This is a genomic window from Exiguobacterium sp. E4787, from assembly GCF_018618375.1.
GTDB lineage: Bacteria > Bacillota > Bacilli > Exiguobacteriales > Exiguobacteriaceae > Exiguobacterium > Exiguobacterium chiriqhucha.
The window spans coordinates 345,507-401,824 of record NZ_JACSLY010000002.1; the positions used below are offsets into that span (position 1 = coordinate 345,507).

Below are 56,318 nucleotides of genomic sequence, written 5' to 3' on the forward strand. Positions count from 1 at the left end.
CCGTTGATGTCGATGTACGGATAAAGAATGTACGGCAAGTGCGTATATCCGTATCCGAACCAGGCCATAAAGAACTGACCCATGACCATCAAGAACGCGAGGCCGTAGTTTCGCTTCATGTAGACGAGTGCAACGGCTACAGCGAAGAAAATGAAACTTGCAGCGAACCACCACCAGTTGCCCGCTAAGATGCTCTCATAATGCCAAGCTGCCTGCGACTTCAACCCGAAGAAGACGAGGCCCGACGCGACAATCGTCGGAACGCTCCAGAACAAGGCCCATTTTCGAACGAGTGGGACCGCCTGAGCGTCACGCGCCTTATCGGCATAGAATAAGAGGAACATGGCACTGATATAGAGCACCGACACGATTGCCAAGGTGACGACGGTCCAAGAATAGAAGTTGGTGAACAACTTCATGCCGTCAAAGACGACGCCCGACTCGGTCTCATTGATGAACCCGCCTTGGCTGACCGTAAGAACGGTAGACATCGAGGCCGGGATTAACAGCCCAGTCGCCCCATATAAGAACATATAGAACGTGCTCTCTTTTGAGCCGTAGTTGGCAAACGCGTAGAAACTACCGCGAATCGCCAACAGAATCAACACGACCGAGGCCGGTACGAGAAGCGCCGTCCCGTAATAGTAAGCCGTGTCTGGGAAAAACCCGACGATCCCGACGAAGAAGAAGACGAAGAACACGTTCGTCACTTCCCACGTCGGCGATAAATACCGTGCAATCAGACGGTTGATCTTTTGGTCCCGCTTCGTGTACTTACTATAGAAAGCGAAGAAGCCGGCACCGAAATCAATCGATGCGACGATGAGGTAGCCGTACAAAAACGTCCATAGTACGGCAATCCCTAATTCTTGAATCTGCATGTCATACCCTCCGATCACACTTCATCCGCGAACATCGCTTCACCGCGATGCTCCGATTGTTTTAGTTCTTTCCCTACTGGGTTGTCCTTGAACAGACGAGTCAAGACGAGTACCGTGACCACGCCAAGAACTGCATACAGGATCGCAAAGGCGATAAGCATCCATCCTACGTTTGCCGATGTCGTCGCCGCCTCACTCGTGCGCATCAAATCGTAAAGCGCCCACGGCTGACGACCGAACTCTGCGAAGAACCAACCAAACTCGATGGCCATCATCGCGAGCGGACCGCCTGCGGCGATGGCGATGAGCATCGGTTTACTGAATTGAGGCAGTCGCTTGATATACCGTCCGAGCACGAACAAGAACGAAATCAATGCCAGCAACATCCCGATCCCGACCATCGCATCAAACAGGTAGTGGATGAATAGTGGAGGTTGATCTTCTTTCGCAAATTCATCAAGACCGGTCACCTCATAGTTCGGCACACCGCCCGCTAAAATTGACAAGGCGTACGGAATCTTCAAGGCGCCACGTACTTCGTAACCGCCCTGTCCGTCTTCCTCGAGCCATCCGCCTAGAATCAGCTCGGCTTCCGAGGAGGTTTCAAAATGCCACTCCGCAGCCGCCAATTTGTCTGGCTGATACTTCGCCAAGTATTTACCTGAGAAGTCGCCGACGAGAGCAGTCGCAATCGCAAAGATGAGCGCGACGGTCATCGTCAAACGAAGACCTTTTTTATGATACTCGATTGACAACTTGTCGAGCTGGTTCCGTCGTTGACGGAGCAACTGGACAGCGGCGATGGCGGCTAAAATGAACGCCGATGTCAGAATGGCCGACGTCAAGACGTGCGCCATTTTGGTCGGCATCGCTGGGCTGAACATCGCCTCGATTGGACTCACGTTGGCGAGTCGACCGTCGACAATATCAAATCCGACCGGCTGGTTCATGAAGCTATTGACGGTCGTAATGAAGAACCCTGAGAACAAGGCACCTACCGCGACTGGAATCCCGACGAGCATATGGTGCCACGGGTTTTTAAATCGATCCCACGTGTACAAATAAATCCCGAGGAAGATTGCTTCAAAGAAGAAGGCGAACGTTTCCATGAACAGTGGAAGTGCGATCGTTTGACCGGCGACCCGCATAAGGTTCGGCCAAAGTAAAGACAGCTGGAGCCCGATTGCCGTACCTGTCACGACACCGACCGCTACTGTGACGACGTAGCCCCGTGACCAACGACGGGCCATCAAGGTGTATTTCGGATCTTTCTTTTTAATACCTAGAAACTCTGCCAATAAAATGAGTAATGGAACCCCAACGCCGATTGTGGCAAATATCACGTGGAAACCCAACGTGAGTGCCGTTAACGCCCGGCTCATCAGGACAGGATCTTGAAACATCTATTGATTACCTCCTATCTCTCTCTAGCGCGTAAAACCAATGTCTATCGCGCAACATCACAGATGATTTCCCTTGGATACCCTTATCATAATGATTTTATATAGCGCTGTAATGTCTCAATGCTTGAGTTCGCAAAATGTTCACATTTGAGCAAGCTTAACAATATAGACGCTTTACAACTCTTACTTTTTTCCCAAAATTTTAACGGTTCACGCACAATTCTACACATTTCATACAAAAAAGCGGACACCATCGTGTCCGCTCGCTTCATTTAATGATGGCCGTTCTAAAGAAATGATCGAACAGCTCGATGGCGACATCAATGGCCCGCTCATCCGGATTGAGCGTCGATTGGTGTAGTCCAGACCCCATATCGTTCACGCCGAGCCAGACCATAAAGCCTGGTACTTGTTTCAGCATGTATCCGAAATCTTCACCGGTCATGGCCGGTACGCACGTCTTGTATGAGTATCCGACTTCCTCGACCGCTTCTTCGAATTGGAACAAATAACGCTCGTCGTTGACGACCTCATGATAACGATTGCCGAACTCGAGGTCGATGTGGACGTTATACGTCATCTCCACCCCGGCGATGATTTGACGGATGCGTCGTTCGAGCACAACCATCTCCTTGTCCGACAAGGCCCGAATCGTACCGTCGAGCTTCGCCGTGTCCGCGATGATGTTCTCTTTCGTCCCAGCCATCACTTTCCCGATCGAGATGACCGCGCTGCCCATCGGGTCGATGTTCCGTGAGACGATTGTTTGCAGCTGCATAATCAATGCGGCCTGGACGATGACGGCATCAATTCCTGCGTGTGGGAAGGCACCATGCCCGCCTTTCCCATGAATCGTCAGATGCAACTCGCGCGCACTCGCGAACAATACACCTGGACGCGACGCGATCGTGCCGACAGGATATTCTGGTGCGACGTGAAGTCCGAACATCGCATCGGGACGGAAATGATAGAACAGTTCCGACATGGCCATCGGCTCAGCTCCGCCCGGACCTTCTTCGGCTGGTTGGAAGAAGATGACGAGGTGATGGTCGAGCGGCTCTTCGACAGCTCGCTTAATCAACCCGAGAGCGATTGCCATATGAACGTCATGGCCACAGGCGTGCATCATCCCTTCATGAACCGAGGCAAACTCGAGGCCGGTCTCTTCGGTGATTGGTAAGCCGTCCATGTCGGCCCGGTAACCAATCGTCTTTTCGCCGACAAGCCCGTCGATGCGGACAAACAAACCGGTACGCCAATGCGAGATGTGCACCCGCGGCGAGTTTAAGGATCGAATCAGTTCTTCAAGCGTCGCCTGTGTCTTGAACTCTTCATAGCCTCGTTCTGGAATCAAATGTAATTGCCGTCTTGCCTCAATTGCCCAACTCATTCCACACTCTCCTTCGTCACTTCATCAACAATCTCCCAAAACGCCTTCACTTGCGCCAACTCGAGCATCGACTCGGTCGATAACATCCACGTATCCCGGACAAGCGGAATCCCGTCCGACGACGTGAGCGGAATCTTATTGATCGCCTCGACATCACGAATCGTCGACTCAGGTAAAATCGCAAATCCGATTCCGTGTAACGCCATCTGTTTGCACGTCTCGATTTGGTCGACGACGAGCGTCGTGAGCGGCGGACTCGAGAAGCGCTCTTGCCACCACTCCAAAATTTCCTGATAATACGTCGAGTCGCTCTTGAATTGAATGAACGAACGCTCGTTATTTTTTAATTGTTTCAAATCGGTCATCCGCAAGTCGACCAGGTGAAGCGAATCTGAGAACAATTTCATCTTCTCGCCGCGCCAATCCGGATTCCCGCGAATGATGCCGATATGGAAATTTTCCTCTAGCATATAGCGCATCATCTCGCTTGACCAGCCCGTGACGAGTTTGACTCGAACCGATGGATACCGCTCGACGAATCGCTTCAAAACGCGCGGTAGCCAATACTGACCCATGATGGATGCGACGGCGATTTTTAATGTACCGTACACCTCACCTTGTTGCGCTGTCAACTCCCCACGCAGCTCCTGCTCCTCGCTATACATCTTCTTCGCGAAGTCGATGATTTTTTCACCGTCCGGCGTGAGCGCGAGGCCCCGTGTCGAACGGACAAAAATTTTCTTGCCCCACTGATGCTCGATTGTGACGAGGCGCTGACTGAGTGCGGGCTGGGAGACGAACAAGCGCTCCGCCGCTTTCCGCATATTCAACTCTTCGGCGAGGACGATTAACACTTCCACTTCTGATACTTGCATGACGTCACCTATTTCTCTATCGTTTCAAAGATTGTATACTGGATACGTTATTGCTTCACTGTATCATATCATGTTTGTCGATTAGTTTTGAATCGTCAGGAGGAAATCAGATGCAACGTCATCATTTTGCCTTTATTGTCGCCACCATCGCGACGCTCGGCAGTCTCTATTTCTCGGAAATCATGCTGTACGTGCCATGCAAGTTATGCTGGTTCCAACGCATATTTATGTATCCGCTCGCCATCTATTACTTGACGGTACTGCTCTCTAACCGTGCTGTGAACAAATTGTTCGTCGGTCTCATGGCCGGGGCGGGTTGGGCAATCGCCCTCTATCACGTCATTCTCGAACGCATCCCGAACGGCGACGCGTTCTGCAGTAACGACTGTTTGATTCGTTGGGTGAACTACTTCGGATTCCTCACGATCCCGCTGCTCAGCTTGATCGCGTTCACGCTCATCTTGCTCATCCAATTCGTGCCGACACGCTCGAAGCGCTAATCTGTGATACACAAAGGAACCGGTCCAAGGATCGGTTCTTTTGTGTGATTTACGATCGCTTTGGCCGGCACCCTCCGTTCCTGGGGCGATGCGGATGCCTCCGCAGCGCGAATCGCGCTTTACGGGGTTATCCTTGCATCGCTCTCCCCTAGGAGTTCGATTGCAGGCTTTTGCATCGATTGATCTGTAGCATAGGGAAGTCCCTTCGATCCGGCCCGTGGCGCCCTGACTCATGCAGGAAAGCAATCCGACGAAGACCCCGCAGTGCCGGATTCGGCGCGAGGAGGCTTCGGGATTGCCTGCTGAAAGCATGGGCGCCTAACGGGACGGTTCGAAAGTTACCACATAAAAAAGAACCAGCCGGGGGCTGGTTCTTAAGATCACTGCCACCACTCGTCATAGAGCGAGGCCGGCATATGGTGTTTATGGCGCGACCGTTTGAAGATTGTCTCAATCCGTTCGGCGATGGCTGGATCGACTGATTTCCCTTCGAGATAATCATCGAGTTGATCATACGTCATCCCGAGAGCGACCTCGTCCGGGAGTCCCGGTTTGTCATCTTCCAAATCAGCCGTCGGCACTTTATAAATCAAGCTCTCATGCGCTTCAAGTTCATGGAGCAACGCTTTCCCTTGGCGCTTGTTCAATCCTGTGAGCGGCGTCAAGTCGGCCGCCCCGTCCCCATGCTTCGTGTAAAAACCAGTGACGTATTCGGCCGCATGGTCCGTGCCGACGACGAGGGCACCGTACGTGGCTGCGATGTCGTATTGCACTTTCATCCGCTCGCGCGCTTTCGTGTTCCCTTTATGGAAGTCGCCAAGTTCGAGTCCCGTCGCTTCATGGAACGAGTTGGCTGAGGCATCGACGGCCGGTTTCACGTTGACCGTGAACGTTTTGTCCGGTCGAATGAAGTCGAGGGCACGTTTGGCGTCGGCCTCGTCATGTTGCTCGCCATATGGCAGACGGACGGCGTAGAATGTAAAGTCCGCACTTGTTTCCTCACGCAATTCTTCCATCGCCAGCTGGCAGAGCTTGCCGGCGAGCGTTGAGTCCTGTCCTCCCGAGATGCCGAGGACGAGCCCTTTCGCGCCTGCTCGTTTGACATAAGCCTTTAAAAAATCGATTCGGCGACGAATCTCTTCGGCTGGGTTGATGGATGGTTTGACGTGTGTCGTCTCAATAATATGTTGCTGCATTCTCAACTTCCTCCCTATCTGATATCGGTTTGCCTAATTGTCTGACAATCTATGAATGCCGTCAACTTGTTTCATTCCCGAAACAAAACGACGGAAACCTAAGTTTCCGTCGTCCGGTTATTGAATGCGGAACGATGCGACGTCGCCGCCGATCGGTGTCATCTCCAAGAATAATGCTTTTCCTGCCGGTGGTTCTTCATCCATTAAGACACCAAATGTGAAGCTGCCACTTGTCACTTCGGCCGCACCTTGGGCATATAGATTATGACCGTCCGACACGCTCCATTCGAACTCTTCGACGTCCGTGTATCCAGAAACATCGATCGCGTTACCGTTCAATTTGATGGCCACATCGCGGAACGAACCGTCCGTTTGCGCGGGTTGATCGCTCGGCTCTTCAACGGGTTTTTCTGTCGTTTCTTCCGTCGTTTCTTCGGCCGGCTCTTCCGGTGTTTCTTCAGTCGGCACCTCGGAAGCTTCAACGGTCAGCGACTGTTGATCGGTGACCGCCATCTCAGGTGCACCTTCGACTTGGGCCAGACCGACGAAGTCCACCGTGTACTCACCCGCTTCGAGCGTGAGTGGGAATACTTCATCGAACACTTTCTTCTCATCTGGTGCCCACGTCTCTTCGATAATCGATTCTGTGAACATATATTCACTGCCATAGTCGAAGATGGTCGTATCCCCGTTCATTACCGTCATCTGAAAGCGTTGCGACGAATTGAACGTCACGTTGACGGGCTCCTCGTTCGGATTCGTCATCGATACCGTCGCCGACAACTGTTTGGACTCGGCATCGTAGCTCACGTCCGTCTCGAGTGTCAATAAGGCAGGCGGTGTCGACGCGTTACCGTCCACATCGCTCGGGTTCGCTTCTTCTTTGCTGCAAGCCGCGACGACCAACATCATCGCCGTAACGATTGCCAATAACCAAGTTTTCTTCACGTATCCCACTCTCCTCCGAAAAATAAAAAAACGTCTATAGCACTAGTGTAAACGTTCGTGCAGACGTTTGTAATGGGTTTACGGATATTATTCACCTTTATTATGAAACTTGGACGTTTTCCACGTATTGCTGCCATCCTGTCATGAACAACGCGTCAGCGACGTCGATATCGGACCGAACTTGTGCAGAGATTGAGAACGTCTCGCTGTGAATCGACTCAAAGATGACCGTGATCATACCATCGACGACTTCCTTATAGGCTACGAGTTCTGGTGTTTCTGCAAAAAGCATCATGAGTGTGGCTCCTTTTCGGTTATAAGATATGTATAGTGTATCAACGATTATATTGAGAATAACGTCCCATCGTTCGACAGGCCAAAAGACCCGTTTACCCAACTGTCGAATTGCTGGTATCGATTGTTAGTCATTTGGATGAATTATCAAATTATTCGTGCTAAAAGAGAGACGAATCGCAATCCGATTCGTCTCCCTTCCTGTAACTGTAAAAAAATTAAATTCATGATTGTCGAATGATTTGTTACTTCGTTCGGTTTGAAATTTGTTGCCATACTGTCCCGAGTGCCGTTTCCCCGCTCGTGATCCGTTCTTTGGCAAGGCGTGCCTGCAACGACACCTCGAACTCACGATCGTCTTCGGCGATTTTGAGGGCGGGTACGGCCTGTTCATCTCCGCAGTCGAACAAGAATCGAGCGGCCCGCCACCGGACGAGCTTGCTCTTATCCTTGAGCGCCTCAATCATCGACGGTTGCGACTGCGGCAACGCCCAATCGGACACCGTGTCGCCGGCCGTACGCCGTACAATCGGTGACGAGTCGACGAGCGCCTGTTCGATATACGTGACATACTCTTCCCGATTCTCTTCGAACATGCCAATCATGACGACCGCTTGTCGACGGATGGCCATCACCTTGTCCTCGAGGGCGCGGCGGAAGTACACCATGTTGTCCGGGGTAATCTCGAGCTCGTCCAAGAACGCCAAACGTGCTTTCCAATCGTCTGATTGCAATTGGTTCGCATTGGCTTCATAGTCGGCTTCCCGGCCAAACGCCCGGGCGACGATGCGAGCGACCCGCTCTTCAGGATACGCCGCCTCGAGTTCTTCTTGCGCGACGACACTCACATCCTCGAGCTCACCGTAACGCGGGGCTTGTTCGACCCAGCGTCGGTCTTGGATGACGTTTTTCACTTGGGCCTGCACGTCAAGTGCGGCGTCGACGAACCGTTTTGACAGGCCGACCCGTTTTTCCGAATCGCCTTTGACGAGTTTCAATTGCATCGGCACATCGAGGACGAACTGGACCGAGACGTGCACCGGTTCGTAGTCCGCCGCCATTTGACTTGCCTCGACTTCCGGCACGTCTTCCCCGAACGCGCGGCGAATCTCGTTCATGACGTCGTGCCAGTCATGTTTCGGATGGCGTTCGACGGCGAGGAAGTCGGAGACAGCGTAGACCGACTTGACCCCGCGTAAGCCGACGATGTCTTCAATGATCGGCGGCATATCACGGCTCGCCTTGTCATACGTGACACCACGGCCCGTGAACGCCGGTTCGACGATAATCTTCAAGTTATTTGGACTTGGAGTTGGTTCGATTGCTACTAATTTCATTCTCATCACCTCACTCTCAATCGTGACGAAAACGACAAAAAAACGCAAGCGAGTCGCTTGCGTCGTGAACAATCAAAATAGGGCGATGAACTGTTGGAGCGAATACTCTTCTCCTTCGACGATGAACGTATCATCTGCTGACACAGGCTCAAGGAAGAAGCGCTTCTCCCCATCGGCTTTGACGTATCCGAAGATATGGCTCGTTTGATAGAACAATTCCACAATCGTCACCCGGCCGAACGTCATCCCGTCATTGATGATTGCCCGGTCCTCCAACTCGCCGCCATTATACAGTTCAATATACGTTTGCATGTTTGTCGTCGCTCCCTTTGTGTTTGTTTTCACAATTCATTTCTATCAAACAATCAGGGCGACTTCAAGTTAATTTTTTGCGTGACGCTTCCAAAAATCAATCCAGTTATAATACTCAGATAACACTCGGTCGATTTGTTGCCGAGACTTTTCATCGTGTAATCCAGTATCATCAATCTTTTCTTTACAATGTGTGATAAAGATTTCATTTCCTGGTAAAACGTTAGCACGATTTGTGGCAAATACTTGACGGAGATGAATTTGACATCGCGCCGTCCCAAGCATACCCGGAGACGCCCCGGCAATCATGACCGGTTTCTCACGGAGCGGCGTGCCTGGTTCGAGCGACAGCCAATCGATTGCGTTCTTCAACACACCCGGGATGCTGTGGTTATATTCCGGGGTGACGACGAGCAGACCGTCCGCCTCACGCACGGCTCGTTTGAAGTCGCGTACGACTTCGGGTTCATCCGGGTCGATCAAGTCGTCGTTATAGAGCGGCATCTCAATCGAAGCGATCTCGACGTCGAACCGATCTTGCCCGAGCTCGATGATGGAATGGAGCAGCGCCGTGTTATATGACGCCTTACGAAGACTTCCTGATACGGCAACGAGTTTGAATTTAGACATCCTGTACCTCCTTGAGCCAATCATTGATGAGTTGCGCTTCTCGTTCTGGCTGTTCCATCATCCCCATATGGCTAGCCGGTACCGTCTGTTTCGTATGACGGTCCGCCCCTAGGAAAGCGCGTTCCGCATTCATGTTCGGATCACTAGATCCATAGAGGAAGAGACCGGGCAATTTCGTCGACCGGACCGTCTCCGTTTCGTCGGCACGGTCGCGAATGGCCATCTGCGCGGAAATGATTCCTTCTTTTGACATCTCGTAGCCGATTTGCTTGGCGCGTTCAATCAACGCGGTGTCGGAATCAGCGGCAAACACACTCGGAATCATCGTGTCGATGAACGGATGTACCCCTTCTTCCATCACTCGTTCGATGGCTTCATTCCGCTTCGCTTTGGCAGGCTCTGGATCAGCCGCCGCTGTCGAATGAATCAATCCGAAACCAGATAGCGCATCCGGATGACGGCGGACGAGGTTGGTCGTGATGTAGCCCCCGAACGAATGACCGAGCACAATTGGACGCTTAAGATCGCGCAGTTTTATTTCAGAAAGCACCCAATCCGCAAACTGATCCATCGTCTCTGGTCCAGCCTCCGTCCCGGAATGTCCCGGTAATATCAGCGCGTATACGTCCGCGTCCATCAATGGGATAAGTTCCTCAAAATAGTCAGGTGATCCACACAATCCATGTAACAGCACAACTTGTCTCAACGTCATTCCTCCCTTTCATTCCATTCGTCTTTCAAGAGACGATACATCGTCAAATCCATGAAACGTCCGTGACTATACGCATAGTCATGGAGCAGCCCTTCCTCCGTAAAGCCGAGCTTTTGCACCAACCGGTTCGACCCTTCGTTCCCCGGGGCGACGAGCGCCGAGATGCGATGAAACTTGAACTCGTCAAACCCGTATCGAATGACGGCAGACGCCGCCTCGAACGCGACACCCTGGCGCCAATGGCTCGGCGCGACCTCGAAGCCGATTTCGGCCCGAAAATACTGCGGGGTCCAGTTGTGAAAGCCGATCGTCCCAATCAGTTCGTTCGTTTCGCGGTCACAGATCGCCCAGCGAATCGCTTTTCCTTGCTGAAACTGATCTTTGAAATAAGCGATGACGTTCTTCGCCTCGTAGACGGCCAGCAAAGGATCGGACCCGTAATAACGCATCACTTCCTCGGTGGAAAGAATCACATAGAGTGCCCTTGCGTCACGGGGTTCGAGTTCCCTTAAGATGAACCGACTCGTCACGAGCTCGGGAAAGCTTTTTTTCAACCCCCACATATGGAATCCGCCTTTCTGCTTCTTTTCCTCAATTATAACCATTTTCCCAAAAAAACCATCATCTCAATCCTCTAGAACCGCTCAAACATGGCGCGCCACGAAGGGATTTGCTAAAATCAAACTATAGTGACTTCGAACTGAGGGGATAAATATGTCAAAACAGTTGTTCTATATTAAACAAGACCGAGAACTGCAACGTTTTACACTGCATGGCGTGACTTTAAACGATGTCACCGAGGCGTTATCACTCGCCCGCCCGATGATTATTTGTCGGACGGACATGAAAGGGATGAGACAGTCGTCCCGGACCCGGTTCCGCTATATCGAGGCGCACGAACTGTCGACGTTCTCGACCAAGTATTTAAATAACCAAACGAGTTTCACCGCCATCGACTTTCCTGACTATCATCTGCTTGAATCGTTATCGGATCACGAGATCGCTGAAATCTTGTTCCTCAGTCATATGGAACGTGGCTTAAAAGGACCTTTCCTGAACTCGATTCAAAACGAGATTGCCTTCTTCAACGAATCGAATGATCGTCATAGCAGCCTGTACATAAAAGACTGGTCGACGATCTCGCACTTCTTGCAGAGCGTGCTGCAAAGCAAGCTCGACCGCGACATTCGCAACATCAGTTTCGTCCCAATCCCGCTCCCGGTCATCGATGAGATTTTGGCGTTATCACCGCAAGGGTTGATTATCGATTTCGATCATACGAAGCGGAGCCTGTTCAATCGGCAAGTCTCGATTGCCTTCTATGTCGCCGGGCGTTACGAGGACATGTCGGTGCTCGAAGAAGACTTTGATGCGAAAAAAGAATCGATCGCGTTGAAAGGACAATTGACGTATCGCCGTCGTACGTGGGAGATTGAACGATTTTGAGTTCACCCGTGCAATAATCTTTATCGAACCTGAGCCAATCAGGTTCTTTTTTGTTATCCCGCTCATACGGATTACGTTTCAAATCCCATCACCAAGCGCCTGAGACACTATTTTTATAAATTGATAACAAATTGTCTTAATTTTTCGTTAAATTAACTCTTTTCTTTTATCGCGAGGAGGGTATACTAGGAATAACCTTCTGGAGGAATGGAAGGCAATATAGAGAAAGCGAGGTGAAAATCTATTCATCACGCGGATGAATAGATACACGAGATGGAACAACTGAAAGTACAGGGAATGTCTTCGTTCACCAAGTTTGCGACGAATGGAAAAATGCTGAAACTAAAAGATGCAGTAGCCGGCGAGCAACGGATTTCGCTTCAAGAAGCGACCGATATTCAAGTCTCAATGCTCGACGAGGACCATTCGCGCTTCACTATATTCGGTCAGTCACACCCACTTGTCGAACTGACCCTTCCTCACCATTCTTGTGAAGTGTTACATGCCTGGTTATTACACAAGTTAAAACGACAAAAAATCAAATTGGCTTCTAACGCCTAAACGAACAAAGCGCGTTCCTCTTATGAGGACGCGCTTTGTTCGTTTTTCCGATAAATCGTCACGCCGCCGTGTTTCGCTTCACCGACGACTTCAAATAGCCAGCCCTTGTCGACCAAGAGCGAACGGACCGTCAAAAAGTCGTCTTTCGGGACGATGAGTTCGTCGACCGTCCCGTCGAGAAGTTCTTGAATTTTTGGTTCCCACTCGTTCATTTCACTTCATCCCTCTCCGTCTGTTGTCGGTTTGCCCAGGCGAACAATCGTTCACTCGTCTGCATCACATTTTCCGGTACGAACACATCTTCCGGCACCTGAGGATGCGACGCGACCGGCTCATCGATGGCGAGCACGACCGTTTCACCGAGTGCCCGTTCCACATAATCGGCTACAAACGCGAGCCGTTCACCGTACGTTTTTGGCGCAGCGTCGTCGAGGGCGACCGCATAGGCCGCATCCACTTCGTTGTCCTTTAATAAGACTCGGCCCGAATCGAGGATGGCGAACGGCGGGACCGCGTCGACATGAAACACTTCATAGGCTCGATACGCCGTCTCATCGCACGATAAGAGCGGCACGAAGCGGCGTTGTCCCGTCCACTTCTTGAGTTGGAACAACGTTCGCATCGCCGTGAATGACTTGGCCCCGGACGCATCTTTTTCGACCAAAATCGTCGGGGCGTCGGCCGCGTCCGCTCGAGTTTGGTCCATGAACAACCATGTTTCGACTTGTGAGACTAAAATCAATTTCGTTTCCTCCTTATTACTTCTGACCCTGCCACGATGACGAGCGCGACGAGCCACCCGCCGATGACGTCACTAAAATAGTGGACGTTCAAGATGACCCGGCTGAGCGAGACGGCCAACACCATCGCGACAAGCAAGCCGAACCCGATCAAGTTTTCATTGCGGCGGTACATCAAGATCGCCAGCATACCGTACAAGGCGAGTGATCCAGAGGCGTGACCGCTCGGGAAGCTATATGTCGTCGCGTCGAGCGCGGCATCGATTGACGGTCGGTCAACCCCGAACACGAGCTTCAACACTTGTGTCACGAGAAGCGTGGCAATGACGACAATCGGCAAACGGAACGCCTCAAAGCGGTTCCCTCGCCATAAGAAATAGAGCATGCCAATAAAGGATAGACCAATCAACACTTTCACACTGCCGAGCTCGGTCACATAAACGAACAATGGTCCAGCGAGCGGTTCAAGCAAAGCCGTGACGAAGCGGTCGACCGGTACAACCCAACCTAAAACGACGACCACCGAGAAGAGAATGAATCCAATCGTCCCGGTGATCGCCAGCTCTTGTGAGCGAGAAGTCATCAATACAACCCTTTCCGTTCCCGCATCTCGTCTTCGCCGAAGTCGGTCATGTCACGCAGACGGTGCGCCAACCGACCTGAGGCGTTCGCCGCGATGGCACCGACGAGGTCATCCATGAACGTATGGACTTGGCCGTCGTCCATTTTCGTGTCGAGCTGTTTGATGATCCCGATTTTCGCTTTGTCTAAGTATCCGAACGTCGTCACGGCAATCGAACCATATGTGTTGACGGCCCCGATCGCAATCGTCTCATCGACACCGAACAAACCTTCATCCGACGCCACGATCGACAAGAGCGGCTCCGACAATTGCCCGCGCTCGGCGAGCATGTCGAGTTCCGACCCGACGAGAATCGCGTGTTGGAGCTCGCGTTTATCTAACACGGCCTCGACCGAGTCCATGCAGTCTTTCAATGACAAGTGTGGCGAATACGGTGCTTGCATTTGATAGACGATTTCGGCGATCGATTCGATCGATACGCCTCGTTCAATCAAGCGAGCCCGTGCCGCGTCGCGTACATCGCGTGAGTGTGGTACATGTTTCATCATAGATGCGGGAACAATCCCGCTACACATCCTTTCATCTCGAGAAGAGCTTCTTGAAGTACTCAATGTCTATTATACTGAAAACTCGAAAAAAAGACTAAGCCCGCTTTGACTTCATTCAATAAATCGGTCATCATAAAAAAGTAGACCACTTTATAAAGGGGGAACTGGAATGAAGATTGGGGTAGTCTTATTTCCATCAAAACAAGTTCAAGACTTCGCCAACTCGTATCGGAAGCGATACGACACGAAGTATGCGTTGATCTCACCTCACGTGACGATCAAGGAACGCACTGAAATCGACGAGGCCGATTTGCCGAAAGTGCTCGAGTATCTCCAGCTAGTCGCAGACTCGACCAAACCGGTTCAATTGAAAATCGACGGGGTCCGCTCGTTCGCACCGACGAACAACGTCCTCTACTTAAAAGTATTGCCGACGCGCGAACTGTCGGCGCTTCACGACAAACTGCACGACGGTCTGCTCAAGCAGCCTCCGAAATACGAGTTTCTGCCGCATATCACCATCGGTCAAGACTTGACCGATGCCGAACTGTTCGACGTGCTCGAACGGATGCGAATGGAACAAGTGCATTTCGAGGAGACGATCAATCGCATGGCCGTCATGTATGAGCTCGAAAACGAAACATGGAACGTCTATGAGACGTTCCGGTTCCGCGGATAAGATTACACGCTCCGGTCGACGAAACGACCGGGGCTGTTTTGTTGTTCGGCTTCTAACCATTCTTCTTGACGGGGCCGGATTCGTTGGACACGTTGAATGCGTGTGACCGGCTCGATGTTCGCCCGTTCTGTTGGTTGAACTTGGCGATTTCCATATTGGACGACTGTGAAATCAATCTGATAAGGACCCATGATCCAACCTCCTTCACAAGTCCTTACCCGAAATTCTTCCCCGATAATACAAAAAAGAGCGTATCGCTACGCCCTTTCCCATCTTTATAAAATGTGATAACCGCTATCGACGTGGATGACTTCCCCTGTCACGCCGCTGCCCATGCTCGACAAGAGGAACAGGCCGGTCGAGGCCACTTCTTCTACCGAGACGTTGCGACGCAATGGCGCTTTTTGCTCGAGTTCAGACAAGATGCTGTTAAAGTCGCCGACTCCTTTAGCCGACAACGTCCGAATCGGGCCGGCCGAGATCGCATTGACGCGGACGCCGTGTGGGCCGTACTCGTTCGCCAAATATTTGACGCTCGAGTCGAGCGCCGCCTTGGCGACACCCATCAAGTTATAGTTCGGGACGACGCGCTCGCCGCCGAGATATGTGAGCGTGATGACCGATGCGTCTTCTGCGAAGTACGGTTTGGCCGCTTTGACGACAGCCGTTAAGCTGTATGCCGAAATATCGAGCGCTTGCGCGAACTGGCCGCGTGTCATCTCTGAGAATTCACCGCGGAGCGCTTCTTTGTCTGCGAATGCGATCGAGTGTGCAATCCCTTGAATCGGGCCTGCTTGTTCATGAATCGCCCGGAACGTCGTGTCGATGGCTTCGTCGTTCGTGACGTCACACTCTAACAGCAAGGCTTCTCCGTTCAAGTCGGCTGCAAGCGACTCGAGTCCTGACTTGAAGCGTTCGCCCGCATATGTGAGCACGAGCTTCGCGCCTGCTGCGTCGAGCGTCTTCGCGATTCCCCAAGCGATCGAGCGTTTATTGGCGATTCCCATGACGACATACGTCTTATTCGTTAACGTTGGATAGATTGACATCGTAAACTCCCCTTTTTTAGTACCTGGTGATAATATCTGTTATCAGATTACAGAATGGTGTCTGTTTTGTCAACTAGCGCGTAACGTATTGCGATTTTTTTAACTTACGGTAAGATAAAATACGTAGAGAAAGGGTGAGACGACTTCATCATGAACCGCATTCAATCTTATTTTAAAAGTTTAGACACAACACTTTTGACAATCGTCTTTTTCTTGATGATCATCAGTTTAGGTGCCATCTATACGGCCCAACCGATGTTGCCGACGCGATTGCAACATATTAATTTCGCATTTGACCAAGGAATCCGCTACATCATTGGGTTCTTCGCCATGTTCGCCATCATGACCATCGAATATGAACAGTTGCGAAAAATACACTGGTATTTGTATGGCTTCGGGTTATTGCTACTAGCCGGTTTGATTCCGCTACGAGATACGACCCTCGTTCCGAACATTAACGGGGCGTACGGCTGGTATAACGTACCGGGCTTCAGTTTCCAGCCAGCCGAATTCATGAAGCTGTTCTTACTTATTTCCATGGCGACAATCGTCTATGACCATAATAAACGCTACGGTTCGTCCCAACAGGACACATGGCTATTAATGAAATTGGTGCTCCTCGCCATTCCGCCTCTCGCGCTGATTGTGACGCAACCAGACTTAGGCACAGGGCTCGTGTTGATCACGATGCTCGGAGCGATTATCATCGTGTCTGGTATCGGGTGGAAGTGGTTGCTCGGATTGTTCAGCGCCGCTGCCTTAACGATTGGTGGCTTCATGTATTTGTTCTTCTCGCATTTCGAGTTGTTACAAAGTTTCGTGCCAGGCCACGCCTTGAATCGATTCCAAGCTTGGATTTACCCGTATGAGTATTCCGATGACCTGGCGTTCCAGTTAATTAAATCGCTTCAAGCGATTGGATCTGGTCAAATGTTCGGGGCCGGCTATGGACAAGGGCTCGTCTATCTTCCTGAGTCGCAAACCGACTTCATCTTCGCCGTCATCGCCGAGCATTATGGCTTTATCGGAGCAGCGATTGTGATTATCGTTTTCTTCTTGTTCTTGTACCGAATGATCCATATCGCCCTCGAAGCGAGCAGTCCGTTCGGAAGCTACATCGTCACGGCCGTCATCGCCATGTTCACGTTCCAAATTTTCCAAAACATCGGGATGACGATCGGCGTCCTCCCGATCACCGGTCTGACGTTACCGTTCATCAGTTATGGTGGGACCGGGATCATCATGAACATGATCGCCATCGGGCTCGTCATGAACGTCGCCTCTAAATCAAAAACGTATATGTTCGACGACGACTAAACAATAGTCCCGCACTCATCCGAGTGCGGGACTATTGTTGTTACAGGATGAATTGGAAATCAGCCGGGTCAGCGGCTTGGATGATCAGCTTCTCGCCGGTCAATGGATGATGAAACGCCGCCGAAGCGCTATGGAGCGCATGACGGTCGAGAACAGTCTTGCCACCGTACATCGTATCCCCGAGCAACGGATGGCCGATATGGCGCAGATGGACCCGGATTTGATGCGTCCGACCGGTCTCAAGGGCAATCGATAGTGCCGTATATGCGCCATGCGGCTCCACTTCGAGAATATGTGTGACAGCATGCTGTCCGTCCGCTGTCACGATTCGCTCCATAATCGAATCGGGGGCGCGGCCGATTGGGGCATCGATCGTCTGTGGTTCAAGCGGCCCTTCGACTAACGCGAGATACGTCCGCGACAAGCCGCCAGTCTGTTGCAACTCGCTAAAGCGATGATGCACGTATGCATATTTTGCGAACAGGACGACCCCGCTTGTGTCACGGTCGAGCCGGTTGATGACGTGAATCGCCGACTGCAATCCAATCTGTTCATAATAGCCGAGCACGGCGTTGGCGAGTGTATCATCCGGATGGAGCCGGGACGGGATTGTCGCAATGCCTGCCGGTTTGTCGACCGCGAGCAAATAGTCATCCTCAAATAGGATCGTGAGCGGCCGCTTGGAACGGAACATCGTCTCGGCGGGCTGTTCGACCGGGAAGTGGACGGTCACTGCCTCCCCTGCTCGGATGTCATAGCGGACGGTGCGAGGCTTGCCATCGACGAGGATGAGGCCACCTTGTTTGATTTGGGTCAACATCTTTCGTGAGATGCCACAGTCTGTCATTAAAAAGTCGCGCAACGGGACGGTTGTCTCCGCGACGCGACGCAATGTAAATCCGTACATCGGTTACTTCCCTTCTTCAATGAACGATTCGCGGACCCGTCGCCAAAATGGGAACGGCCGGAACCGGGCAAACGTCACTTTTTCTTTCGCGACCGCACAGCGGATGGAGCGCACGTTCGACCACGACAACGCTTCTTGATGATCGAACGCGAGTTCAAACTCGGTTTTCGTGTGCGGAGCAATCTTCACTTGATGATGTTTCGGCAATAAGAGCGGTGACCCGATCGTGCGGTACACCAAGTTGTTAATCGACGCCATCTCCGTCACTTGAATTGCCTCGATGGACGGATGCACGATGGCCCCGCCGAGCGCTTTGTTATAGGCCGTCGACCCGGACGGCGTCGAGATACACAACCCGTCGCCCCGGAACGTCTCGAAGTAATCATCGCGAATCGATAAGTCACAGACGAGTGTGCGCTTATAGTTTTTAATCGTACATTCGTTCATGGCGAGCTGTCGATCGGTCGTCCCATCCTCGTAATCGATGAGTACCTCGACAAGCGGGTATGAAACCGGTTCGAACGACTCGCTTGTAATCATCTCCGTCAACTCATCGAGTTCATCCGGTTGCCAGTCGGCGTAAAATCCGAGATGGCCTGTGTGGATGCCGACGAGCAACGTCTGATCGAGCCGGTCGATATACTCGTGGAACGCCTGCAGCATCGTCCCGTCGCCTCCGACTGAGACGACAATGCGTGGCTCTTTCGAAACCGAATGCCCCGCTTCGGTCAATTTATTCGTCAACTCTTGCGCGATGTCAGCCGACCGCGCGTCTCCCCGTGCTACAATCGCAAACTGCATGCCGTGGCCCCCTAGTCTTGGTCCGTCTGGACGTTCATTTCTTTATCCCGGAACACTTGCTGTGCATCTTGAATCTCGACGCGAAGCTGGCTCATCTCGGCATCCAGCAAGAACGCCGCCTCGGCCGCTCGCCGCAGACGCTCTTGAACTTCGAGCGGCATATCCCCGTCGTATTTATAGTTAAGCGAATGCTCGATTGTTGCCCAGAAGTTCATCGCGAGCGTCCGTACTTGGACCTCGACGAGTGTCGGGAACTCGCCATGAATCGTTTGCACCGGGTACTCGAGAATCAAATGGTACGAGCGATAGCCCGATTCCTTTTGGTTCGTGATATAGTTACGTTCCTCGACGATCTTAAAGTCGGTCCGATGATGGAGCAGTTCGAGGACGTGGACGATATCGTCCACGAATTGGCACATGATGCGGAGTCCGGCGATATCTTGCATCTCCGTCGACAATTTATCATAAGGAATTTGCTTTCGCTTCGCCTTCTCGAGGATGCTGCCGACCGGTTTCACTCTTCCGGTGACAAACTCGATGGGAGAATGGTCATTTTGAGATTTATATTGCTTTCGAATCGCCTTGAATTTCACTTTCAGTTCATCGACCGCGATTTGATACGGCACTAAATATTGATCCCAATCCATGGATTGCATATGCTGTCACCACTTTCGTTCGTATCGGAAAGCCCTGCTTTTTCCGTATGTATCCGATTGTATGGTATCATAAACCAACAATTGTTCATAGAATGGAGCGATGATTTATGACCCAAGAAGTGGAAATTGAATTTAAATCGATGTTGACAAAAGACGAGTACGAAATGTTGCTCGCCGCCTACGATTTGACAGACGAAGTGAAATGGCAAGCCAACGACTACTTTGACACGCCGACGTTCGAACTGAAGAAACATGGTGCCGCCCTTCGCATCCGTGAGAAAAAGAACGGCCAAGTGCTGACACTGAAGCAGCCGCATGAAGTCGGCTTGCTCGAGACGCACGCCGCCATCAACGAAGAGGAAGCCGAGAACTTGTTCAAATACGGCATCATCCACGATGATCAAATGACGGCAGCACTCGCCCCGTTCAACTTGTCTGGACCGCTCGAACACCTCGGCCGTCTCGAGACGAAACGGGCCGAAATCGCGACGCCGGACGGCCTGCTCGTCCTTGATGAAAGTCATTATTTGGAGATTCACGACTATGAAATAGAATTTGAAGTGACCGACGAGGCGAAAGGGAAAATCGCGTTCGAACAGCTCCTTCGCGAGCATGGCATTCCTCTTCGTCCCGCTAAAAATAAAATCGTTCGATTCATGGAAGAAAAGGTGCGTCGAAATCAAGGTTGAGCAGATACGTTGCCAACCTTTTTTTTTCGTTGCTACAATGAGCATACGATATATTTGATTTTTGTTTACGAGAGGAGGCGACACAATGGAACTAGAACAATGTAATGAGTCATCCTGTTCACTGGAAGAATCTCCCATCCATGCAACCTATAAACCATTAGAGTTATTCTATTTCATGGACATTTCTGATCCAGATGGACTTCATGTGATGACGCTCATTAAAAAGCTCGAACTTGAATACGGGCATTTGATTCGTTTCCGTATGGTTTCGACGGTTCCTAGTTGTGTTGGCGGATGTCAAGAAGAGGTTCGCCTTCTCACGATGATTAAGGCTATGGAGTTACAAGGGAAACGTCATGCGATGCGCTTCTTACGCCATCTGCATATTAACGATATCTTTTTGAAGGATGGCTCTAGCGACAGCGACTTGTGGGAAATTGCCCGCTCGTTCGTCGATTACGGGCTCGACATCGAGGAGTTGGCGGCCGATATCCAATCCAATCAACTGCTCAGCGCTCTAGCTGTTGACCATGAGATCTTAAAAGATTGGGAAATTGAGTCACTTCCTGCTTTGACGTTCGTCACGCGTGACGAAGCACTCAAAATCGAAGGATTGTACCCGTATGACGTCTATCAGGCCGTCATGGCCGAACTGCTCGGTTACGTCCCAACCCGGGAGTCCGAGTGGAACGTCGAGAAAGTATTGGGGCGCTACGATGCCTCGACCATCACCGAGCTCGCCTTCATCTTGGAGCTCGAGAAGCCGGTCATCGAGAGAGAACTGAAAAAACTGTCACTCCAGCAACGGTGCCGACCTGTCCCAGGTTGCAGCGGACAAGCTTGGGCGACGAATAAATGACACAACAAAACCCACGGCCGGGGAGCCGTGGGTTTTTTGCGATGTTCTCCGCGGGGACGGAAAACATCACGACCCGAGTATCTATACAGATCACAGGTTGGGAGAAAGTTTACGGTCAATAAAGGGGTTTGTGATTGATTTCACACTTATAATATACCGAGACGGGCGCCACGTGACAAGCATTTTGTTCATATTGTCACATAATGTTCACGCCATACTTCTTATTGAAATAATAACGTCTCCATTTCGTCGAGGACAGCCTCGAACTGATCGAGTGCTGCGAGCACCGGCGCTTTCGTCGTCATATCGACGCCGGCCGCCTTCAATACTTCAATCGGATAGTCGCTCGAACCGGCCTTCAAGAACTTGTCGATGTAACGACGGACAGCTGGTTCGCCTTCTTCCATGATCTGTTGCGACAACGCGGCCGATGCTGAGATCCCTGTCGCGTACTGATAGACGTAGTAATTGTAATAGAAGTGCGGGATACGGGCCCATTCAAACGCAATCTCACCATCGATAACGAGTTCGTCTCCGAAGTATCGCTTGTTGAGCTCGAGATACGTCTCATTCAAATACTCAGGTGTGAGCGAGACGCCTTCTTGGGCCGCTTTATGAATCATGTGCTCGAACTCGGCGAACATCGTCTGACGGAACAGTGTGCCCCGGAACGTTTCGAGCTGATTGTTCAACAGATAGAGCCGCTCCTGGCGGTCCGTGCGCGTCTTCAACAAATAATCGTTCAAGAGCGCCTCGTTCGTCGTCGAAGCCACTTCGGCCACGAAAATCGAATAGTCCCCGTACGGATACGGCTGCGTCGCCCGCGTATAATGGCTATGGACCGAATGGCCGAACTCATGGGCGAGCGTGAACAAGTTGTTGACGTTGTCCTGCCAGTTCATCAAGATGAACGGTTGCGTGTCGTACGCGCCTGATGAATAGGCGCCACTCCGCTTGCCACGTGTCTCACGAACGTCGACCCAACGTGAAGCAAGTCCGTCTTTGACGATTTGGACGTACTCGTCTCCGAGCGGCGCGAGCCCCTCGACCATCAAGTCTTTCGCTTCGTCATACGGAATTTTCATGTCCACGTCTTTGACGAGCGGCGTATACAAGTCGTACATATGCAACTCGTCCACACCAAGTGCCCGTTTCCGGAGCGCGACATAACGGTGCAACAAGTCGAGACGTTCGTTCACCGCCTCTACGAGCCCGTCGTATACGGATTCTGGGATGGCATTATGGTGAAGCGCCGCTTGGCGGGCGCTCTCGAACTTGCGGACCGTCGCATAGAAGTTGTCTTTTTTCACGCTACCCGACAACGTCGAGGCGAACGTGTTCAAATATTGCTCGTACGTCCCGTACATCGCCTTGAATGCGCCTTCGCGGACACTGCGGTCACTTGATTCGAGGAACGTGATATAGCGGCCATGTGTCAATTCGACGTCTTCGCCTTTCTCGTTCTTCACTTTCGGGAACTTCAAGTCGGCGTTGTTAAGCATGCCGAACGTCGAGCTCGACTGCCCGAGGACGTCACCGGCTTGGGCGAGAATCGCCTCTTCCGCTTCCGTCAACACGTGCGGACGTTCTTGTGCCAACTCGTCGAACGCGTGGCGATAGACGTTGAGTGACTCGTGCTCACTCATGAACGCCTCGATTTGGCTTTCGTCGATGGCGAGCAGCTCTGGCGTCATGAACGCGAGCTGAGCCGAGATTTGGGCAGCGAGCGAACCGGCACGGTCGTTCAGTGCCTGATAATGGCTGTTCGACGTATCCTCGTCGTAGCGCATATGGGCGTATGTATACAGCTTATGCAATTGACGCGAAATGTCGTCGCGTAGTTGCAGACCTGCGAATAAAGAAGCCGCGGATTCTCCGAGTTTCCCTTTGAACTCGATCAAGGCCGGTACGCTTGCTTTTAGCGCCTCAAAATCTTGTTCCCAAGCTTGATCGTCTGCATAAATCGTCTCTAAGTTCCACGTCTCCTCGACGGGTACTTGTTGTCGTGTAAGTACTTCTGACATATGTCCACTTCCTTTTCTTAGTTTGTATACGATTTCGCCATGAATCGCTGAAACCCTTGAAAGTATCGAAAATCGTGAAGCAACGCCGTGTCTAACGTCTTAGGCACGTGCCAATCGCGCACCGCCTCCGTCACGTCGAATACGTTCAACAGCTGTCTCCATTGTACTTCAAACGCTTGCAGAAAGTCGCTTGTCGGGGTCACGTCGAACTGGCGGCACGTCTTCTCGATGCTCCAATTGACGGAGTCTCCGGGGCAATCCCGTCGATTCAAGTAGAGCACCGTCTGGAACATGAACGGATGGACATGGACCCCCCACAGTGACGGCAACGGCAAATAACAGTAGCTCGGTAACAACGAGGGCAACATCCCGAGCGGATACAATCGATTCAAGATGAGCCGGCGATACTGTGGCGTCGGATAAGGTGGCGTCATCCGCCTCCGCCGAATGACTTGGGTCCAACGATGGGCATCGAAGCCATAATATGCCGCGAACGGCGAGACATCGAACGAGGTCGCGACCTGCCATTGCCCGACGCCCGCTCGGATGGAGACCGGAAAGCCGACGAAGCGGTATAACGCCTGTCCGGTCGGGACGACCAGGCTATGTCGTCGCGCCAGTTCGGCCCGCATCCACGGTTTGAACGTCGTCACACCCCCGGGCTGCAGCCCGCTCGCCAGCCAGACGACGTCAAGTCCATTGTCGCGATAATGTCTCGTCCGGTCGACGTAAGACTCGATTGAGAGCGTGGACGCCTGGATTTCGACGACGAGCCGAGTATCGTCGCGTACTGCCACCAAATCGGCACGACGTGCGCCGATGACGACTTCTTGCTCGACTTCATACCCTTGCCCTTGAAGCCATTGCCGCACTCCCCATTTGTCTTCATGGTGTCCGGTCGACTCGCCGCATCCGCAAGGATTGACATGGGCGAAATGGAGACGCCGTTTCACACCTTGCCTGACGATGACCCGTTCCCCGCATTCTGGGCACGAAAAAGGGGCAAACGGCTCAATCCGCCCCCGACTCAACGTAAGGGCATCCACATACCCTCCAGTTCGACCGATGGCAAATCGCATTCCGCTTCCCCCTCATAATAGTGGTGAAAACATTCGGGCCAATGATTCGACGAGTTTGATGAAGTAGGATCGTTCCGAGAACGCCCGAATCTCCAACTCGTGTGACCCTTCAAAGTCTTTATACAAATCTTGTTTGAGCTGATGGACGGAGTTCGTGTTATACAAGAGCGCGTTCACCTCGAAATTGAGGTGGAAACTTCTGAAGTCCATATTCGCCGTTCCGATTGTCGCCAACCCATCGTCGACGACGATGACTTTCGAGTGCATGAACCCTTCCTCATACAAGTAAATCTTGACCCCGGCGCTGAGTAGCTCCTCAAAATATGAGCGGCTCGCATAAAAGACGATTTTATGGTCCGGATAGCTCGGAAGCACGATACGGACATCGATGCCTGATAACGAAGCGGTCTTGAGCGCGCTCATGATGTCCTCGTCTGGAATCAAGTACGGGGACGAGATGTATACCGACTTCTTCGCCGCATTGATCAGCGCGAAATAAATCGATTTCATCGTCTCGTACGGCTCATCCGGTCCGCTCGCCACAATCTGTACGCCGCCGCTCGCACTTCGCACCGTCTCGAGCGGCTCGAGATAGAACGGCGTGAATAGACGCTCACCCGTCATGTAGTACCAGTCCTGCAAGAAGATGAGCTGGAGTTCCGACACCCCTTCCCCTCTGACGTATAGATGCGTGTCACGCCAAAAACCGAACTTCGAATGCTCGCCCAAATATTCATCTCCGACATTCAACCCGCCTGTGAACGCCTCTGTTCCATCGATGACGACGATTTTCCGATGGTTCCGATAGTTCGTCTTACTCGAAACGAGCGGCAGGACGACCGGGAAGAACGCTTTGACATGGACGCCTGCTTGGCGCATCTCGTCAAAGAACGTCCCGCTCGTATGAATCGAGCCGACCGCGTCATATAGAAAGCGCACCTCGACCCCGGCCTTCGCCTTCTGAATCAAAATCCGTTGAATTTCCCGAGAAATACGATCTTCCCGGAAAATATAATATTCGAGATGGATGTGGCGGGTCGCCCCTTTCAAAGCGGGCAACAACTTCGAGAACTTCTGTTGTCCGTTCGTCAGCACTTGCGTATACGTGTTCGACGAAACGGGTAATTGATTCAGAGACGACGTCAAATGGAGCAACTTCTCATAATCGTCATGGGAGAACATGAGCGACGGCGACAACGTCATCGCCTTCTGTCGATAAGCGAGGTACGTCTCTTCGTCCAACATGGCCTTCTCTTTGAACATGCGCTTCCGGCGATAGTTCTGTCCGAACACAAAATAGGCGAACAGCCCGACGACCGGGAAGCCGAGCATGACGATGGCCCAAATGAGCGTCCGCTGCGGATTTCGATTCTCGAGCAGGATGACGAGCAGGATGCTGAACGTCGTCAAAAAGACGAGCACCGAGAACAACCCGATCACTTGCGAGCTCCAGTAATACGATAATACGGCAATGAGACCTGCGAGCAAAATCAGGGATAAAAGTACTTGTATGCGTCGCAACATATTATAAACTGACCTCGTTTCTATCTTGTATTATCATAATTATACAACTTAACACCATCTTTTGAGGGGAGCGAACAAAATATGGGCACATTTTTGGTTACAGGAGCGACGAGCGGGATTGGACGGGCCGTCGCCCTTCGTTTGGCTGAGGACGGACATGACGTCATCGGCATCGGCCGCGACGAGACACGAGGTGCCGCACTCGAAGACGCCTCACCACGCATCACTTTCCTTACATGTGATTTAGCCGAATCCGAGCAAGTTGAAGCATTGATGGACCGCTTGAGCGAGGACAAGGTCGTCCTCAACGGATTATTCAACAACGCCGCGACGTTCGGTCGTCCCGGGACACCGGAGCGGTTGCCGACGACCGCGTTCGACGACGTGTTCGAACTGAACGTACTGGCGACGAATCGCATCATCCAACGCGCCATCCCCCTGTTGGTGACAGGAGGGAGCGTCGTCAATAACGCCGCCTCGAAAGCGGCCGTCATCGCCTTGACGAAGACGTTCGCCCATCGGATGAAAGGTAAAGTACGTTTCAATGCGGTCTGTTTCGGTCCGGTCGACACGCCGCTCAGTCATAAACTGTACGGTGGTGAGGCCAAATTCCAAGAGGCGATGACCCATCATTTCCGGGGACATGCCGCCAAGCCGGAAGAAGTCGCACCGGTCGTCACGTTCCTGTTGAGCGGCGCGTCAAGCTATATTAACGGACAAGCCATCACGGTGGATGGTGGCTATACGCTCTCATAAGCAGCAAAAGGGAGGGGTCACTCGAGACCCCTCCCTTTCACGTCTGTACTTTTCGGGCACGCATCATCTGATTCGTCAGAAACGCGCGTTCTCGCGGATGCAACTCTTCAACATCGAGCGACTCCTCAAAATAGTCGATGAACGCCTCGAACGTCTCTTCGTGTGAGGCATGCGCTTCTAACCGGGCGATGCGGATTGCCTCGAACACGGACGCCATCACAAAGATGTCATGGCTCGCATACGTCTTAATCGGAGCAAGCGCCTCGAACAACGTCGCCTCCATCGGCTTCCGTTTGGCGTGCCAGTCACTTTTGCCATTGGAAAATAAGAAATCCCCTTCAGGTAATCGGCTCAGTTCCCGCAAAATGTCCCCGATGTAATGAATGGCGTGAATCGCCGTATTCGGATCGTTAATCCCGGGCGAGATACCTTTTAACGCGATCTCGCTCAACTTCTCGATAACGAAGGCCGGATCTTGAATCGAGGAGCGAATCTCCCCGATTTGGAACACGTCAATCTCGAGCGCTTCTTCCCCGAGCCAATAGCCGAGCAAGTCCCCTTTCGCCACGAAATCCCCGACAGCCACGACCGACTCAAAATCGACGTCATGACTCTCGTGTTTCTCGCTTGCGAACAGTTGAATGTAGCCGGTGCGCGGGGCATAGATGGCGTGACCCTCGAACGTATGGACCGAACGCTTAGGAACGATATGCTTCTTGCCGTCGTCGACCGCTTGTTGCTGTGTCTCAATGACGGACAACGCCTCGCGATGCAAGGCTGACAAGAGACGTTCGGCTTGAATCGAGACGCTGATTGTTTGGATGAACTTGACGAACGCCCAGACGGAACTGACGACGAGCAGCACGCTGACGCCCGAGGCGAGGACGACGTCCTCATCTGACGTCCGAATTAAAAATAAGTTCGTGATGCCGTACACGGTCGTCATGATGAACAAGCCGAGCGTATGCTTCGACGCCGAATTCGTCAAAAAGTTGTTGATCGTCCGCGGCGAAAACTGGGACGAGTACGTCGTCAAGACGACGAGAATCGTTGAAAAACTGAACGTCATCATCGTCATCAAACTCGTGAAGGACGATGATAAAACCGTCGCCGCCGAATCCTTATCTAAATAGACGATTTTGGGCAATAGTTCCCGAAAGAAACTTCCAAAGTATTGGGTAAGGAACGTCAAGGCAATCCCCCCGACCCCATACAAGAACGGGACGAACCAGGCACTATCGGCCAACATCAACTGCAAACGTTTCAACATCACGACACCTCGTTTATGTATTAGTTAGAAAAAAATCGCCTGTCCATATGAACAGGCGATTGGGGTTTAGAAATAGTGACGGACTTTGGCGAAGACGTCCCCATCGAGAATGAGCTTGCCGTATTCTTCGAGCATCGCTAACGTCTGCGTGCTGAACGTCAAGTACTCGGCCAAGAGGCTCAATACGTTCTCTTCTTCCTCTGGTTCCATCTCTTCCGGGAAATCGATCCACAAGTAATACTTTTGATCGTAATGGAACAGTTTGAGGTCGATGTTACTTAACGTCTCTCCCGCCCGTTTGCTGAGCGAGATGATGGCCTCAAAGTCGTCCGTTTCCATGGCGAGCGGAGCCCACGCCTCCTGCTCGGTTTCTTCATCGAGTTCACTCAATTGGTCGAGCACCGATTGTTGATCGCGTGCCTCATCGATCGCCGAGCGCAGGAGTGATCCGAGCTCAGAATCGTCTTCGGCGTCAATCACGTTTTTCGCAATCGTCACGGTCACTTCAAGTCCTTTTTCAAAAGCTTGTACTTGTATCCATAGTGGACCATCAAACGAGATATCTTCTCGTTCGTGCGCTTCGTCCATCATCTGCCAGAACAGCTGCTCACCACGTTCTCGGTTATACCAGATTTCATCACGAGCGAAACCACGTTTTTCGATATCGACATACGTAATGAAAAATTTGACGGTATTATCATTGATGCGCTCAATTTTCACGATTGTCCACTCCCTTCTCACCTCACTCCTACTTCAACAATTAAGGAGGAGAGGGGAAATTGTCTTGTTATCATAGTACCCTTTTTTTAACGTGTCAATCTATTGATGATGGGGTTGTTACTATTATTTTATCGGAAAAACGGAATAATAAAAAGCACACTGCTTAGACAGTATGCTTCCTCACTCGTTGACGAGTCGTTGCGCTTCTTGAAGTTGGAACGTGCGGACCTTGCGCGGCAAGAATCGACGAATCTCATCTTCGTTATACCCGACTTGAAGACGTTTTTCATCAATCAAGATTGGACGGCGAAGTAGTCCTGGATACTCTTGAATCAAATCGTACAGTTGTTGAAGCGAAAGCGCATCGACCGATACGTCGATTTTAGAGAAAACTTTAGACCGGGTCGAGATGATTTCATCCGTCCCGTCCTCTGTCATACGTAAAATTTGTTTGATCTCATTGAGTGAGAGTGGTTCTGAAAATATATTTCGTTCCGTAAATGGGATATCATGCTCTTCAAGCCAAGCCCGTGCTTTTCGGCACGATGTGCAGCTCGGAGACGTGTAAAGTGTGACCATTTTCGTTCCTCCCTGATCAAATGTTCGTTCATCTTTTTCAAGTGACTCTATTTGTATACCCAAAAAATCGTTCACTTAATTATAATAATTCTTATGAATTGAAACTTCAATGATATTCTTTCTCATTCAAGTAAGAAAAGAGGACGCATTCTCGAGAATGCGACCCTTGATCGACCGTTCTAGGACGCCGGCATCCGAGAAACCGGTTGTGATACCGTCTCTTTGCCTGGCTTCACTTGTAAGTCTTTCAATTTTTTCTTGAGGACTTCCTTCAGAAGTTTCTTTTTCTGTTCCAAAACTTTATTTCGTTCTTTCATGGTCTCTCACCCCCAACGTCAAAAGGACCGGACCGACCGTTACTGAATCTGAAAATCTTGAACTTGCACTAATCTACAATTAAATTATAGCACATTCTTATGAAAATAGTTGAACAATCTCCAAATTTCTCATCATTTCACACGTTCCAAATTTGCTTTTTATATCCGATTCCCGTATAGTTAATAGAAATATCCTTTGAAATCACCAAGGAGGAGAGCGATGATGAGAATTACATTAGAGACGATTATGCAGCACCCGGTCACCCAAAAATACTTGACCCGTTCTGGCTTGAAACACGCCGTTGATGTGTGTGAACGCGCTCTCGAATTGGCGACGCGACGAGGGCTCGATACGGATTTGGCGACGAAAGCCGCCCTACTCCATGACATCGGTCATTATGAATGGTACACCGAAGGGAAATGGAATTATGATTTGTATCGTCAAAACGATATCCATGCCATTAAAGGCGCCGAACGCGCCCACAAGCTGTTGATTCGTCTCGGTGAAGACCCAGCCCGCGCCAAAGAAATCTCGGTCATGATTTTGCTTCACACCGACTCCTACTTGCCGCCCAACCGGATTCAACGGACGCCGCTCCAACAGCTCGTTCACGATGCGGACACGTACGTCGAACAACCTGGCGGACTGCACCACTATGAGACGATGGACATCGAAAACGCCCTGGCCCGTGTCCGCTTGATTGACGCGGTCGTCGACCGGCTCTCGAACTTGCCACGTATCTCAAACGCCTGACACCGTCCTCGTAGACGGTGTTTTTTGTACGAAAAAAGTCCCGCATCCGGTTGAAGGCGGGACTTTCGATTTAAACGAGTTGTGCTTTGTACGCTTCGTACTCTTCGTCTGTCAATGAGACGTAGTGGCCTGGTTCGACTTCGCGGAGTGGCGGGATGCTTGAATCCTCATCCGAACGTCCGACGGCACCGAGTGACTTCGACTCATACACGATCCGCTTACGTGTCCGCTCATGCTCTGGATCCGGAAGTGGGATCGCCGAGAGGAGTGACTTCGTATAGGCGTGGAGCGGGTTCTCATACAAGCGCGCTGCAGGAGCGAGCTCGACGAGGTGACCTTGATACATAACGCCGATCCGGTCCGAGATATACTTGACCATCGACAAGTCGTGGGCGATGAACAAGTACGTGAGATCACGGTCGCGTTGCAATTCTTTCATCAAGTTGACGACCTGGGCTTGAATCGATACGTCGAGAGCTGAAATCGGCTCATCGGCGATGATGAAGTCTGGTTCGACCGCGAGAGCGCGGGCAATCCCGATCCGCTGACGCTGACCGCCCGAGAATTCGTGCGGGTAACGGCTCGCGTGCTCTTTCGTAAGACCAACCGTCTCGAGAAGGTCATAGACGCGGTTCATCCGGTCTTCTTTCGTTTTGGCAAGTCCGTGGATATCGATGCCTTCGGCGATGATATCCGCGACAGTCATCCGCGGGTTGAGGGATGCGTATGGGTCTTGGAAGATCATTTGCATCGCGCGGTTGAACTTCAACTTTTCAGCGTTGCTCTTCTTGCCGTGGACGTTCTCACCTTTGAAGATGACGTCGCCGTCTGTCGCATCGTAAAGTCCGATGATGGTACGACCTGTCGTCGATTTCCCACATCCAGACTCCCCTACGAGTCCGAGCACTTCACCTTTATAAATATCGAACGAGATGCCGTCGACAGCTTTGACGACGCGGCCTCGGCCAATTTTAAAGTGCTGCTTCAGGTCTTTTACTTCGAGTAATTTCTCGCGTTCCATTATTCAGCACCACCTTTCAAAATCGATTTCGCGAACGCGCTGTCCGGACGATACTTGAGCGCGAGCTCACGAATCGCCTTCGGCGGGCTCACTTGCGGGGCTTGTGGGTGCAATAACCAGCTCGCCGCATAGTGCGTGTCGCTAATTTGGAACATCGGTGGTTCTTTTTCAAAGTCGATTTTCATCGCATACGGGTTACGTGGTGCGAAGGCATCGCCTTTCGGTGGGTTGAGCAAGTTTGGCGGTGTACCCGGGATGGCCGGGAGCGCCTCGTTCGGGTCATCGGTCGGACGCGGCATCGATCCGAGCAAGCCCCATGCGTATGGATGACGTGGCTCGTAGAAGATTTCGTCGACCGTCCCTTTCTCAACGATTTTACCAGCGTACATGACGGCGACGCGGTCTGCCATGTTCGCAACGACACCGAGGTCGTGCGTGATGAAGATGATCGCTGTGCCCGTCTTTTGCTGGATGTCTTTCAAGAGCTCTAAAATCTGAGCTTGAATCGTTACGTCGAGGGCCGTCGTCGGCTCATCGGCGATTAACACTTTCGGGTTACATGCGAGCGCGATCGCGATAACGATCCGCTGACGCATCCCACCTGAAAGTTGGTGCGGGTATTGCTTGAGGCGTGCCTCTGGGTTTGGAATCCCAACGAGTGTGAGCAATTCAAGCGTACGCTTCTTCGCATCCTCACCCGTGAGTCCTTGGTGTTGCTTCAAACCTTCGGCAATCTGTTTGTAAATCGTCATCGTCGGGTTGAGCGATGTCATCGGATCTTGGAAGATCATCGCGATATCGCGCCCACGAATTTTAAGCATTTCTTTTTCCGACAACTTCGCCAAGTCTTTTCCTTCGAACAAGATTTCTCCGTTCGTGATTTCACCTGGCGGGTTCGGAATGAGACGCATAATCGCTTTCGATGTGACGGATTTACCAGAACCCGATTCCCCAACGATGGCGAGCGTCTCGCCTTTTTTCAAATCAAACGATACGTTGCGAACGGCTTGTACCGTTCCAGCATACGTATGGAACGAGACCGCTAAGTCTCGGACAGATAAAATCGTTTCCATGCACGAGTCCCCCTGTTTCTATAATTATTTACGCATTTTCGGGTCGAACGCATCACGCAAGCCATCGGCGAGCAAGTTGAAGCTGACCATGAGCAAGACGATGATGACTGACGGGATGACGAGCAAGTACGGGAATGTCCGTAATTCTTTGTATCCGTCGTTAATCAACGTACCAAGTGATGCTTGTGGCGGTTGAAGTCCGATCCCGATGAAACTAAGGAATGCCTCGAAGAAGATGGCAGCTGGAATCGTGAACATAAGTGTGATGATGATGGCGCCGAGCGTGTTCGGAATCAAGTGTTTGAAAATCAAACGAGTACTTGAGGCACCGAGCGTACGGGCAGCCAAGACGAACTCTTGGTTTTTCAATTTCAAAATCTGACCGCGGACGAGTCGACTCATCCCGATCCAGCCGGTGATGGTCATCGCCAAGATGATGGTGAAGACACCTGGGTCAAAGATCAAGATGAACAAGATAATCAAAATCAAGTTCGGAACACCAGTCAAAATCTCAACGATCCGCTGCATGATGTTATCCGTACGGCCTCCGAAGTAAGCCGAGATACCACCATAGGCGACACCGATAACCGTATCGACGATTGCGGCCATTAAACCGATGAAGAGTGAGATACGTGTACCTTCCCAAACACGTGACCAAAGATCACGGCCGAGGTAGTCCGTACCGAACCAGTAGTTCTCTTCGACGTTCTTTTGTTCATAGAAGTCGATTTCACGGCCACCGAGGTTAGCCATCCCGTCGAACCCTGCCCACTCTAGTCCTGTGACTTTAGGTGGAAGTTTCGCTTGCGAGATGTTTTGCGTATAAGCATCACGACCAGACAGCATCGGGCCGAATAGAGCGAGCAAGACAAGAATGACGATAATCGATAACGACAAGATGGCTGCTTTGTTTTTCTTTAAGCGCATCCATGCATCTTGCCAGAAGTTCAAGCTTTTACCGGAAATACGTTCAGCGAGCTGTTCGTTCATCTCGACACGTTGGAACATGTCTTGGTCGAACTGCTCGAAATTCTTTTTGTTTTCAATCATCAGTTATTCCCCCCAAGACGAATACGTGGGTCAACGACTCCGTAGAGCAAGTCGACTAGTAGAATGATAATAATGAACAGGCCAGAGAAGAAGAGCGTCGTGCCCATGATGACCGAGTAATCATTCAACGTAATAGATGTGACGAACAATTCACCGAGTCCAGGTACCGCAAAGATTTTTTCGATGACGAACGTACCAGTCAATAGACCGGCCGTCATTGGTCCAAGGATTGTGATTGCTGGAATCATCGCGTTACGCACCATGTGCTTCCAAACGATGGCATTCCCGGTCAACCCTTTCGCTTTCGCGAGCGTGACGTAATCTTGTCCGGTAACTTCTAGCATCTCGGTCCGGACGAAACGGGCAATCGATGCCGTGACCCCGAGCGAGAGCGAGATGGTCGGTAAAATCGTATGCGCCGGAGAATCCCAGAATGCAACAGGGAGCAATTGCAACTTAACCCCAACATAGTACTGAAGAAGGGCCGCAAAGACGAATGATGGGACAGAAATCCCGATTACCGATACGAACATTGAACCATAGTCAATGTATGTGTTATGACGAATGGCTGCCACGATTCCGAGCAACAATCCGACAAACGTCCCAAGCACAAGGGCTTGAATCCCTAATTGAGCTGAAGGTCCGATTCGTTCCATAATCAATTCCGTCACTGGCCGGTTGGCCGTACGGAACGATACACCAAGGTCCCCTTGCACAAGGTTTCCTAAGTATGTTGCATAACGAACTGGAAGCGGATCATTGAGTCCGTAGCGGTCGTTCAAGAGTTGAATTTGTGTCTCCGTCAGCTTCTCCTGGTTTTGGTACGGCGAACCTGGAAGCAGGTCCATCAGGAAAAACGTGAACGTCGCAATCAAGAAGAACGTGATGAGGCCGTAAGTCAGCCGCTGAAGAATATAACGTCCCATAAATAAATACCCCCTGTTTTTCTAATGTGTCTATGCTTGCACCAACAGCGTCACTATGACATATTGCCCTTTTCTCGAATTCACAAAATGAAAGGAATTTTCTGAAAGAATAGGTCAAACGTCATCTCAAGGCTCTTAGCACAGCGCATGAAAATCGAAGAATCCTTAGTTTGTAAAGTATTCTGAATTTTCACTGTTACTACATTATACTTTACCAACAAAACTTTTGAATAGTTTTTTCTCTGATTTCTGTTTTTTTTTTTAGAAAAGGGGGGACATGCGTGATGCATGCCCCCTTTCTTCTTTAGTTGATATCGACATATTTGTACTGATAATCAGCACCGAATAGTTGACGGTTAAAGTTTTCCACGTTCGGACGGAGCAAGTAAGCAACACCTGCTTGGTAGAGCGGCATGATGGCTTGGTCTTGTTCGATCAAGAGCGTCTCTGCTTCTTTGAACTTGTCATAACGTGCATCGATCGCTGTTTCAGCTGATGCTTCATCAATCAACTTGTCGTACGCTGCCGACTTGTAGTTGATGTCGTTCTGACCGTTGTCAGATGTAAAGATACCAAGGTTCGTGAGTGGATCTTGATAGTCAGGACCCCAAAGGGCAAATGACATCTGATACTCTCCGTTCGCTTCGAGTTCGAGCTTGTTGTTGAACGGTTGTTGTGAGATGTTCACGGTCACGTTCGGCAAATTCGACTCGAGTTGGCCTTTCATGTACTCTGAGATTTGTTTCGATACTTCGCTATCAAATGAAAGAAGTTCGATTGTGACTGCTTCGCCGCCAGTCGCCTCTTCCCAAAGTGATGCCGCTTCGTCAGCGTTCGTTTCGAAATGCTTCACGCCTTCTGCGTAATCCGTTCCGTCTTCATACTTGATAAATTCTTTCGGGACAAACGAAGTCGTCGCGATTGAGCCGTTGTTCAACAGCTGATCGATAATCCCGGTTGGGTCGACCGCACGAGCGACAGCTTTACGAGCGTTGATGTCAGCGAAGAGTTCATCTTCGTGGTTGAACTTGAAATAACCGACAGATGATCGAAGGCCTGTGCTGTAGTCATCGTTCTCTTGGAATGCGGCAACTTGTTCAGATGAGAGGCCGGCGTAGTCGACTTCTCCTGCTTCATACAAGTTGACGACTGTCGATGTATCTTTAACAACGCGAACGTCGACTTTTTCTAGGGCTACATTTTCAGCATCCCAGTACGATTCATTTTTCGTCAACACGTATCCTTGCTCGCGATCCCACTCCGACCATGTGAATGGACCGTTGTAGATGTGGTTTTCTGGAGTCGTCGAGAAGTCTTCGCCTTTTTCAGTCGCAAACGCTTCGTTAATCGGTGTGAACGTACCGAACGATGTGAGCGAGATGAATGATGGGTCTGGACGCTCGAGTGTAACTTCAAGTGTCTTCTCATCGATTGCCTTCACACCGAGATCTTCTTTAGGAAGTTTACCCGTGTTGATGGCTTCGGCATTTTTAACTGTGTTCATGATGTACGCGTATTGTGAACCTGTTTCAGGATCCACGGCGCGTTGCCAAGCGTAGACGAAGTCGTTCGCTGTGACAGGTTCTCCGTTTGACCATTCCGCGTCACGAAGTGTGAACGTGTAGACCGTTTCGTCTTCACTCACTTCTGGTTCTCCTTCAGCGATGGCTGGAACGGCATTTCCTTCCTGGTCAAGACGATAGAGACCTTCCATCGTGTTGGCGATCAAGTTGAACGCCACAGCGTCCGTCGCGAGCGCCGGGTCAGCTGTTGTAATGTCAGACGTGTCCGTCAAGCGGAGAATCTTTTCTCCGTTCGAAGACGAACCGCCGTCAGAGTCTCCGCCAGTCGAGCAAGCGGCGAGCACTGAACCGAGTGCCAAGATGAATGTCATCATGAGCAGAATCGATTTTTTCTTCATTGCGATGTCCCCTTTCTGAATCGTGAAGCATGGCGTTTCGTCGGACCGTAACATCTTACTTTTTCTTTAATTTTCTGAATATTTCATTTTGTATCCGACGAAAGAACGTTAGGGCTATTGTAAAAAATTTTTAATCAAACTGTCAACTCCCCAATAAACCGCTGTCATTTTTAACACGAACTTCTCGCCATATATGTGGCACAACAGGTATCATAGAGCCATAGGGCGGATGACTCGATGGAGCGCATCCACGCTGAAAGGAGTTTGTCACATTGAAAAATTTTAGAAGTATATTAATCGTTTGGGGAATTGTCACAATTGCCTACACCGTTTGGTCGAACTTGTCATACTACCAAGACGAGACAATCGGGTTCCATTTGAGTGGCGGCTTGTTCGTGGCCGGTATACTCGTCTTCGCGGTCGGGATGTTCTCTCATATGGGTGCCACCGGATTATTTGACGGGTTCATGTACGGGTTCAAACGCAATCGTCGGGCCAAGTTGAAAGAAATCGACCCTGACTACGAAGAAGACGAAGAAGCCTCACCAGAAGATCGAGCCAATCAAAAACGTTCGGCGTGGCGTTGGGTCTATGTCGGTGTCACGAGCGTCGTTCTTTCTTACGTAATCACCCTCGTTTGACCTTCCGATTTCACTGTCGATATGCTACACTATGCCTAGAACAATAGGAAACACAATGAAGAAGACAAGTACCTCGAATCCCCTTTCCCCCAGAGAGTCTACGTTGCTGAGAGTAGATGGAAACCGTCGAGCGAATGGACTTCGGAGTGGCTCGCCTGAACGATAGTACGGCGAGACGGTCACGCCCGTTAACGCGATCAAGTGGCATGAGTTTCATGCAAATTTGGGTGGCACCGCGGTTATTCGTCCCGATTTATCGGGCGGGGAACCGCGGTTTTTTATATTCTCTGGAGGTGCAATCATGGCAAAAATCTTTTCTGGCATTAAACCGACCGGCGTCGTCACGCTCGGCAACTACTTAGGCGCGATAAAACAGTTCGTCGAGCTGCAGGAAGAACACGAAGCGTTTTACTGTGTCGTCGATCTTCATTCGATCACGGTTCAATTGGACCGCGTCGAGTTGATGGACAACACGCGCAAACTTGCGGCACTCTATCTCGCTTGCGGTCTCAACCCTGAGAAATCGACGATTTTCGTCCAATCGGAAGTGAAGGCGCACGCCCAACTTGGATGGATGTTGACATGCATCGCCGGTATGGGTGAACTGAGCCGCATGACGCAGTATAAAGACAAATCACAGAACAGTGAGAATATCGGCGCTGGCCTATTCGTCTATCCGACCTTGATGGCAGCCGATATCCTCTTGTACGGTACGGAACTCGTCCCGGTCGGCGACGACCAAAAACAACACGTCGAATTGACGCGTGATTTGGCCGAACGCTTCAACAAACGATACTATGAGACGTTCACGATTCCTGAACCACTCATTCAAAAAGAAGGCGCCCGCATCATGAGTTTGACGAACCCAGTCAAAAAGATGTCGAAGTCAGACGCGAACGCGAAGGGCTTCATCTCGATGCTCGATGAGCCGAACGTTATCCGTAAGAAAATCAAGAGCGCCGTCACAGACTCGAGCGGTGTCATCAGTTTCGACCGTGAGAACAAACCAGGCATCTCGAACTTGCTTGAGATTTACTCACTCTCGACCGATACCCCAATCACTGAACTTGTCGAACGCTACAAAGATTCGAACTATGGAACGTTCAAGCACGACGTCGCCGAAGCTGTCGTCGCTATGCTCGAACCGATCCAGAATCGCTATCACGAACTCGTCGACTCAACTGAACTCGATGCTATCCTCGATGCGGGACGTGAGAAAGCAGAAGCCGTCGCCAACAAAAATCTCGCCAAAATCGAGAAAGCGATGGGACTCAACCGGAAACGGGCCAAAGTGAAAAAATAAAACATAGCCGCCCTTTGCGTTCAAAGGGCGGCTTGTTCGTGCAATGTGATTTTTCAAACTGAAGATACAAAAAAGAGACAGGCGTCCCCGTCTCTTTTTTGTATGCGTGTTGTTTCTTATTACTCTTTGCCTTCGATAGATGCCCACTTGTACGAGTAGTCAGCGCCGAACGCGTGTTCAACGATTCCTTTAACATATGGCTTCGTGAGGCGAGCCGATCCACGTTGGTAAACTGGCGAGATTGCGTTCTCTTCAAGAACGATTTTCTCTGCAGCTTGAAGGTCAGCCCAACGCTGTGCAGCATCTGTGCTTGATTTCGCAGATTCGATGAGCTTGTCGAATTCTTCGTTCGACCACTTACCACGGTTGTATGGTCCGTCAGTGACGAAGAGGTCAACGAATGTCATTGGATCCTGGTAGTCAGGGCCCCAGCCAGCGAATGTCAACTCGAACTCACCTTTGTTTTCAAGGTCAAGTTTGTTGTTGAACGGTTGTTGCTTGATTGTAAGTGTGATCCCTGGAAGGTTCTTCTCAAGTTCACCTTTGATGAACTCACCAATTTGTTTCGCAGATTCTGAGTCATAGTTGAGGAGCTCGATTTCGACAGAGTCTTGACCGAGTTCTTCAAGTCCTTTTTCCCAAAGCTCTTTCGCTTTGTCCACGTCGTAGCCGCCGATGTCGCCGTTCGCTTCACGGAAGTCTTTACCGTCTGGTCCAGTGACGAAGTCTTTAGGTACGAGGTAGTTGGCAGGAACTGAACCGTTCGCAAGGAGCGTTTCAGAGATCGCTGCTTTATCGTATGCCGCATCAATCGCGTTACGGATGTTTTGGTTGTCGAGCGCTTCAACCTCAGTGTTGAACTGAAGGTAGAAGAGTGTTGGCTCAACGACAGTTGAGAAGTCTTCGTTGTCTTGGTATTGAGCAACGAGTTCAGAAGTCAAACCAGTACGGTCAACGTCTCCGTTTTCGTACAAGTTAACGCCTGTTGAAACTTCTTTAACGACTTTAACGTTGATTTCTTCAAGTTTGACGGCTTCAGCATCCCAATAGTCGTCGTTCTTGACCATTTTCCAGCCTTGCTCGCGCTCCCAGCTTTCGAGTTTGAACGGTCCGTTGTAGAGAGTTGTCTCTGCAGACGTACCGAAGTTCTCGCCTTGCTCTTTGTCGAACGACTCAAGTTTAGGCATGAATACGCCGAAGCTTGTGAGACCGAGGAAGTACTCAGCAGGTGCAGTCAATTTAACTTCAAGTGTCTGCTCATCAGTCGCAGTGACACCGACAGCGTCACGCTCGCCTTCGCCTGTGTTATAGGCTTCAGCGCCTTCGATGATTGACATAACGTAAGCATATTGTGATGCGTTGTCTGGGTTAAGGACTTCTTTCCAAGCGTATTCGAAGTCGTTCGCAGTTACAGGCTCGCCGTTAGACCAAGTTGCGCCTTCACGGATTTTGAACGTGTACGTTTTACCGTCTTCAGAAACTTTGTGTGACTCCGCGATCCCTGGTGTCGGGTTATCGTCTTCGTCCATACGATAAAGACCTTCGTTAACGTTGTTCAAGACGTTGAATGAAACTGCGTCTGTTGCAAGCGTTGGGTTAAGTGAAGGGATGTCTGAGCTATCGAGCAAGTTGAGGACTTGCGCTTCATCAGTATTTTCTGATGCGTTGTTATCAGTTGTTGCTCCCTCTTCTTCCCCTGTCGAACATGCCGCTAGGAATGCGCTAGATAGAAGTGTTACCGACGTTGCTAAAGCAAAACCTTTTTTCTTATTCATTGCGATGACCCCCTGATTTTTTTCGTTTTAACGAAATGAACGATGGTAGAAAATTCTGATAGTTCACTTTACAAAATTTGTTACCACAATCCCGTTGAAGCAATAATACAATATTCTGATAATTTTGCAAAGTGTTTATTTTGATTTTTCTAAAAAATTTTTACTATAGGCTAAAAGCCCGCTTAGGTAGACGGGCTTTTAGCTCATTTTTCATAAACTTTAGAAAATGTTAGGACGTACGAAGGACCGATGACCGGAAAGCCGATTTCCGCATATTTGGAATCGACCGCGTAAGATCTTCCAGCTTGGTAGATTGGGATAACGACAGCTTGTTCCAACAATCGTTTTTCGGCTTGTCGATACACCTCGTTCCTGTCTGTAATCGCCTCGGTCGTACGTGCCTGTTCCATCAACCGATCGAACGGTTTATCGGCAAATCCGCTCGAATTCAAATAGTTACCTGACTCGAATTGAGTCAAATAGGCGCTGAATGCCGGATAGTCCGGTTGCCAACCGGAAAGGGACAACGCGTACTCGCCTGCGACTTCTTGCCTAACTTTGTCCCCAAGTGGGAGTTCGACGACGTTCACTTGAAGACCCGGAAGTTTTTCAAGTTCCGTTTCAATCGTCTGGGCGATTTGTCGCGCTTCGTCATCGACAAAACTGAGCAACTCGATTTCAATCTCGTCTTCCTCGAGCCGCTCGAGCACTTCCTCGAACAGTGCGGTTGCTTCTCCATCGAGCGAAATGTCGAGTTCCGCTTCATCGGTGACGAGCAATCGTTCGGTCGTGACTTCGGCCCGAGCGAGTGAATCTTCCACGGCTTCCCGATTCAAGGCGAGGGCAAGCGCTCGCCGGAAATCAGCATCATCGAACGGATATTCGTCGACGTTCGGCTTCAAATAGAAGACGCCGCTCCGTGGGACGTCGACGAGCTTGCCTTCGAGCAAGTCGATGGTCGCCTCATCCGTGCCGTATGGAATCGGATGGATGCCATCCGGTTCTGAATCCAGCCCTTCATCCGCCAACATCATAATCTTTTCGAGCGTGACGCGATCGGCATCGTAATACGCCTCGTTTTTCGTCAACGTGACTTGGGCCGCATCCAATGATTCGATTTGAAACGGACCGTTCGCATCAAGCTCTTGCCATTCCCCGATCATCGTCTGTGGTAAAAAGGCCGGCATCGCCAAAATCTGTTCGAACCCTTCCATCGGTCGTTCGAGTGTCAACTCGAGTGTCCGCGCATCGACCGCCTTCACGCCGAGCGTCTCTGGTTCTTTCGTCCCGAGACTAATCGCTTTCCCGTTCAGAACGTCTTCCAAAAGGAAACTGAACGGAGAGTTCGTGTCGTCATCAGCGAGCATCCGGAAATGATCGACGAACGTCTCGGCCGTGACCGTATTCCCGTTCACGGTACGACTTTCTTTCAACTTGAACGTGTATGTCGCGCCGTCTTCCGATCGGGTCATCGTCTCGACGAGTCCCGGTTCGATTTCCCCGTCCGCACCGAAGCGATACAATCCTTCATAAATATGCGATAACACGGTCTGTGAACTCGGGTCGATGGCGAGCAGCGTATTCGGTTGCTCCGGTAACATCTCCCCATGAATCGTCACGATTTGTTCTTCAGGTGGTACTAATTCTCGTGCCTGCTCTCGTTGTCCGTACCATATAACGAAAAAAAGGATAAGGACTGAACTCAACAAGGCGGCACCGATGAAAAATCGTTTCATCTGGCATTCTCCTCTCTGTTAGCTCAACCCTTATACCCTACCCGTTTTTGCCACTTTTTTCTACTATTAGTCGTTTACTTTTGCTAACGCGAGCGTCGCGTTATGGCCTCCGAAGCCAAGTGAGTTGCTGAGTGCGTACTGGATATCAAGTTCCCGATTTCCTTCACGGACATAATCTAAATCACAATCGTCTGCCGGTGTCTTGCAGTTGATCGTCGGGTGAATCCGTCCCTCATGAATCGATAGCGCTGTAATGACGGCCTCGACTCCGCCGGCGGCACCGAGCAAGTGCCCGATCATCGATTTTGATGAGTTAACGGCCAAGTTATGAGCATGGTCACCGAAGACGTTGTGGATGGCTTTCGTCTCCAACATATCGTTGAGCGGTGTGCTCGTCCCGTGAGCGTTGATGTATTGCACGTCTTCCGGACGAATCCCCGCGTCCCGAAGCGCCTCGTTCATCGCTTTCGATCCGCCTTCCGCTTCCGGTGACGGTGCCGTGATATGGTAGGCGTCCGAACTCATGCCGTAACCGACGACTTCCGCATACATTTTGGCACCGCGCGCTTTCGCATGCTCGTATTCCTCGAGAACGAGCACGCCAGCGCCTTCACCCATGATGAATCCGTCACGGTTCGCATCGAACGGGCGACATGCCGTGTTCGGGTCCGGGTTCGTCGATAGCGCTTTGTTGGCACAAAATCCTGAGAACGAAAGCGGTGTGATTGGCGCCTCGGCTCCACCTGCGAACATCGCAAGCGCATCGCCACGTTGAATGACTTTGAACGCTTCCCCGATTGAGTTCGTTCCAGAGGCACAAGCCGTGACCGAACAGTTGCTTGGTCCTTTCGCCCCGAGGTAAATCGAGACTTGACCGCTCGCCATGTTCGGAATCATCATCGGGATGAAGAACGGGCTGATGCGGCGTGGTCCACGCTCATGCAAGATGCTCGCTTGTTTGTCAATCGTCTCGACACCACCAATTCCGCTTCCAATCCAAATCCCGACTTCATCCGCGATCGCCTTCACATCTAGACCGCTATCCCGATGCGCAGCGTCAGCGGCTAAAATCGAGTATTGGATGAACGAATCCATCTTGCGCGCTTCTTTCGGCTCGACCAAGTGGTCGATGTTCCATTCTTTGACTTCAGCTCCGACTTTCGCCGGATATTGGCTAATATCAATCTTCGTTAACGTATCGACTGCATTTTCCCCGTTCAACAGTCGTTCCCACATTGCCGTAACGTCGTTCCCGAGTGGGGATACGACTCCTAATCCTGTGATGACTACTCGTTTCATGCGTTAATCTCCTCCGTGATGTTAGCGTTATTCCATGTTAGACAACTCGCTCCCCAAGTGAGCCCGGCGCCGAATCCGGCGACGACGACCGTCTGACCGTTTGAAATCTTACCGTGTTTGACCGCTTCGGCCAAAGCGAGCGGAATCGAAGCGGCTGACGTGTTCGCATGGTCTTGAATCGTGACGACGACTTTTTCTTCTTGAAGCCCTAACCGTTCAATCGCAGCGTCGATGATGCGACGATTGGCTTGGTGTGGCACGAGCACGTCCAGGTCCTCAATTGACTTCCCAGCTCCTTCTAGTGCCTCTAGTACGATATCCGGCATTTTACGAACGGCGAATTTGAATACTTCACGTCCGTTCATGACGATTTTACCTTCTTCATTCTCATATAAGAACTTTCCGCCTGTACCGTCACTGCCGAGCACGATGGAATCGATGGCGGCCACTTCGTCTTCACCGAGGACGACGGCACCGGCCCCGTCACCGAACAAGACGGCGGTCGAGCGATCGTCCCAGTCGATGAGGTTGCCCATCTTCTCGGCTCCGATGACGAGCGTCCGTTTCAACCCTTTCGCCTGCATCATGCTCTTCGCCGTATCCATCGCGAAGATGAAGCCGCTACAGGCGGCACTGACGTCGAAAGCGACCGCTTGCTTGGCTCCAAGGTTGGCCTGGACGAGACAAGCAGTCGCCGGGAACGATGGCGCCGTCGCCGTCGCGCAAATAATCGCATCGATGTCTTCAATCGAGACACCTGCGCTTTGGAGCGCCCGCTCTGCAGCGTGTGTGGCCATATCGGCGACACTCAAGTCGGCGTCGGCCAAATGTCGTGCCTCGATCCCGGTGCGGGTCCGAATCCATTCGTCGCTCGTATCCATTCGTTTTTCCAAATCGATGTTCGTGATCCGGTTATCCGGAAGGAACGAACCGATCCCAATGATTCCAATGTTCATATTGATGACCCCTATTCTTAGTATCTGGTACTAATATAAGGGAATAAAAAAGGGATGTCAACGCATCCCTCTCGATTATTCACTTTGACCGAGTCGTTTCGTGACGGCCATGACCATTTTCGCCGAGTTGATCGATGCCGTCTCCAAAAATTCGTCGAACGACAAGTTCGCTTCCTCGTCGGCGCTGTCCGAGATTGAACGGGTCACGACGAACGGAATTCCGAACTGATAGCACGTCTGTGCGATCGGTGCGGCTTCCATCTCGACGGCAGCGACGCCTTCGAAATGGCCAAGGATGTCGGCGACACGCTTCGAGTCGTTGATGAACGAGTCACCTGTCACGATTAGGCCCGTATGGACGTTCACATCATGGAGGCTCTCAATCACTTCTTTACAGACATCCATTAAATGAGCGTCAGCCGTGTATGCTGCCGGCATGCCTGGCACTTGACCGTATTCGTATCCGAACGCTGTCACGTCGACATCATGGTGTCGGACTTCGGTCGAGACGACGACATCGCCGACTTTCATCCCTTTTTTAAAGCCGCCAGCTGAACCCGTATTAATGACGACATCCGGTTTGAACTTGTCGATTAATAGTGTCGTGCCGATGGCCGCGTTCACTTTCCCGATTCCCGACTTCAAAATGACGACTTCGACGTTGCCGAGGTACCCTTCATAGAAGTGATAGTTGGCGATTTCCGTGTCCGTCCGTTCTGTCAATTCGTTGCGGAGCAAGTTCACTTCTTCTTCCATTGCTCCAATGATTCCAATTTTCATGATAAGTGCCTCCTCAGAAAGAGAGCGACATCCATGTGGAAGTCGCTCATTTGTGTTACTTGATTTCTTTGATTTCGACGACCATGTCGCCGCCTGGCGTTTGGACGTTAACGACGTCTCCGACCGTACGGCCGAGGAGCGCTTTTGCAATTGGTGATTCATTCGAGATTTTCCCTGTGAACGGGTCAGCCTCGGCGCCCCCGACAATCGTGTACGTCTCGTTCTCGTTATCTTCTTGAATGAAGAACGTCACGGTCTTTCCGATTGCGACCATCGAGTTATCAGCCACATCGTCTTGGATGATGACTGCGTTACGAAGCATCTCTTCGAGTTGGGCGATCCGTCCTTCGACCATTGCCTGCTCTTCTTTCGCTGCATCGTATTCAGCGTTCTCAGACAAGTCTCCGAAATCGCGGGCAATCTTAATATTCTCAACGACTTCTTTACGGCGTACCGTCTTCAGTTCGTTCAATTCATTTTCGATTTTCGCTTTTCCGTCTAACGTCATGTAATGTTGTTTTTCAGCCATTTCTGTCACTCCTTCATTGTCTCCTAGTATATTACAGCTAGGTTAAATTGAAAACGATTTATTTCCCTTACGCGCGGTTACGTTCTGTCAGCACCCAGCGAATCTTCGTCACGAGCAAATCGATGGCAACGAAGTTCTCGCCGCCTTCGGGCACGATAATATCCGCATAGCGTTTCGTCGGCTCACAAAATTGAAGATGCATCGGCCGGACGACGTTCGTATACTGCGCGACGACCGAGTCGATCGACCGACCCCGCTCATTCAAGTCCCGTTGCATCCGACGTAAAATCCGCACGTCCGCGTCCGTGTCGACGAACACTTTAATGTCCATCAAATCACGGAGACGGTCGTCCTCGAGTGCTAGAATGCCTTCGACGATGACGACATCGACCGGTTCGATCAAAATCGTCTGATCCGAACGTGTGTGTGCGGCATAATCGTATACCGGCTTCTCAACCGCCTTATGTTCTTGTAACTGTTTGATGTGTTCAATCAATAAATCGTTATCGAATGCGAACGGATGGTCATAGTTCGTCTTATACCGTTCTTCCATTGTCATCTCTGACTGGTCTTTATAATACGCGTCTTGCTCGATCATGACGACCGATTGTCCTTTGAACGCATCCACGAGCGCGCGGGCCACGGTCGTCTTGCCTGATCCGGTGCCCCCGGCCACGCCGATAATGACGGGTTTATGTTGCATCAAAGTTAAATCCTCCTCATCGTAATTTACGACTGATTGCTAGGCCATCACCAAGGGGCAAAATTGCAGTATGATAATCGGTCCGTGCCATCAATTGCTCAGTAAACTCTTTTACGAGACGGACGAGCCGGCGGCGGCGGCGGTCAAGCACTGACACGTCTTCGAGCAGGACGTCCCCTCGTAAAAATAAATTATCGCTGTAAATCGTACCACCAATTGGTACTAAAGCGCCATACCCATCAAAGAATTTTTGATACTGGCCTTTGGCCGCATCGATAAAGACCGCATCGAATTCTCCTTCAATCGTCCCAATCAATTCGACCGCATCTCCATGGATGACGGTGATTCGGTCCGACACGTCCGAGCGTCCGATAAAGCCGAGCGCCTCTTCGTGACGTCGCGCATTCCGCTCGATTGTGACGATTTCAGCGTCCGGTAACAGCTCGGCCATCCGAATCGCGCTATAGCCGATGGCTGTCCCGACCTCGAGGATGCGGGCCGGGCGCTGCAACGCCAGAAGCGACAGCAACACTTCTGAACCGGTCAAGTCCATGATTGGCACGTGGTGTTCTTTCGCGAACGCCTCCATCTCCGCCAAGAGCGGGGACCGCGGCGTGACCAAGTTTTCCACGTAACCTTCATAGGATGAATGTTCCACGTCGTACACCTCAACCTCTCTATTCATTCAAACGACCGGAAGCCTAGGCTTCCGGTCGCATATCCGTCAATTGTTGTTTGCTTCTTCGAACGCTTCCCACTCCGGACGGTACTTGTTCACGTTTTGTTGGTGCGCCTCATATTCCACTTCGAACAAGACTTCCCCGTTCGGGAATCCTTCACGTGGTGGTCGGGCGTAGAAATAAACGTTATCCGTATCGTTCGGGTTGAGTGTGGCGACGAACGCGTCACGACTGACCGAAGCAATCGGCCCGATCGGGATGCCCTCGTAGCGGTACGTGTTATAGAGCGAGTCGTTTTCAAGGTCGTTGAACGATGTGAAAATTGACGTCTCCCCGGTGCCGTACCAGACGGTCGGGTCAGACTGCAACTTCATGCCATCGGCCAAACGGTTTTCGAACACGCCGGCAATCTCTTGCCGGTCCTCTGTCGACACGGCCTCTTTCTCAACGACCGAGGCAAGCGCAAGCGTCTCATGGAACGTACGTCCCGACGCTTTAACCTCATCCCCATACTCGAGATAGAGCTGTTCGGTCGGCTTCAACATCTCATCAATGATCTGTGTGAGTGTGACACCTTTGTCGAACTCATACGTGGCCGGGAACAAGTAACCTTCGAGCGGATGGTAAATCCCATCAGCGAGTACTTCGTCGGTCAACATCTCATGCTCATTGACGAGCGAGCGGATATACTCTTCGTCGCTCAGTTTGGCCGAAATCTCTTCTTTCGGGATTTCTGCAACTTTAGCGAGACGTGAGATGACCTGATCGATTGTAAAGCCTTCCGGAATCACCAATTTGATATCCGGGACAACGATGACTTTCCCAGTTTTCAGCGTGGCGATCAACTCGTCAAGCGACTGTGACGGAGACAATGTATACGTCCCCGCTTGGAACGATGATTCATTTTTAAATCGTGTATAAAAACGGAAAATCGTGCTATTCCTCACGAGCCCATTCTCTTCGAGTAGTTCGCCAATGTACCCTGAACCTGCACCGAGTGGAACCTCGACCTCGACCGATTCGGTCGAAGACGGGTCGACGGGTTCGAGCGATCGTTTCACGAACGCATACGACACCGCGGCACCTGTGGCGATAACTAGAAGAAAGACAGCAAGGATGATGACCGTAATTCGCCGAACGATCCGGTTACGTGCACGCTTCTCATCAAACATCGATGGATGGTTCATGCGCATTTCTCCCCTGTTCTTCTGTTATGAAGATGGGCGACGAGGGTTTCCCCTAGTCGCCCGCCCACTTATTAGTCTAATCCAACTTCGTCATTGACGATATCGAACGCTTCCATGACTTCCTCGAAGTCAGCGTCGTCTTCGACGATCTTCAAGACGAACTCTTCATCTTCAAGTTCTTCGATTTCGAACGCGTATACTTCGATTGTATCTTCGTCTTCCGTCTCCGGGTTACCGACCGGCTCAAGAACGACAAACGTCTTGTTCGTGCGGTCACTCGTCATCCGGAAAATTTCTGCGAATAAATGCTCGTCTCCATTTTCATCTGGAATTCGGTACATTTCTTCTTCGTTACGGCTAAGTTCTGCCATACGTAATTCCTCCTTATTTGCCTGCGCGATCCAGGTAGTTTTGTAAAATCATGACGGCTGCCATCTTATCGATGACGGCCTTTCTCTTTTTTCGGCTGACGTCTGCTGAAATCAGCATCCGCTCCGCTTGCATCGTCGTCAAACGCTCGTCGACGAGAACCGTCGGCAAACCGGTCGCCTCGGTGAGGGCCGCGGCAAACGCCTGTGATGCCTCGCCCCGAGGTCCGATCGTCGCGTTCATGTTCTTCGGAAGACCGACAACGACTTCTTTCACATCGTACTGCTCAATAATCGGTTGAAGCAGACGGACAGCTTCGTCAAAGTCCGGCTCAGTCCAGTAGACCGTCTCCACACCTTGCGCCGTCCATCCCATGAGGTCGCTCACAGCGACCCCAATCGTCTTCGAACCGACATCGAGCCCCATGACTCGCTTCATATTAATCCTCTCTACGATCGTTCAAATACGATTTGACCAGCTCTTCGAGCAGCTCATCTCGTTCGATTTTGCGAATTAAGTTTCGCGCATCGTTATGACGCGGGATGTAGGCAGGGTCACCTGACAACAAGTATCCGACGATTTGATTGATCGGTTGGTAGCCTTTCTCCTCGAGTGCTTGATACACCGTGATCAGCGTTTCCCGAGTGTTGGCTCGATTATCATCTTCTGGAAAATTGAATTGCATCGTGCGATCCATTTGGCTCACAAGAATCCACCTCTTTCCGTTTGCACTTCACATTCTATTATGCCAGTGATTGAACGTAATGTGAAGCAAACTTCAATGCTTCGTCCAGTTTTGTCGCGTCACGGCCTCCGGCTTGCGCCATGTCAGGACGGCCACCACCGCCTCCGCCACAACGTGTCGCCACTTCTTTAATCAATTTCCCTGCATGGAAGCCACGGTCGTTCAAGTCTTTCGTCACCCCTGCGACGAGGTTGACCTTGTCGCCGTTCGCTGAACCGAGCAAGATGACGGCTGAACCGAGCTTGCCTTTCAATTCGTCGACCATGCCACGGAGCGCGTCCATGTCTTGTCCGTCTACACGTTTGGCAATCAATTGGACATCGCCGAACGTTTCGATGGAGTCAGTGAGTGACGACGCTTCGATGTTCGCAAGCTTCGCTTTGAGCGATTCGCTCGCGCGTTCAAGTTCTTTCATTTCAACTTGAAGCGCTTGGACACGTGTCGGCACTTCGAGCGGTTTCGTCTTGAGCAATTTCGCTGCCGTCTCGAGCGTCTCGATATGCTGGTTCATCACTTCGTAAGCCCCAGCGCCTGTGACCGCCTCGATGCGACGTGTGCCGGCCCCGATTCCTGACTCCGACAAGATTTTAAAGAGTCCGATTTCAGCCGTGTTACCGACGTGGCAACCACCGCAAAGCTCGACCGAGTCACCGGCCGCAACGACGCGGACGACGTCCCCATACTTCTCACCGAAGAGCGCCATCGCACCTTTCGCTTTCGCGTCGGCGATATTCATCTCTTCGATATCGACAGCAATCGACGCCCAGATGCGTTCGTTCACTTGACGCTCGATCGACTGGAGCTCTTCAGCCGTCACTTGACCGAAGTGCGAGAAATCGAAGCGAAGACGATCTGGTGTCACGAGTGAACCAGCTTGGTTGACGTGCTCACCGAGCGTGTCTTTCAACGCACGATGCAACAAGTGCGTCGCTGTGTGGTTTTTAATGATCGCTTGACGTGAGTCGAAGTCGACCGTTGCTGTCACCGCGACCTCTGCCTTAGCGAGACCTGAAGTGACTGTGACCGTGTGCAAGTTTTGGCCGTTCGGTGCTTTCGAGACGTCTTTTACGTGAAGGACGAAGTCCGACCCGACGATTTGGCCTTTGTCACCGATTTGTCCGCCGCTCTCTGCATAGAATGGCGTCTGGTCGAGGATGACTTGCGCTTCTTCGCCTGCTGCGACGACGTCGACGAGCTCACCATCGTGAATCAAGCTGATAATTTTTGCTTCCGTGCTGAGGTTCGTGTAACCGACGAATGATGACGCGAGCGTGATGTCTGCGAGTACGCCTGACTGGATTTGCATCGACTCGACGTCGGCGCGGGCTGTCCGGGCACGTTCGCGCTGGGCGTTCATCGCTTGTTTGAAGCCGTCCTCGTCGACTGAGAGGTTATGGTCTTCAGCATACTCAATCGTCAACTCGAGCGGGAAACCGTACGTATCGTAAAGACGGAACGCATCTTCTCCGCTGATGACGTTCGAACCGGCTGCTTTCTGTGCTTTCGCGACTTCGTTCAAAATGGCAAGACCGTCATGAAGCGTCTCGTGGAAACGTTCTTCTTCGTTCTTGACGACTTTCTTGATGAAGTCTTTCTTCTCACGGACTTGCGGATAGAAGTCGACCATGATGTCACCGACGACATCGACGAGCTCATACATGAACGGACGCTCGATCCCTAGCATCTTCGCATAGCGGACGGCACGACGAAGCAAACGACGAAGGACGTAGCCACGGCCTTCATTCGATGGGAGGGCCCCATCCCCAATCGCGAACGACACGGTCCGGATATGGTCGGCGATGACTTTGAACGCCACATCTTTGCTGCTGTCGGCGCGATACGTCTCGCCGCTGATTTTCTCCGTCTCGCGTATGATTGGCATGAACAGGTCTGTATCGAAGTTCGTCGGCACGTCTTGCATGACGCTCGCCATCCGCTCGAGACCCATCCCCGTATCAATGTTCTTCCGTGGGAGCTCGGTATAGTTCCCGTGCCCATCATGGTTGAACTGACTGAAGACGATGTTCCAAATCTCCAAGTAGCGTTCGTTCTCGCCACCCGGATACAGTTCTGGGTCGGTCGGGTCGTCACCGAACGCCGGTCCGCGGTCAAAGAAGATTTCTGTGTTCGGGCCAGACGGGCCTTCCCCGATTTCCCAGAAGTTCTCTTCGAGCGGGATGATGCGGTCAGCCGGAACGCCTAATCCGAGCCAGATTTGTTTCGCTTCTTCATCTTCTGGATGAATCGTCACCGACAGACGGTCCGGATCGAGTCCGTACCACTCATCGCTCGTGAGGAGTTCCCAGCCCCATTTAATCGCATCTTCGCGGAAGTAGTCGCCGACCGAGAAGTTTCCGAGCATCTCGAAGAACGTATGGTGACGAGCCGTCTTCCCGACGTTCTCGATGTCGTTCGTCCGAATCGACTTCTGCGCGTTGACGATGCGCGGGTTGGCTGGAATGACGCGGCCATCAAAGTATTTTTTAAGTGTCGCGACACCTGAGTTGATCCAAAGAAGCGTCGGGTCTTCGACCGGTACGAGTGAGGCACTCGGCTCGACACTATGTCCTTTTGATTTGAAGAAATCTAAATACATTTGGCGAATCTGTGCGCCAGTTAATGGTTTGAGCGGTTTCATCAACAATTCCTCCTTCAGTTTAAACGAAACGAAAAAAAGCGATGCTCATCCCTGTGGAAAGGGACGAAAGCATCGCTTCGTGGTACCACCCTCGTTCGCACGGCAAAGCCGTACCTCGAACATCCGATAACGCGGATGAGGCGCCCAGGGTGAGTGGGGACTCCAGACTAGCTTCGGTCGACCGGACCCCCATCTTCTCACAGCCTAGGAAGATGTCTCTGGTGAGGCGGTTACGACGTACTCATTTCCTTCATCGTCTTTAATCGTTTCAGTTTTCTATTCGTCATTATCACACGTCAGTCGAAAGACGTCAAGACTTGCCGCCTAGCCGTTCGACGAGTTTCGTCCGGCGCACCGGTTCCTCTTCCCGTGTCGCTGCCTCGAGCGCACGCACGTCCCCGAACAAGAGCAAGCTCTTCTTCGCCCGCGTGACGGCCGTATAAATCAAGTTGCGCGACGAGCGGAAACCGCCGTTGAAGAAGACGGGCATAAGCACGATCGGGAACTCGGACCCTTGCGACTTATGGATGGTGATGGCATAGGCGTGGGTGAACTGGTCCCATTCGCTCCGGTTATACTCGACCTCGGTTTGATCGAAACGGATATAGATCTTATCGACCTTATCGACGTTCTCTTTGGCGTAAAAGATGTTCGTGATTTCGCCGATGTCACCGTTATAGACGTTCTCCTCGGCGTTATTGACGAGTTGGAGCACTTTGTCCCCGTTTCGATACGTCCGGTTGCCGTGCTTCACTTCACGGGCGGCCGATTTCGGATTGAACACGTTTTGGAGCGCCTCGTTCAACCCGTCGATGCCGCAAATCCCACGGTACGTCGGAGCGAGCACTTGGATGTCGAACGGCGAATAGCCTTTCCGGAGCGCGGCCCCTGCCATTTGGCAGATGGCCTGCAGCGCCGTCTCTTGGTTGGCCGTGTAAAAACGACGGTCCGGCAGTGCCGCCAGTAAATCGTCTGGCATTTGTTTCGCGTTGAGCGCGTGCGCCAGGCGCAGAATGCTCGACTCGGACGCCTGCCGATGGACGACATCGAGTCTGACGACCGGGATGCCGTCGGTTGCCATCAAATCGGCGAGCACTTGGCCAGGTCCGACCGAAGGCAATTGATCACGGTCCCCGACGAACAGAATCTTCATCCCGTTCGGCACGGCCCGGAGCAGACTCCGGAACAAGAAGATATCAATCATCGACGCCTCGTCGACGATGAGCACTTTTCCGACGAGCGGATTCGTGTCATCGACTTGGAATGAACTGCCGTCAAACTTGAGCAACCGGTGAATCGTCGAGGCAGGCAGCCCCGTCGACTCACTGAGCCGTTTCGCGGCCCGGCCGGTCGGTGCGGCGAGCACGAACGGGAACGGTTGGTTCTGTACGGGTTCGAGCTTCCAATCGAACACGTCGCTGAGCGCGTGAATGATGCCGCGGACAACGGTCGTCTTCCCGGTACCCGGTCCACCGGTGAGCACCATGAGCGGCGACTTCAAGGCGAGCTCAATCGCTTCCCGTTGCTGTGTCGCATACTCGATTGAGAACATCTCTTCGACGCGTCCGACCGCATCGAAAATTGTCGTCATATCAACGTCTTCTGTCGTCGAGGTCGACATGATGCGCGCGAGTTCCTCGGCCGCTTTTTGTTCGGCCCGGTACACCCGCGGATGATAGACGACCCCGTCTTCGACGATGACACGTTCGTCATTCGCGAGCGTCTCGAGCGCCGAGACGAGTGCCTCACCCGGGTCGCCGCCGATGATGCGCGGCATCTCGTTCGCGAGTTGGTCGGCCGTGACGAACAAATGCCCGTTGCCTTGCTCGAGCTCAAGGACGTATAACACGGCCGCAGCAATTCGCTCGGGATGAATCCCTTGAATCCCGAAGTGGGCGGCGATAGCATCGGCCGTCTTGAAGCCGATTCCAGGGACGTCATACATGAGGGCGTACGGATTTTTTTCAATCGTCTCCATCGCCCGTCCCTCATATTCTTTATGAATCTTTGAGGCGAGGCGCGGCGTCACGTCGAACGGCGCCAAAAACAAGAGCAACTGGTCGACGCCATATAAGACGTTCAACCGCTCAGTGATGACGCGGGCCTGTTTCTCTTTCAACCCGTCGACGTTCGACAGAAGGCTCGGATGCTTGACGATTTGATCGATGCAGTCGTCTCCGAGTGCATCGGCAATCTTCTGGGCCGTCTTTTGGCCGATCCCGGGGAACGAACCGTTCGTCAAAAAGCGGACGGCGGCGCGCTTCGTCATCGGGACGACCCGGCGAATCCACTCTGCTTTCATCTGTTTCCCGAACCGGGGATGGTCGACGAGTCGGCCGTGCGCCTTATACGTCTCGCCTTTCTCAATACCGACGCCGACGCCGGCGATGACCATCTCGGTCTCGTCTGTCTCAAAATTCTTTTCTTTTATACGTACGAGCGCGATCGTGTGCGCTTCTTCTTCCGATTGAAACAGGACGCGGATGACTTTTCCTGTCAACTCGTAAGGTGCTGCCATCATTCGAGCCACCTCCAGCTAGTTTTCCATCCCCCATTATAGCCCGAGTTGAAACGATAGGACAAATCGCCTAACTGAACAAGTTGAGGATGCGCTCGAGTTGGTCGAGGTCGACCCGTTCGAGGATCCGAATCAGTTGATCGACGTCGATTCGGTTCAAAATCTGTTCCAGCTGTTCCAAGTCTACATTCTCGAGCAACCGCTCGAACCGCTCCAGTTCGCCCGAATTGACGTAGCCTTCGAGCCGCTCGAACAATTCGGTCCGTTCGATGCGGAACAGTTGCTCGAGCGAAGGCCGCTGAATCAACAAGATGAGACCTGCGGCAACGACATGGACGCCCCAATTGAGCACGACATGACCGAGCCGCACCGTCTGTCCGACGAACGGGATGAGTGGGATGAACGACAGTTGCAACACGATGATGACGAGCTGGATGTATGGATTTGGGATGAACCAAGCCACAATCGCGAGCAGGGCTGGTACGACCCAGGCCACCCCGACCGTCCCGAGCGTTACGGACCAAGAGCGATGAGTCGACAACACCCAATGCATGATGATACCGAGCACGAAGAACGTCGCGAATAAGACTAACAGGACGGTCGACGCCCGCTCCGACTCGACGACGACCCGGAACAACAGATTGTTCGTCCATTCGCCCGTCGCTAAACGTTCGTCGATGGCGGCAAACAGACGACCGAGCATAAACCATTCGATGATAAAAAAAACAAGGACACTGACCAGACTGATCAATCGCATAGACTTCTCCCCTCTCAATTGTTATTCCATTTCCCGAACAATTGGACGGCTATGCACGTTTTTCGTCGAATCAAAGCGGGAACTGTTCGAGTGAACCTATGAAGGAGGGACTATGTATGACGAAACGTATTCCAATCAGTGGCCTGTGTGAACTCGTGTTAGAAGTGACCGATATGGCGGAGGCCGTCGACTTTTGGCACGGCAAGCTCGGACTTCCCGTCGTCGAACAATGGGTCGGTGACGATGCCGAGCCGAGCGAAGCACAGGAACAGGCGGACGAACCATGGGCGACGTGGCTCTATGTCGGGGGGAACACCCGTCTCGGCCTCTGGCTGAAACGTGATTTCACATCGGAAGAAAAATCGAATCGGCAAGAAGAGGTGACCGAGTGGGATACGCTCTATGATGAGGGCGGCGCCCACGTCCACTGCGCGTTCTATGTGCCGATGGACTCGTTCGACCAAGCGCTCGAGGTATTAGAGGCGTCAAACATCCCGACGAAGCTCCGGACGTGGGACGAAGACGAGACGGTCAACGGCAAAGAGCGCTCGGCCTACTTTAAAGACCCGAGCAAGAACGTCATCGAGCTGTATACGAAAAACATGGACGAGGCGTACGAGAAGTTCGGTGGCGAGCCCGTAAAAATCACGACGAAGCAACTCTGATTCACGTATACGCTCGACAACCCCACATGATACGATGAGAGAAAATGGAAAAGGTTGTGTTTTATGCGTTTCTTCCCACTTCTGATCATGACTGGGTTAACCGTTCTCACGCTCGGACTCTATTTCGTGTTCGATGCGTTTCCTACGCTCGACCGGCCGACTTCGTTTGCCGCCTTATCGTTTTTGTCATTCGGCGCCATGTTGCTCATCTTAACGGATGGGGTACGTCGGACCAAATCAGGAACGGGCGTCGTGTGGAGCTATATCGCGCTCACCGGCGCGTTGTTCGTGACGATTTTTAATGTTTCGGTTTGGATCATCGGGGAGGTGGCGTCATGACGCTCATCTTACCAGAATGCATCACCGGCTTTTCATACGGCGACTGCCCCGCCCCCGAGTTCGATAATCAATCATTCCGAACGGTTTGTTTCGATTACGCCCGTCGTAAAGGTGGGACGTGTAGCATCATCCTCGGGGACTCGGTCACCCCGAACTATGACCAAGCGACCATCACCATCCGTGGACGTAGCATCTATGTGCTGCTCAGCAGAGTTTATCCCGTCATCGGCATCTCAAAATATGAACCGTTTCAGTACGAGTATATCGATGTGCCCGAACTGACCGATTTGTTTCCTGATTTATATCAAATCCCATCAGCGGCGGAGTTGAATGAGCGGTTCGATTTGTCGCTACAGCCGTTTCTGAACAAG

The 56,318-nt window shown here is 51.6% G+C and carries 62 protein-coding genes and 1 other annotated feature (2 of these 63 cut by a window edge); of the genes, 14 read left to right on the forward strand and 48 right to left on the reverse strand.

Features of this window, described 5'->3' with window-relative positions; genetic code table 11:
* The 4 genes from KNP80_RS04265 to KNP80_RS04280 form a co-directional block, all read right to left on the reverse strand.
* Nucleotides 1–881: the 5' portion of a cytochrome d ubiquinol oxidase subunit II gene (locus KNP80_RS04265; RefSeq protein WP_214719507.1), read on the reverse strand. It extends 151 nt beyond the left edge of the window; the window shows 881 of its 1,032 coding nt (coding positions 1–881); the start codon lies at nt 879–881; the stop codon falls past the left edge of the window.
* Nucleotides 882–895: 14 nt separating this feature from the next.
* A complete protein-coding gene (locus KNP80_RS04270; RefSeq protein WP_214719508.1) occupies nt 896–2,284 on the reverse strand; it encodes a cytochrome ubiquinol oxidase subunit I in 1,389 nt (462 codons plus the stop codon).
* A 268-nt stretch (nt 2,285–2,552) separates the two neighbouring features.
* Nucleotides 2,553–3,674 (reverse strand): N-acetyldiaminopimelate deacetylase, encoded by a 1,122-nt coding sequence (locus KNP80_RS04275; protein WP_021066985.1) that lies wholly within the window; start codon nt 3,672–3,674, stop codon nt 2,553–2,555.
* Entirely contained in the window at nt 3,671–4,549 is an 879-nt protein-coding gene (locus tag KNP80_RS04280; RefSeq protein WP_021066984.1) for a transcriptional regulator CcpC, read from the reverse strand. Before KNP80_RS04280 ends, KNP80_RS04275 begins: the two co-directional genes overlap by 4 nt.
* A gap of 110 nt (nt 4,550–4,659) precedes the next feature.
* On the opposite strand from KNP80_RS04280, the gene KNP80_RS04285 reads away from it, so the two are divergent.
* Nucleotides 4,660–5,049, forward strand: a complete 390-nt coding sequence (locus KNP80_RS04285; protein WP_214719510.1) for a disulfide bond formation protein B — start codon at nt 4,660–4,662, stop codon at nt 5,047–5,049.
* A gap of 380 nt (nt 5,050–5,429) precedes the next feature.
* On the opposite strand, the gene nadE is transcribed toward KNP80_RS04285, so the two are convergent.
* The 8 genes from nadE to KNP80_RS04325 form a co-directional block, all read right to left on the reverse strand.
* Complete coding sequence (nadE, locus tag KNP80_RS04290) at nt 5,430–6,245, reverse strand: ammonia-dependent NAD(+) synthetase (RefSeq protein WP_029595764.1); 816 nt, start codon at nt 6,243–6,245, stop codon at nt 5,430–5,432.
* 117 nt (nt 6,246–6,362) lie between these two features.
* On the reverse strand, nt 6,363–7,193 hold the full coding sequence (locus KNP80_RS04295; protein WP_286038152.1) for a BsuPI-related putative proteinase inhibitor: 831 nt from the start codon (nt 7,191–7,193) through the stop codon (nt 6,363–6,365).
* A 100-nt stretch (nt 7,194–7,293) separates the two neighbouring features.
* Nucleotides 7,294–7,488: a hypothetical protein gene (locus tag KNP80_RS04300; RefSeq protein WP_021066980.1), complete on the reverse strand. Its 195-nt coding sequence runs from the start codon at nt 7,486–7,488 to the stop codon at nt 7,294–7,296.
* Between the two features lie 244 nt (nt 7,489–7,732).
* Nucleotides 7,733–8,824 (reverse strand): virulence factor, encoded by a 1,092-nt coding sequence (locus KNP80_RS04305; RefSeq protein WP_029595766.1) that lies wholly within the window; start codon nt 8,822–8,824, stop codon nt 7,733–7,735.
* Nucleotides 8,825–8,896: 72 nt separating this feature from the next.
* The gene (locus tag KNP80_RS04310) at nt 8,897–9,136 is read right to left on the reverse strand and encodes a hypothetical protein (protein ID WP_021066978.1); all 240 of its coding nucleotides are present in this window, start codon (nt 9,134–9,136) and stop codon (nt 8,897–8,899) included.
* A gap of 69 nt (nt 9,137–9,205) precedes the next feature.
* Nucleotides 9,206–9,766, reverse strand: coding sequence for an NADPH-dependent FMN reductase (locus KNP80_RS04315; RefSeq protein ID WP_021066977.1), 561 nt, complete (start codon nt 9,764–9,766; stop codon nt 9,206–9,208).
* Nucleotides 9,759–10,472 (reverse strand): alpha/beta fold hydrolase, encoded by a 714-nt coding sequence (locus KNP80_RS04320; protein WP_214833745.1) that lies wholly within the window; start codon nt 10,470–10,472, stop codon nt 9,759–9,761. Before KNP80_RS04320 ends, KNP80_RS04315 begins: the two co-directional genes overlap by 8 nt.
* 2 nt (nt 10,473–10,474) lie before the next feature.
* Nucleotides 10,475–11,041, reverse strand: coding sequence for a GNAT family N-acetyltransferase (locus tag KNP80_RS04325; RefSeq protein ID WP_214719512.1), 567 nt, complete (start codon nt 11,039–11,041; stop codon nt 10,475–10,477).
* 151 nt (nt 11,042–11,192) lie between these two features.
* Between KNP80_RS04325 and KNP80_RS04330 the strand changes: the two genes are divergently transcribed.
* Together KNP80_RS04330 and KNP80_RS04335 are read left to right on the forward strand one after the other, a co-directional pair.
* Nucleotides 11,193–11,924, forward strand: a complete 732-nt coding sequence (locus KNP80_RS04330; RefSeq protein WP_021066974.1) for a hypothetical protein — start codon at nt 11,193–11,195, stop codon at nt 11,922–11,924.
* Nucleotides 11,925–12,197: 273 nt separating this feature from the next.
* The gene (locus KNP80_RS04335) at nt 12,198–12,485 is read left to right on the forward strand and encodes an FHA domain-containing protein (RefSeq protein WP_029595769.1); all 288 of its coding nucleotides are present in this window, start codon (nt 12,198–12,200) and stop codon (nt 12,483–12,485) included.
* A 20-nt stretch (nt 12,486–12,505) separates the two neighbouring features.
* On the opposite strand, the gene KNP80_RS04340 is transcribed toward KNP80_RS04335, so the two are convergent.
* The 4 genes from KNP80_RS04340 to KNP80_RS04355 are packed head-to-tail and all read right to left on the reverse strand — an operon-like array spanning nt 12,506 to nt 14,353.
* Nucleotides 12,506–12,697 carry a hypothetical protein gene (locus KNP80_RS04340; protein ID WP_058763287.1) on the reverse strand — a complete coding sequence of 64 codons (192 nt, stop codon included), beginning with the start codon at nt 12,695–12,697 and terminating at the stop codon, nt 12,506–12,508.
* A complete protein-coding gene (locus KNP80_RS04345; RefSeq protein ID WP_058763285.1) occupies nt 12,694–13,227 on the reverse strand; it encodes a hypothetical protein in 534 nt (177 codons plus the stop codon). The genes KNP80_RS04340 and KNP80_RS04345 overlap by 4 nt, the downstream gene beginning before the upstream one ends.
* Nucleotides 13,224–13,808: a phosphatase PAP2 family protein gene (locus tag KNP80_RS04350; RefSeq protein WP_214719514.1), complete on the reverse strand. Its 585-nt coding sequence runs from the start codon at nt 13,806–13,808 to the stop codon at nt 13,224–13,226. Before KNP80_RS04350 ends, KNP80_RS04345 begins: the two co-directional genes overlap by 4 nt.
* Nucleotides 13,808–14,353, reverse strand: coding sequence for a phosphatidylglycerophosphatase A family protein (locus KNP80_RS04355; protein ID WP_029595773.1), 546 nt, complete (start codon nt 14,351–14,353; stop codon nt 13,808–13,810). Before KNP80_RS04355 ends, KNP80_RS04350 begins: the two co-directional genes overlap by 1 nt.
* Nucleotides 14,354–14,525: 172 nt before the next feature.
* Between KNP80_RS04355 and KNP80_RS04360 the strand changes: the two genes are divergently transcribed.
* On the forward strand, nt 14,526–15,035 hold the full coding sequence (locus KNP80_RS04360) for a YjcG family protein (protein WP_214719515.1): 510 nt from the start codon (nt 14,526–14,528) through the stop codon (nt 15,033–15,035).
* 2 nt (nt 15,036–15,037) lie between these two features.
* Here KNP80_RS04360 and KNP80_RS04365 read toward each other — a convergent pair whose 3' ends face one another.
* Both KNP80_RS04365 and fabI read right to left on the reverse strand, forming a co-directional pair.
* Nucleotides 15,038–15,226: a hypothetical protein gene (locus KNP80_RS04365; RefSeq protein WP_021066964.1), complete on the reverse strand. Its 189-nt coding sequence runs from the start codon at nt 15,224–15,226 to the stop codon at nt 15,038–15,040.
* Between the two features lie 84 nt (nt 15,227–15,310).
* On the reverse strand, nt 15,311–16,084 hold the full coding sequence (gene fabI, locus KNP80_RS04370) for an enoyl-ACP reductase FabI (protein ID WP_021066963.1): 774 nt from the start codon (nt 16,082–16,084) through the stop codon (nt 15,311–15,313).
* A 150-nt stretch (nt 16,085–16,234) separates the two neighbouring features.
* Here fabI and KNP80_RS04375 point away from each other — a divergent pair, with 150 nt between their 5' ends.
* Nucleotides 16,235–17,401: an FtsW/RodA/SpoVE family cell cycle protein gene (locus tag KNP80_RS04375; protein ID WP_021066962.1), complete on the forward strand. Its 1,167-nt coding sequence runs from the start codon at nt 16,235–16,237 to the stop codon at nt 17,399–17,401.
* A 40-nt stretch (nt 17,402–17,441) separates the two neighbouring features.
* On the opposite strand, the gene KNP80_RS04380 is transcribed toward KNP80_RS04375, so the two are convergent.
* From KNP80_RS04380 to yjbM, 3 genes are read right to left on the reverse strand one after another with little or no spacing between them, the layout of a single operon-like run.
* Complete coding sequence (locus tag KNP80_RS04380) at nt 17,442–18,308, reverse strand: RluA family pseudouridine synthase (protein ID WP_214719516.1); 867 nt, start codon at nt 18,306–18,308, stop codon at nt 17,442–17,444.
* A gap of 3 nt (nt 18,309–18,311) precedes the next feature.
* Nucleotides 18,312–19,109 (reverse strand): NAD kinase, encoded by a 798-nt coding sequence (locus KNP80_RS04385; protein ID WP_021066960.1) that lies wholly within the window; start codon nt 19,107–19,109, stop codon nt 18,312–18,314.
* 11 nt (nt 19,110–19,120) lie between these two features.
* Nucleotides 19,121–19,765 carry a GTP diphosphokinase gene (yjbM, locus tag KNP80_RS04390; RefSeq protein ID WP_021066959.1) on the reverse strand — a complete coding sequence of 215 codons (645 nt, stop codon included), beginning with the start codon at nt 19,763–19,765 and terminating at the stop codon, nt 19,121–19,123.
* 107 nt (nt 19,766–19,872) lie between these two features.
* On the opposite strand from yjbM, the gene KNP80_RS04395 reads away from it, so the two are divergent.
* Both KNP80_RS04395 and KNP80_RS04400 read left to right on the forward strand, forming a co-directional pair.
* Nucleotides 19,873–20,454: a CYTH domain-containing protein gene (locus KNP80_RS04395; RefSeq protein WP_214833748.1), complete on the forward strand. Its 582-nt coding sequence runs from the start codon at nt 19,873–19,875 to the stop codon at nt 20,452–20,454.
* Between the two features lie 322 nt (nt 20,455–20,776).
* Nucleotides 20,777–21,313, forward strand: coding sequence for a DsbA family protein (locus tag KNP80_RS04400; protein WP_236355671.1), 537 nt, complete (start codon nt 20,777–20,779; stop codon nt 21,311–21,313).
* 221 nt (nt 21,314–21,534) lie between these two features.
* On the opposite strand, the gene pepF is transcribed toward KNP80_RS04400, so the two are convergent.
* The 3 genes from pepF to cls are packed head-to-tail and all read right to left on the reverse strand — an operon-like array spanning nt 21,535 to nt 25,940.
* Nucleotides 21,535–23,337, reverse strand: a complete 1,803-nt coding sequence (gene pepF / locus KNP80_RS04405) for an oligoendopeptidase F (RefSeq protein WP_214833751.1) — start codon at nt 23,335–23,337, stop codon at nt 21,535–21,537.
* Nucleotides 23,338–23,354: 17 nt separating this feature from the next.
* A complete protein-coding gene (locus tag KNP80_RS04410) occupies nt 23,355–24,416 on the reverse strand; it encodes a competence protein CoiA (protein ID WP_058763273.1) in 1,062 nt (353 codons plus the stop codon).
* Between the two features lie 12 nt (nt 24,417–24,428).
* A complete protein-coding gene (gene cls, locus KNP80_RS04415) occupies nt 24,429–25,940 on the reverse strand; it encodes a cardiolipin synthase (RefSeq protein WP_029595781.1) in 1,512 nt (503 codons plus the stop codon).
* 81 nt (nt 25,941–26,021) lie between these two features.
* On the opposite strand from cls, the gene KNP80_RS04420 reads away from it, so the two are divergent.
* Nucleotides 26,022–26,696 carry an SDR family NAD(P)-dependent oxidoreductase gene (locus tag KNP80_RS04420; protein WP_214833754.1) on the forward strand — a complete coding sequence of 225 codons (675 nt, stop codon included), beginning with the start codon at nt 26,022–26,024 and terminating at the stop codon, nt 26,694–26,696.
* 37 nt (nt 26,697–26,733) lie between these two features.
* On the opposite strand, the gene KNP80_RS04425 is transcribed toward KNP80_RS04420, so the two are convergent.
* The 4 genes from KNP80_RS04425 to KNP80_RS04440 all read right to left on the reverse strand — a co-directional run bounded on the left by KNP80_RS04425 (nt 26,734) and on the right by KNP80_RS04440 (nt 29,582).
* Nucleotides 26,734–27,966 carry a DUF2254 domain-containing protein gene (locus KNP80_RS04425; RefSeq protein WP_214833757.1) on the reverse strand — a complete coding sequence of 411 codons (1,233 nt, stop codon included), beginning with the start codon at nt 27,964–27,966 and terminating at the stop codon, nt 26,734–26,736.
* A 66-nt stretch (nt 27,967–28,032) separates the two neighbouring features.
* Nucleotides 28,033–28,686, reverse strand: coding sequence for an adaptor protein MecA (gene mecA, locus KNP80_RS04430; protein WP_029595784.1), 654 nt, complete (start codon nt 28,684–28,686; stop codon nt 28,033–28,035).
* 180 nt (nt 28,687–28,866) lie between these two features.
* On the reverse strand, nt 28,867–29,265 hold the full coding sequence (gene spxA, locus KNP80_RS04435) for a transcriptional regulator SpxA (protein WP_015881217.1): 399 nt from the start codon (nt 29,263–29,265) through the stop codon (nt 28,867–28,869).
* Between the two features lie 179 nt (nt 29,266–29,444).
* Nucleotides 29,445–29,582: a hypothetical protein gene (locus KNP80_RS04440; protein ID WP_198922699.1), complete on the reverse strand. Its 138-nt coding sequence runs from the start codon at nt 29,580–29,582 to the stop codon at nt 29,445–29,447.
* 220 nt (nt 29,583–29,802) lie between these two features.
* Between KNP80_RS04440 and KNP80_RS04445 the strand changes: the two genes are divergently transcribed.
* Nucleotides 29,803–30,336, forward strand: a complete 534-nt coding sequence (locus KNP80_RS04445) for an HD domain-containing protein (protein WP_214833760.1) — start codon at nt 29,803–29,805, stop codon at nt 30,334–30,336.
* 70 nt (nt 30,337–30,406) lie between these two features.
* Here KNP80_RS04445 and KNP80_RS04450 read toward each other — a convergent pair whose 3' ends face one another.
* From KNP80_RS04450 to KNP80_RS04470, 5 genes are all read right to left on the reverse strand, one after another.
* Nucleotides 30,407–31,357 (reverse strand): ABC transporter ATP-binding protein, encoded by a 951-nt coding sequence (locus tag KNP80_RS04450; protein ID WP_214833763.1) that lies wholly within the window; start codon nt 31,355–31,357, stop codon nt 30,407–30,409.
* Complete coding sequence (locus KNP80_RS04455; RefSeq protein WP_214833766.1) at nt 31,357–32,430, reverse strand: ABC transporter ATP-binding protein; 1,074 nt, start codon at nt 32,428–32,430, stop codon at nt 31,357–31,359. The genes KNP80_RS04450 and KNP80_RS04455 overlap by 1 nt, the downstream gene beginning before the upstream one ends.
* Before the next feature lie 24 nt (nt 32,431–32,454).
* Nucleotides 32,455–33,480, reverse strand: a complete 1,026-nt coding sequence (opp3C, locus tag KNP80_RS04460) for an oligopeptide ABC transporter permease (protein ID WP_285801580.1) — start codon at nt 33,478–33,480, stop codon at nt 32,455–32,457.
* Entirely contained in the window at nt 33,480–34,406 is a 927-nt protein-coding gene (opp3b, locus tag KNP80_RS04465) for an oligopeptide ABC transporter permease (protein WP_214798926.1), read from the reverse strand. The genes opp3C and opp3b overlap by 1 nt, the downstream gene beginning before the upstream one ends.
* 304 nt (nt 34,407–34,710) lie before the next feature.
* Nucleotides 34,711–36,327 (reverse strand): peptide ABC transporter substrate-binding protein, encoded by a 1,617-nt coding sequence (locus KNP80_RS04470; RefSeq protein ID WP_214833769.1) that lies wholly within the window; start codon nt 36,325–36,327, stop codon nt 34,711–34,713.
* A gap of 272 nt (nt 36,328–36,599) precedes the next feature.
* On the opposite strand from KNP80_RS04470, the gene KNP80_RS04475 reads away from it, so the two are divergent.
* Together KNP80_RS04475 and trpS are read left to right on the forward strand one after the other, a co-directional pair.
* Nucleotides 36,600–36,968, forward strand: coding sequence for a DUF3899 domain-containing protein (locus KNP80_RS04475; RefSeq protein WP_021066943.1), 369 nt, complete (start codon nt 36,600–36,602; stop codon nt 36,966–36,968).
* Nucleotides 36,969–37,014: 46 nt separating this feature from the next.
* Nucleotides 37,015–37,222 (forward strand) — a binding site (T-box leader).
* Between the two features lie 47 nt (nt 37,223–37,269).
* Nucleotides 37,270–38,271, forward strand: coding sequence for a tryptophan--tRNA ligase (gene trpS, locus KNP80_RS04480; protein ID WP_214719525.1), 1,002 nt, complete (start codon nt 37,270–37,272; stop codon nt 38,269–38,271).
* Nucleotides 38,272–38,390: 119 nt separating this feature from the next.
* Here trpS and KNP80_RS04485 read toward each other — a convergent pair whose 3' ends face one another.
* The 15 genes from KNP80_RS04485 to KNP80_RS04555 all read right to left on the reverse strand — a co-directional run bounded on the left by KNP80_RS04485 (nt 38,391) and on the right by KNP80_RS04555 (nt 54,943).
* Nucleotides 38,391–40,046, reverse strand: a complete 1,656-nt coding sequence (locus KNP80_RS04485) for a peptide ABC transporter substrate-binding protein (RefSeq protein WP_214833772.1) — start codon at nt 40,044–40,046, stop codon at nt 38,391–38,393.
* Nucleotides 40,047–40,249: 203 nt separating this feature from the next.
* Entirely contained in the window at nt 40,250–41,782 is a 1,533-nt protein-coding gene (locus tag KNP80_RS04490) for a peptide ABC transporter substrate-binding protein (RefSeq protein ID WP_214833776.1), read from the reverse strand.
* 66 nt (nt 41,783–41,848) lie between these two features.
* Nucleotides 41,849–43,081, reverse strand: a complete 1,233-nt coding sequence (fabF, locus tag KNP80_RS04495) for a beta-ketoacyl-ACP synthase II (protein WP_214833780.1) — start codon at nt 43,079–43,081, stop codon at nt 41,849–41,851.
* On the reverse strand, nt 43,078–44,037 hold the full coding sequence (locus KNP80_RS04500; protein WP_214719529.1) for a beta-ketoacyl-ACP synthase III: 960 nt from the start codon (nt 44,035–44,037) through the stop codon (nt 43,078–43,080). The genes fabF and KNP80_RS04500 overlap by 4 nt, the downstream gene beginning before the upstream one ends.
* Before the next feature lie 75 nt (nt 44,038–44,112).
* The gene (gene mtnN / locus KNP80_RS04505; RefSeq protein WP_021066937.1) at nt 44,113–44,817 is read right to left on the reverse strand and encodes a 5'-methylthioadenosine/S-adenosylhomocysteine nucleosidase; all 705 of its coding nucleotides are present in this window, start codon (nt 44,815–44,817) and stop codon (nt 44,113–44,115) included.
* A gap of 55 nt (nt 44,818–44,872) precedes the next feature.
* Nucleotides 44,873–45,346 (reverse strand): transcription elongation factor GreA, encoded by a 474-nt coding sequence (gene greA / locus KNP80_RS04510; RefSeq protein WP_138859707.1) that lies wholly within the window; start codon nt 45,344–45,346, stop codon nt 44,873–44,875.
* 67 nt (nt 45,347–45,413) lie between these two features.
* Complete coding sequence (udk, locus tag KNP80_RS04515; protein WP_214719530.1) at nt 45,414–46,049, reverse strand: uridine kinase; 636 nt, start codon at nt 46,047–46,049, stop codon at nt 45,414–45,416.
* Between the two features lie 16 nt (nt 46,050–46,065).
* The gene (locus KNP80_RS04520) at nt 46,066–46,707 is read right to left on the reverse strand and encodes an O-methyltransferase (protein WP_214719531.1); all 642 of its coding nucleotides are present in this window, start codon (nt 46,705–46,707) and stop codon (nt 46,066–46,068) included.
* 66 nt (nt 46,708–46,773) lie between these two features.
* Nucleotides 46,774–47,916: an endolytic transglycosylase MltG gene (gene mltG / locus KNP80_RS04525; protein ID WP_214719532.1), complete on the reverse strand. Its 1,143-nt coding sequence runs from the start codon at nt 47,914–47,916 to the stop codon at nt 46,774–46,776.
* 71 nt (nt 47,917–47,987) lie between these two features.
* Nucleotides 47,988–48,287 carry a DUF1292 domain-containing protein gene (locus KNP80_RS04530; RefSeq protein ID WP_021066932.1) on the reverse strand — a complete coding sequence of 100 codons (300 nt, stop codon included), beginning with the start codon at nt 48,285–48,287 and terminating at the stop codon, nt 47,988–47,990.
* A 13-nt stretch (nt 48,288–48,300) separates the two neighbouring features.
* On the reverse strand, nt 48,301–48,723 hold the full coding sequence (ruvX, locus tag KNP80_RS04535) for a Holliday junction resolvase RuvX (RefSeq protein ID WP_029595796.1): 423 nt from the start codon (nt 48,721–48,723) through the stop codon (nt 48,301–48,303).
* A gap of 1 nt (nt 48,724) precedes the next feature.
* Nucleotides 48,725–48,991, reverse strand: a complete 267-nt coding sequence (locus KNP80_RS04540) for an IreB family regulatory phosphoprotein (protein ID WP_029595797.1) — start codon at nt 48,989–48,991, stop codon at nt 48,725–48,727.
* A gap of 37 nt (nt 48,992–49,028) precedes the next feature.
* A complete protein-coding gene (gene alaS, locus KNP80_RS04545; protein WP_214833783.1) occupies nt 49,029–51,668 on the reverse strand; it encodes an alanine--tRNA ligase in 2,640 nt (879 codons plus the stop codon).
* 310 nt (nt 51,669–51,978) lie between these two features.
* Nucleotides 51,979–54,186 (reverse strand): SF1B family DNA helicase RecD2, encoded by a 2,208-nt coding sequence (recD2, locus tag KNP80_RS04550; protein ID WP_251132324.1) that lies wholly within the window; start codon nt 54,184–54,186, stop codon nt 51,979–51,981.
* Between the two features lie 70 nt (nt 54,187–54,256).
* Nucleotides 54,257–54,943 (reverse strand): magnesium and cobalt transport protein CorA, encoded by a 687-nt coding sequence (locus KNP80_RS04555; RefSeq protein WP_214833791.1) that lies wholly within the window; start codon nt 54,941–54,943, stop codon nt 54,257–54,259.
* A gap of 116 nt (nt 54,944–55,059) precedes the next feature.
* Here KNP80_RS04555 and KNP80_RS04560 point away from each other — a divergent pair, with 116 nt between their 5' ends.
* From KNP80_RS04560 to KNP80_RS04570, 3 genes are all read left to right on the forward strand, one after another.
* Nucleotides 55,060–55,608, forward strand: coding sequence for a VOC family protein (locus KNP80_RS04560; protein ID WP_251132325.1), 549 nt, complete (start codon nt 55,060–55,062; stop codon nt 55,606–55,608).
* An 87-nt stretch (nt 55,609–55,695) separates the two neighbouring features.
* Nucleotides 55,696–55,947, forward strand: a complete 252-nt coding sequence (locus KNP80_RS04565) for a hypothetical protein (RefSeq protein ID WP_131471111.1) — start codon at nt 55,696–55,698, stop codon at nt 55,945–55,947.
* Nucleotides 55,944–56,318 carry the 5' portion of a hypothetical protein gene (locus KNP80_RS04570; protein WP_214833797.1) on the forward strand. It continues 72 nt past the right edge of the window, so the window shows 375 of its 447 coding nt (coding positions 1–375); it begins with the start codon at nt 55,944–55,946; the stop codon falls past the right edge of the window. Before KNP80_RS04565 ends, KNP80_RS04570 begins: the two co-directional genes overlap by 4 nt.

Bases quoted from the DNA above. Each gene is read 5' to 3' on its own strand.
- KNP80_RS04270 (WP_214719508.1), bottom strand. From the start codon at position 2,284: ATGTTTCAAGATCCTGTCCTGATGAGCCGGGCGTTAACGGCACTCACG.
- KNP80_RS04275 (WP_021066985.1), bottom strand. From the start codon at position 3,674: ATGAGTTGGGCAATTGAGGCAAGACGGCAATTACATTTGATTCCAGAA.
- KNP80_RS04280 (WP_021066984.1), bottom strand. From the start codon at position 4,549: ATGCAAGTATCAGAAGTGGAAGTGTTAATCGTCCTCGCCGAAGAGTTG.
- KNP80_RS04285 (WP_214719510.1), top strand. From the start codon at position 4,660: ATGCAACGTCATCATTTTGCCTTTATTGTCGCCACCATCGCGACGCTC.
- nadE (WP_029595764.1), bottom strand. From the start codon at position 6,245: ATGCAGCAACATATTATTGAGACGACACACGTCAAACCATCCATCAAC.
- KNP80_RS04300 (WP_021066980.1), bottom strand. From the start codon at position 7,488: ATGATGCTTTTTGCAGAAACACCAGAACTCGTAGCCTATAAGGAAGTC.
- KNP80_RS04305 (WP_029595766.1), bottom strand. From the start codon at position 8,824: ATGAAATTAGTAGCAATCGAACCAACTCCAAGTCCAAATAACTTGAAG.
- KNP80_RS04310 (WP_021066978.1), bottom strand. From the start codon at position 9,136: ATGCAAACGTATATTGAACTGTATAATGGCGGCGAGTTGGAGGACCGG.
- KNP80_RS04315 (WP_021066977.1), bottom strand. From the start codon at position 9,766: ATGTCTAAATTCAAACTCGTTGCCGTATCAGGAAGTCTTCGTAAGGCG.
- KNP80_RS04325 (WP_214719512.1), bottom strand. From the start codon at position 11,041: ATGTGGGGGTTGAAAAAAAGCTTTCCCGAGCTCGTGACGAGTCGGTTC.
- KNP80_RS04330 (WP_021066974.1), top strand. From the start codon at position 11,193: ATGTCAAAACAGTTGTTCTATATTAAACAAGACCGAGAACTGCAACGT.
- KNP80_RS04335 (WP_029595769.1), top strand. From the start codon at position 12,198: ATGGAACAACTGAAAGTACAGGGAATGTCTTCGTTCACCAAGTTTGCG.
- KNP80_RS04340 (WP_058763287.1), bottom strand. From the start codon at position 12,697: ATGAACGAGTGGGAACCAAAAATTCAAGAACTTCTCGACGGGACGGTC.
- KNP80_RS04350 (WP_214719514.1), bottom strand. From the start codon at position 13,808: ATGACTTCTCGCTCACAAGAGCTGGCGATCACCGGGACGATTGGATTC.
- KNP80_RS04355 (WP_029595773.1), bottom strand. From the start codon at position 14,353: ATGAAACATGTACCACACTCACGCGATGTACGCGACGCGGCACGGGCT.
- KNP80_RS04360 (WP_214719515.1), top strand. From the start codon at position 14,526: ATGAAGATTGGGGTAGTCTTATTTCCATCAAAACAAGTTCAAGACTTC.
- KNP80_RS04365 (WP_021066964.1), bottom strand. From the start codon at position 15,226: ATGGGTCCTTATCAGATTGATTTCACAGTCGTCCAATATGGAAATCGC.
- fabI (WP_021066963.1), bottom strand. From the start codon at position 16,084: ATGTCAATCTATCCAACGTTAACGAATAAGACGTATGTCGTCATGGGA.
- KNP80_RS04375 (WP_021066962.1), top strand. From the start codon at position 16,235: ATGAACCGCATTCAATCTTATTTTAAAAGTTTAGACACAACACTTTTG.
- KNP80_RS04380 (WP_214719516.1), bottom strand. From the start codon at position 18,308: ATGTACGGATTTACATTGCGTCGCGTCGCGGAGACAACCGTCCCGTTG.
- KNP80_RS04385 (WP_021066960.1), bottom strand. From the start codon at position 19,109: ATGCAGTTTGCGATTGTAGCACGGGGAGACGCGCGGTCGGCTGACATC.
- yjbM (WP_021066959.1), bottom strand. From the start codon at position 19,765: ATGCAATCCATGGATTGGGATCAATATTTAGTGCCGTATCAAATCGCG.
- KNP80_RS04395 (WP_214833748.1), top strand. From the start codon at position 19,873: ATGACCCAAGAAGTGGAAATTGAATTTAAATCGATGTTGACAAAAGAC.
- KNP80_RS04400 (WP_236355671.1), top strand. From the start codon at position 20,777: ATGATTAAGGCTATGGAGTTACAAGGGAAACGTCATGCGATGCGCTTC.
- pepF (WP_214833751.1), bottom strand. From the start codon at position 23,337: ATGTCAGAAGTACTTACACGACAACAAGTACCCGTCGAGGAGACGTGG.
- KNP80_RS04410 (WP_058763273.1), bottom strand. From the start codon at position 24,416: ATGCGATTTGCCATCGGTCGAACTGGAGGGTATGTGGATGCCCTTACG.
- cls (WP_029595781.1), bottom strand. From the start codon at position 25,940: ATGTTGCGACGCATACAAGTACTTTTATCCCTGATTTTGCTCGCAGGT.
- KNP80_RS04420 (WP_214833754.1), top strand. From the start codon at position 26,022: ATGGGCACATTTTTGGTTACAGGAGCGACGAGCGGGATTGGACGGGCC.
- KNP80_RS04425 (WP_214833757.1), bottom strand. From the start codon at position 27,966: ATGTTGAAACGTTTGCAGTTGATGTTGGCCGATAGTGCCTGGTTCGTC.
- spxA (WP_015881217.1), bottom strand. From the start codon at position 29,265: ATGGTCACACTTTACACGTCTCCGAGCTGCACATCGTGCCGAAAAGCA.
- KNP80_RS04440 (WP_198922699.1), bottom strand. From the start codon at position 29,582: ATGAAAGAACGAAATAAAGTTTTGGAACAGAAAAAGAAACTTCTGAAG.
- KNP80_RS04445 (WP_214833760.1), top strand. From the start codon at position 29,803: ATGATGAGAATTACATTAGAGACGATTATGCAGCACCCGGTCACCCAA.
- KNP80_RS04450 (WP_214833763.1), bottom strand. From the start codon at position 31,357: ATGGAACGCGAGAAATTACTCGAAGTAAAAGACCTGAAGCAGCACTTT.
- KNP80_RS04455 (WP_214833766.1), bottom strand. From the start codon at position 32,430: ATGGAAACGATTTTATCTGTCCGAGACTTAGCGGTCTCGTTCCATACG.
- opp3C (WP_285801580.1), bottom strand. From the start codon at position 33,480: ATGATTGAAAACAAAAAGAATTTCGAGCAGTTCGACCAAGACATGTTC.
- opp3b (WP_214798926.1), bottom strand. From the start codon at position 34,406: ATGGGACGTTATATTCTTCAGCGGCTGACTTACGGCCTCATCACGTTC.
- KNP80_RS04470 (WP_214833769.1), bottom strand. From the start codon at position 36,327: ATGAAGAAAAAATCGATTCTGCTCATGATGACATTCATCTTGGCACTC.
- trpS (WP_214719525.1), top strand. From the start codon at position 37,270: ATGGCAAAAATCTTTTCTGGCATTAAACCGACCGGCGTCGTCACGCTC.
- KNP80_RS04485 (WP_214833772.1), bottom strand. From the start codon at position 40,046: ATGAATAAGAAAAAAGGTTTTGCTTTAGCAACGTCGGTAACACTTCTA.
- KNP80_RS04490 (WP_214833776.1), bottom strand. From the start codon at position 41,782: ATGAAACGATTTTTCATCGGTGCCGCCTTGTTGAGTTCAGTCCTTATC.
- fabF (WP_214833780.1), bottom strand. From the start codon at position 43,081: ATGAAACGAGTAGTCATCACAGGATTAGGAGTCGTATCCCCACTCGGG.
- KNP80_RS04500 (WP_214719529.1), bottom strand. From the start codon at position 44,037: ATGAACATTGGAATCATTGGGATCGGTTCGTTCCTTCCGGATAACCGG.
- mtnN (WP_021066937.1), bottom strand. From the start codon at position 44,817: ATGAAAATTGGAATCATTGGAGCAATGGAAGAAGAAGTGAACTTGCTC.
- greA (WP_138859707.1), bottom strand. From the start codon at position 45,346: ATGGCTGAAAAACAACATTACATGACGTTAGACGGAAAAGCGAAAATC.
- udk (WP_214719530.1), bottom strand. From the start codon at position 46,049: ATGCAACATAAACCCGTCATTATCGGCGTGGCCGGGGGCACCGGATCA.
- mltG (WP_214719532.1), bottom strand. From the start codon at position 47,916: ATGAACCATCCATCGATGTTTGATGAGAAGCGTGCACGTAACCGGATC.
- KNP80_RS04530 (WP_021066932.1), bottom strand. From the start codon at position 48,287: ATGGCAGAACTTAGCCGTAACGAAGAAGAAATGTACCGAATTCCAGAT.
- ruvX (WP_029595796.1), bottom strand. From the start codon at position 48,723: ATGAAGCGAGTCATGGGGCTCGATGTCGGTTCGAAGACGATTGGGGTC.
- alaS (WP_214833783.1), bottom strand. From the start codon at position 51,668: ATGAAACCGCTCAAACCATTAACTGGCGCACAGATTCGCCAAATGTAT.
- recD2 (WP_251132324.1), bottom strand. From the start codon at position 54,186: ATGGCAGCACCTTACGAGTTGACAGGAAAAGTCATCCGCGTCCTGTTT.
- KNP80_RS04555 (WP_214833791.1), bottom strand. From the start codon at position 54,943: ATGCGATTGATCAGTCTGGTCAGTGTCCTTGTTTTTTTTATCATCGAA.
- KNP80_RS04560 (WP_251132325.1), top strand. From the start codon at position 55,060: ATGACGAAACGTATTCCAATCAGTGGCCTGTGTGAACTCGTGTTAGAA.
- KNP80_RS04565 (WP_131471111.1), top strand. From the start codon at position 55,696: ATGACTGGGTTAACCGTTCTCACGCTCGGACTCTATTTCGTGTTCGAT.